Genomic DNA, 57,671 nt, shown 5'->3' with positions numbered 1-57,671 from the left:
AATACGACCTTGGCTAAAATTGCTAAACAAGCAGGTCTATCTACAGGTATTGTGAGTCATTATTTTGGCGACAAACAAGGCTTAATTACTGCATGTATGCGTGAAATGTTGGCTGAGTTACAACGAAAAACCATGCAATATAAAATGAAGCATGCAGCTGATGCAACTTCACAAATTCATGCAATTATTGACTCTAACTTCGATACCAGTCAAACCAGTGCAACAGCCATGCGACTTTGGTTAGAATTTTGGACTGCAAGTATGCACATGCCTGAGTTACAACGTTTACAGCGCATTAACAGTCATCGTTCATACTCAAACTTAAAGTACCATTTAGAAAAACTTGTTACACCAACACAAGTCGATGCCATTACTCAAGGCCTTGCAGCACTGATTGATGGTTTATGGTTACGTGCTAGTCTTATGAGTCATCAAGAAAAATTTGACGTTACACAAGCCAAGTATATTGCCTACCAATATTTAAACATGCATATCAATAGATCAGAAACTGACGGAGAATTAAACCATGTCTAACATTCCAGTGTATTCCCTCTACATTAACGGTCAATATGTTGAAGCCAGCAGTGGTCAAAGCTTTGAAAGTATCAACCCTGCCAATGGCGAAGTAATTGCTCAAATACAAAGTGCATCTCAACAAGATTTAGATAAAGCAGTAGAAAGTGCACAACAAGGTCAAAAAGTTTGGGCTGCAAAAACAGCAGTAGAGCGTGCCCGTATTCTACGTAAAGCAGTAGATATACTGCGTGAGCGTAACGATGATTTGGCAGCCTTAGAAACCAAAGACTCTGGTAAAGCATTTTCTGAAACATCGACTGTAGATGTTGTAACTGGTGCAGATGTTTTAGAATACTACGCAGGTCTAGCAACAGCGATACAAGGCGAACAGCAACCCCTACGCGATACAAGTTTTTTCTATACTCGCCGTGAGCCATTGGGTGTTGTTGCAGGTATTGGTGCATGGAACTACCCTATTCAAATTGCACTATGGAAATCTGCACCTGCACTTGCTGCCGGTAATGCCATGATTTTTAAACCAAGTGAGTTTACACCGCTGACTGCTTATAAATTAGCAGAAATTTATACTGAAGCTGGCGTACCACACGGTGTATTTAACGTGGTACAAGGTCTAGGTGATGTAGGCGCAATGATTGCATCTCACCCAATCATCGAAAAAATATCTTTTACAGGTTCAGTTGCTACAGGTAAAAAAGTGATGGCGACAGCCGCAAGCTCATCACTCAAAGAAGTCACCATGGAACTTGGTGGCAAATCACCTCTAATTATTTGTGAAGATGCACACATTGAACGTGCTGCAGATATTGCAATGATGGCAAATTTCTTTAGTACAGGCCAAGTCTGCACTAATGGTACTCGTGTATTTGTACCGAAATCGATTAAAGCTGACTTTGAAAAAGCATTACTCGAACGTATTGCTTATGTAAAAGTCGGTGATCCAATGCATGCAGATACCAACATGGGACCACTTTCAAGCTTTCCACATTTAGACAAAGTACTGTCTTATATTGAACAAGGTAAAGCACAAGGTGCAACACTGTTATGTGGTGGCCAGCGTGCAACAGATCCAGCACTGGCAAAAGGTGCGTATATTGAGCCGACCATTTTTACAGACTGTAAAGATGATATGTCTATTGTGACAGACGAAATTTTTGGCCCAGTCATGAGTATTTTAAGTTATGACACTGAGGCTGAAGCCCTTGAACGCGCCAACAATACTCCTTTAGGCCTTGCATCTGGCGTAGTGACTGAAAACATTAACCGAGCACACCAAATTGCTCACCAACTTGAAGCAGGTATTTGTTGGATTAATACTTGGGGAGAATCACCTGCTGAAATGCCTGTCGGTGGTTACAAACAATCTGGTGTTGGCCGTGAAAATGGCTTGGTGTCGTTACACCACTACACGCGTATTAAATCAATTCAAGTTGAAATGGGTGAGTATCAATCTATATTTAGCAAAAGCTAAAATAAATTAAACAGATACCCCCAATTAAATAAGGATAATTTTATCATGGCAAATCAAGAATTTGACTATATTGTTGTCGGTGGAGGCTCTGCTGGTAATGTACTTGCAACCCGCCTCACTGAAGACGAAAATGTAACTGTACTACTCCTTGAAGCAGGTGGCCCAGATTACCGTGCGGACTTCCGCACCCAAATGCCTGCCGCGTTGGCATTTCCATTACAAGGTCGTCGCTATAACTGGGCTTACGAAACTGACCCAGAACCAAATATGAACAACCGCCGTATGGAATGTGGCCGTGGTAAAGGCCTTGGTGGATCATCCCTCATTAATGGTATGTGCTACATTCGTGGTAATGCCATGGACTTAGATGGTTGGTCACAGCTTAAAGGTTTAGAGCAATGGTCTTATGCAGATTGCTTACCATATTATCGCAAAGCAGAAACGCGTGACATTGGTGCAAATGACTACCACGGTGGCGAAGGCCCTGTTTGCGTCGCAACGCCTAAAAAAGGCAATAATGTGTTATTTCACGCCATGGTTGACGCAGGCGTACAAGCAGGTTACCCACGTACAGATGACTTAAATGGTTATCAACAAGAAGGCTTTGGTCCAATGGACCGTACCGTGACCCCTCAAGGTCGTCGTTCAAGTACAGCACGTGGCTATTTAGATCTTGCTAAACCAAGAAAAAATCTCACCATTGTGACCCATGCTGTAACAGACAAAGTCCTCTTTTCTGGTAAAAAAGCGATTGGTGTACAGTACCTACAAGGTGGCAATACTACACCAATTAAAGTCAGTGCACGTAAAGAAGTCCTGATTAGCTCAGGAACGATTGCTTCACCACAAATTTTACAACGTTCAGGTATTGGCTCTAAAGCACTGCTTGACTCATTGTCTATTCCTATCGTACATGAGTTACCGGGTGTCGGTGAAAACCTACAAGATCACTTAGAGTTATATTTACAATATGGCTCTAAAAAGCCAGTATCACTCTACCCTGCACTTCAGTGGCAAAACCAACCTAAAATTGGTGCTGAATGGATGTTTTTAGGTACAGGTGTTGGTGCATCAAACCAATTTGAAGCAGGTGGTTTTATTCGCAGTCGCCCTGAGTTTGATTGGCCAAATATTCAATACCACTTTTTACCGGTAGCAATTAATTACAATGGTAGTAACGGCGTGCAAGAACATGGCTTTCAAGCTCATGTTGGTTCTATGCGCTCACCATCACGTGGTCGTGTACAGATTAAATCGTTAAACCCACATGACCATCCAAGCATTTTGTTTAACTATATGTCTACCGAGCAAGATTGGCAGGAGTTCCGTGACTGTATTCGCCTTACCCGTGAAATTATGCATCAACCTGCACTCGATGAATACCGTGGCCGTGAAATCAGCCCGGGTAAAGATGTAGTTACAGATGAGCAGCTCGATGAGTTTGTACGTAATCATGCAGAAACAGCTTACCACCCGTGTGGTAGCTGCAAAATGGGGTATGATGATATGTCAGTAGTTGACCATGAAGGCCGTGTACATGGCGTAGAAGGATTGCGTGTTGTTGATGCGTCAATTATGCCAATTATTATTACAGGTAACTTAAACGCAACCACGATTATGATTGGTGAGAAAATTGCAGATGCTATGCGTGGTCAAAAATTACCTCGCTCAACTGCGGGTTACCACAAAGCAGGCGATGCACCTGTACGTACTGCACCACAACGTGAATTTACTGTAGAACAGATGCAATAAAATCTAAGATAAAAAAAATGGCGACTATAACAGTCGCCATTTTTTATTCAGTACAATCATGCTAAAACTTTTGCAATTGCATCAGCAACAGCGTAGACATTTTTTTCATTTAAACCTGCAACACACATACGGCCACTACGCAGTAAGTACACGGCATGTTCTTCACGTAATTTATCTGCTTGTTCTGCTGTTAAGCCTGTATAACTAAACATACCACGTTGTTCTACAAGGTAGTTGAAGTCTTTGTTTGGTACACGTTTTACTAACTCATCACGTAGAATTGTACGCATTTTTGCAATACGCTCAGCCATACCTTTCAGCTCAGCTTCCCAATTTGCACGTAAGCTTTCGTCATTGAGTACAGCATCAACCAATAATGCACCAGTGGTTGGAGGGCTTGAATACACACGGCGTACAGTGGCTTTGAGTTGGCCAAATACATTGTCTGCTGCTGCTGCATCTTCAGAGACAACAGTTAAACCACCAACACGTTCGCCATATAATGAGAAAATCTTAGAGAACGAGTTACTTAAAACAAATTGTGCACCCGCTTGGTCTAATGCACGAATCAAATATGCATCTTTTGCTAAATCTTCAGCAAAACCTTGATATGCAATATCGAGGAAAGGAATCAATTTGCCTTGAAGTAACACTTCAATCACTTGATCCCATTGCTCAGGAACTAAGTCTGCGCCTGTTGGGTTATGACAACATGGGTGTAATAACACCACGTCATTTTCAGGAATAGATTTCAGTGTTTCCAACATTTTTTCAAATGCAACACCATTGGTTTCTACATCAAAGTATGGATATTCTGCAGTTTCAAAACCAGCGCCTTGGAAAATCGCAATATGATTTTCCCATGTTGGTTGGCTTACCCATACTTTAGATTTTGGAAAGTATTTTTTTAGAAAATCTGCACCAATTTTAAGTGCGCCTGAACCACCTAATGTTTGAATGGTTACAGCGCGTTTTTCAGCACGTGCTTTGCTGTCGTTACCTAACAATAAAGCTTGTGTTGCATCACAATAGGTTTTCACACCAGACATTGGCAAATAAAGTTTCGCTTTATCTACATTTTTACCTACTTCTAATGCTGCTGTTTTTACAGCATTAAATTGTGGTACAACGCTTTGCTCATTGTAATACAAGCCAATACTTAAATTAACTTTGTTATCACGTTCATCTTTCTGGAATTTTTCCATTAATGTTAAGATTGGGTCGCCTGCATAAGGCTCAACATGCTGAAACATAACTCGCTCTATCCACTGTAGTGTGTCTGCATTATATACATAGTTTGACCAGATGGTGTGAACGCTTTTCATACAAACACACCGTTTTTTCATGTATATTCAATAAAAATTTACAGCTTTGTATGACTTGTACCTAACGCAATTTTATCTAAAATTGGGCAATCCGATGATGTGTTACCAGCACAACCATCAACTGCTTGTTTTAATAACGCCACCATGCCTTCAAGTTGCTGTATTTGTGTATTGAGTTTAATAATATGCGCTTGTGCAAAGGCTTTAACATCTGCACTGTGTCTGGTCTGGTTTTGCCATAACTGCAAGAGGTACTTCATTTGTTCTGTAGAAAAATGTAATGTTTTGGCATGCAAAATAAATTGTAGCGTTTCAATATGTTTTTCACGATACATACGATAGCCTGCACTGCTCCGTTCGACTTGAGGCAATAAACCTACGCTTTCATAGTAACGAATCATTTTACTTGAAATCCCGATTCGTTTTGATACCTGACCAATATTCATCACTTACCTCAAGTATTTAAATGAGACCGAAAACGTTTCAAACGCAGTGCGTTCATTAATACAAAAACAGATGATAGGGCCATTGCTGCAGCCGCCACCATGGGTGACAATAATATTTGATAGCTCGGATATAAAACCCCAGCAGCAACAGGAATAAGGGCAATGTTATAAATAAATGCCCAAAATAAGTTTTGCTGAATATTACGTATTGTCGCTTGACTCAGTGCAATCGCATCAACTGCTGCTTTTAAATCGCCTGACATGAGTACTACATCTGCTGACTCTATGGCAATGTCTGTGCCTGTACCAATGGCTAGCCCAACATCAGCATGGGCTAAAGCGGGTGCATCATTAATACCATCACCAATATAAGCCACTTTGCCATATTTCTGTTGTAAAGCTTTTATTGCATCTACTTTACCTGCCGGCATCACTCCTGCAATCACATCATCAATCGCTAATTTTTTAGCAATGGCTTGCGCAGTATTTTTCTGATCACCTGTGATCATTATTACTTTCAGACCTAAGCGTTGTAATTGTTGCACGACCATTGCACTGCTTTCTTTTATCGGGTCAGCAACAGCCAGCATGGCCACAAGCACGCCATCTATTGCCACATAAATCGGAGATTTAGCCTGCTGAGCCAATAGATCTGCATGTGTTTTAAAGACAGAAGTGTCTAGATTTAACTGAGCCATCAAACGATCAGCACCTATTTGTATGTTTTGATCTTGCACGATAGCGTGTATGCCTAGCCCCGTCAGTGTTTCTACATTTTGGGCATTCAATAGTACAATTTGTTGTTGTTTTGCATAATCTACTATGGCCGCAGCAAGTGGGTGGCTTGCATATTGCTCTACTGAAGCAACATACTGCAACACTTGGTTTTTGTACTGATTATCTGTACATATAAAATCTGTTAAAGTTGGTCTACCTTGCGTAAGCGTTCCTGTTTTATCTAGCCCAACTGCTTTGACTTCTTTAAGTTGCTGCAAAGCCGCACCTTGGCGAAATAACACTCCCATTTGTGCACCTTTACCTGTTGCCACCATAATTGACGTAGGTGTAGCCAAGCCCATTGCACAAGGGCAAGCAACAATTAATACAGCAACTGCACTGACCAGTGCATAAGATATAGATGGGCTTGGACCAAATATCCACCAAATTATTGCAGTAAATAACGCAATAATCATAATAATAGGTACAAACCACAATGTAATTTTATCGACCCATGCTTGTATAGGCAGTTTACTCGCTTGAGCCTGTTCTACAAGGTGAATAATTTGTGCCAACAACGTATTTTGATGCAATGCTTTGGGCTGTACTTCCAATAACCCAGTTTGATTAATCGTACCTGCACTCACATGCTCGCCTTGATCTTTCTTAACCGCTAAAGGCTCACCTGTAAGCATCGATTCATCAACCAAACTTTGCCCTGCAACGATGGTGCCATCAACAGGAATCTTTTCTCCTGCATACACCATCACCTGCATGTGTAAAGTCAAATCCTCAATAGCAATATCTTCAATCGCTGTCCCTACTTTTACATGCGCAACTTTGGGCTGTAGCCCAATTAATTGCGCTATAGCTTGTGTCGTTTGTCCTTTTGCTCTTGCCTCTAAATAACGGCCCAATAAAATTAAAGTGACAATCATTGCTGCTGCTTCAAAATACACATGTACTGCTTGCGCTGGTAACCACTGTGGTAAAGCTGTTGCAACCAAAGAATAAAGATAAGCTGCTAATGTACCTATAGCAACCAATGCATTCATATCTGGCGCACCACGTAATAATGCAGGTATGCCTTTTTTATAAAATTGGCGAGCAGGAAAACATAAAATAAGGCTGACAAAAAGACATTGTAACCACCAATTCAAAGACTGCCCCAGATACGTATCTAACCAATGTTGCCAAGCCATAAAGACATGTCCAAACATGGCCAGCAACATCACAGGGATTGTAAGGAGTGTCGCTTGTATAAGCTGATGTAATAAAACCTGTGATTTATCTAAGGTTGGTTTTTCTTGTGGCTTATCTTTAGAAACGAGAGTTGCCCCATAACCAGCGCGCTCAATAGCTTTTATTAAAGTATGGCTTACTACAGATTGATTTGCAGAAATATGCGCTTGATTAGTCGCTAAGTTCACTACAGCATGTTGTACGCCATCTACTTTTAACAATGCCTTTTCTGCTCGGCCAACACATGAAGCACAACTTAACCCTTGTACATCTAAAACAATATTTTGTATTTGTGGTACTTCCTCTTCAACGTCATAGCCTGCTTTTTGAATACATGCAATCAATTGTTGACGGTCTAAATGCTCTCCCCATACGACTGCTTTTTCTGTCGCTAAATTCACACTGACATCATTGACTGCTTGTTTTTTTAAGGCTTTTTCCACACGTCCCACACATGAAGCACAGCTCATACCTATAATACGAAGTTCTATATGCGTTGTTTTTGTCGTATTCATGACTGGCCTTTAACAATTGTGTTTTTCTTAGATTAAACCTTGACCCAATGGCAAGGTCAATAGGCTTGACTTTGCCATTGGGTCAAGGTTTACAATGATATTTTAAAATCAGAACTAATCGGAGTAACCCATGAAATTTAGTATTCCAAATATGACTTGTGGCGGGTGCGTGCGTGGCGTAACAGCAACAATTCAAGATTTAGACCCACAAGCAACGGTCAGTGCAGATTTAAGCAATAAAACAATTGAAGTCACATCAATACTAGAAGCCAATCATATTCAACAAGCACTTAAAGCAGATGACTTTCCAGCAACCCTCGTTTAAAAACAACTACTGCATCACAGTATAACGGCTAGAGTTTACATAACACCGATATACTGTGACAACAACTTAACAATTTCACATCAAGATAAAATTTTCACTTCATTAAAATATAGCTAAGGCATCATTTGTAAACATAATACTTATATTTCAATGATGAACCTTTCAAGTACTACGATGATTAAAATATGAATAACTCAAATCTGTGATGGATCATATTTTGAAAAAATGTAAATACAATAAATATGTCTTTTGGAGGGTTAAATGGATATACCAAAGACACGAGCACACGTTGTGCTGACTAAAATTTTTGCTGTAATTGTGATACTCATTGGATTACCGCTACTTGTCGGTGGCGTAATCTTAGGTACAAGTGGTGGCTCTTGGTACTATGCCCCTACAGGGCTTGCATTAATAGTTTCAGGACTAATGCTATTTAAGGACAAACTAATTGGCGCCCATATTTTTGGGTTATTTTTTATTGCAACCATCGCGTGGACTATCTATGAAACAGGGTCACGCTTTTGGGGATGGGTTCCTCGCTTAGCGTTATTTGCGGTGTTAGCCTTTTTTCTTACTTTATTACTCCCTTATATTGGCCAAGGTGTTCGTAAGAAGATTGCTTACACGCTTACATCTATTATCGCTGTCTGTTTTGCAGTGGCATTGGTCGGTGCATTTTTACCACATAATGTATATAACTCCGATGAAGCTATTCCAACTCAAGCATTAACCAATGCCAATACGAATGATCCGACCCAAGCAGATTCCGATTGGAAGTACTATGGACGTGATGCCAATGCAACTCGCTATTCCCCGCTACAACAAATTAACGCAGATAACGCAAAAGATTTACAACGTGCATGGGTGTATAACACAGGTGATTTGCCCCCTGCAGGCAAAAAAGATCTTTGGGCAGCCGAACATACGCCAATTAAAGTGGGTAATGGATTATATGTCTGTAGTGCCACAAATAATGTAAGCCGTATTGACCCTGCTACAGGTAAAGAAGTTTGGAAATTTAAGTCAAATGTTGCCTATAGTAGTATCCCATATACAGCGGCATGTCGTGGCTTAACGTATTATGAGTCAAAAACCATTCCGACCAGTCAAGCCTGCCATACTCGTATTGTACTAGGTACATTAGACATGCGTTTGATTGCACTAGACACTGAAACAGGTAAACCTTGTGAAAACTTTGGTGATCATGGCACAACCAATTTAAACAAAGGCTTAGGCTATACAGTGCCTGGTTTTGTCTCTGTTACATCACCTGTTACGATTGTAAAAAATACAATTATTGTAAACCATGAAGTTCGAGATAACCAACGCCGCTGGGCACCATCGGGTGTGATTCGTGGTTATGACGCAGAGACAGGCCAATTTAAATGGGCGTGGGACATGAAGCGTCCAAATGACCATAGCGAACCAAAAGACGGACAAGAATATAGCCGTGGTACACCGAACTCTTGGGCACCAATGGTCAGTGATGAAAAACTCGGACTTGTGTATGTACCAATGGGCAATGCAGCAGCAGATCACTACAGTGCGATGCGTAGCCCTGAAGAAGAAGCTGTAAATGATGCTATCGTTGCTTTAGACCCAGATACAGGTAATGTACGTTGGAAATTCCAAACTGTACATAAAGATGTATGGGACCAAGATTTAGGTTCACAGCCAACGCTAATTGACTATCCTGACAGTAAAGGTCAGCCCGTACCTGCCATGTTGGTGCCGACCAAATTAGGTCAAACCTTTATTCTAAATCGTGCAACAGGCCAACCTTTAAGTAAAGTTGAAGAAAAATCTGTACCCACAACTGGTGGGGTTGCAGATGATCCACGTTCGCCAACACAACCATTTTCTGTAGATATGCCACGACTTGGTTTCCCTGACTTAAATGAAACCAAAATGTGGGGTATTTCACCAATTGATCAAATGCTGTGCCGTATCAAATATCGTAAAGCAAATTATCAAGGTATAGATACCCCTCCAAGTTTAGATAAACATTGGATTATGTATCCAGGTAATAATGGTGGTAGTGACTGGGGTAGTTATGCTTACGATGCCAATCGTGGTGTGATTATTGCCAACTGGAACAATGTACCTATGTACGGACAATTGATTACTCGTGCTCAAGCCAATAAAGATGGCTTGGAATCTATGGATGCTAAAAATTATAAACCTGTTGGTGGTATAGGACGCCCAATGTCTGATACGCCTTATGGGGTTGAAATTAGTGCATTCCTTAGTCCAACAGGGATGGTATGTAGCGAACCACCATACGGTATGATGAGTGCAATTGATTTGCATAGTAAAAAGGTCTTATGGCAACGACCACTCGGTAGTGCTGAGCGTAATGGGCCGTTTAATATGCCAACACACCTACCAATTAACATTGGTACACCAAACAATGGTGGCCCAATTATTACCGCAGGTGGTGTAATCTTTGTTGCTGCAACTACAGACAATAAAATCCGTGCGATAGATCTTAAAACAGGTAAAGAGCTTTGGAGTGATACATTACCTGCTGGCGGTCAAGCAACACCTATGACCTACTCTATTAATGGCGAGCAATATCTTGTCATTATGGCGGGCGGTCACCACTTTATGGGTACTGGAGTAAGTGATGCACTTGTGGCATACAAACTTCCTAAAAACATGAAGTAAACATTCCTAAGAATAAAAAAGACCAGCACATTGCTGGTCTTTTTTATTTCTGTCACCATAAATCACTTCAGTCATACTTACCCAAATATTATTACACTACACCCACACAAGTATTAGCAGCCTTTTAATTTATATACCCTATGCTCTGATGCTGGGTAATTGATTAGCTTTTCTTTGGCTCGGCGGGGTCTCTTTACTAGCTCACCTCCACAGTTAGGGCAAGTATTATTTAATTTTGATTCTGCGCAATTTTTGCAAAATGTACACTCAAAACTGCAAATAAATGCTTTACTTGATTCAGGTGGTAAATCCATATTACAACACTCACAACTTGGGCGTAGCTCTAACATTTTTGTATTCCTATAAAATAGTCATCCATGCTGATATGCCAATCAATCACATCTAATATTGCTCATTAAAATTTTAAATTCAAAATCTATACTTTTTTAATATAGGTATTATATTGCTGGCATGGTTTTATATTTAAATACTTTACTAAGTTATTCATATAAAAATCTGTATTATCTGACTCAAAATATAATGTATTATTTTTATTCAAATATATATTCATTACACTACAAAAAAAATGACAATACTCATTCACTTCTGCTTGAAACTCCCCCCCTACATATGCAACTTCAAGTGATTGTTCAACTGAATCTCCAAAAAAAATATATGCTATTACAGCTTGTGATCCCGAGTCATTCATATTTGGCTGAGTACGAACAAGTACTTCTGATTTATCTAAGTCTAACGTTTTTTCAATAGACTCAAAAAAAGTGTTTTGATCCAATTTTGGGTTTAGCGGATTAACACTTTCATGATGGTCTAAATAATTGAAATAAAATATTCTTTTAATTTTTTTTAATTCACAATGACTTAATTTATTTACGCTTTTCGTTGTATATAACATTGTTTTTTTAGGTAATGTATTAAGTTCGAAATCAGATGTCTTTCTCGCCAAATAAAAATGATGATTCAGTAAAAAACGATTTGCTATAGTATTTTTAGAATTAATTAAGCACTGTAATGTAGTAATACCTTGCATACTCTCTAAAATTTTTAATATTTTTGAACCAATACCTTTACGCTGAAATGAATCGAATACATGAATATAAAAATAATGATTACTCGGGTGAAAATCGTTGGTATAGATCACACCTATGCCAACAATATGTTCTACATGCGTTGCAATAACAAACGAGCTATCTTGATGGTTTAAATGCTCAAGCTGATTAAAATGCAGATAAATCACAAGACGTGATTCAAATTGATGGTCAAGTTTTTCTCTACGATTATATATCAAATACTGCATACCCTCTCCCAATTTGACTACGTAATAACCTCCCCCTTATCCAGTGATAATACACATCAATAAGCAACTTTTTTATATTAAATTAAGTGATTTTTACTATAAACTAGAAAAAATATTAACGATTTAAATAGATAAAATAAATGCAAAACTTTTATTTTAAAATATTATTTAAGTTATCTAAGATAACTCCCCTAATCAATTAAAGGAGTTATCTTGATTGATTACGTCACAGAAACTACCAAATAGATACTCGCTTCTCTGGCGCAAGATACATTTGATCGCCTTTTTTTACACCAAATGCATCATAAAACGGGGTTTGATTAAGTAAAGTTACATTTCCTCGTACTTTATTTGGAGAATGTGGATCAGATTTCAGGTACTCAAGTTGTTGCCCATCTCTTATTTTTTCACGCCAAGCTTGTGCCCAACCAATATAAAAACGCTGTTCACCGGTTAAATGGTCAATGACAGGAGAAGGCTTACCATTTAGCGAGAGCTCATATGCTTTATAAGCAATTGACAGTCCAGAGTTATCTGCAATATTCTCACCTAAAGTTAACTCACCATTCACGTGATAACCAGGTAATACCTCATAATTGTTGTATTGTGCAATTAATGCTTTTGTTTTTTCTTTAAACTTTTTTTGATCCTCAGGCGTCCACCAGTTTTTCATATTCCCCATCGCATCAAATTGACTTCCTTGATCATCAAAGCCGTGACTAATCTCATGCCCAATAATCGCGCCAATTGCACCATAATTGACTGCATCATCTGCTTCCATATCAAAAAATGGTGGTTGTAGTATTGCTGCAGGGAATACAATTTCATTTAGCGTTGCGTTGTAATAAGCATTTACTGTTTGTGGTAACATCCCCCACTCGTCACGATCGACTGGTTTGCCAAGTTTACTTAATGCATACTGATGCTCAAACTCACGAGAGCGTATGACATTACCAACTAAATCACCACTCACAATATTTAAACCAGAATAGTCACGCCATTTATTTGGATAACCAATTTTTACCGAAATTTTTGAGAGCTTTTCTTTTGCTTTTATTTTAGTTTCCGTACTCATCCAATCTAACTTATTAATGCTTTGTTCATACGCTTTTAAAAGATTATGTACTAAATCCTCCATACGCTGTTTCTGTTCAGGTGAAAAGTTTTTTTCAACATAAATTTTTCCTAAGCTTTCACCTAAAGATTCTTGAACAACGTCAACACCTCGCTTCCAACGAGGCTTTTGTTGCTTGATCTCTCTTAACTGAGTACTGTAAAAATTAAATTGATTATCAACAAATTCTTGGCTCAATAACGGTGAAAAATTATTGACTAAATGAAATTTAAAATATGATTGCCATACAGCCAGAGAATTATTACGAACAATTGGATCTAATGCTTTAACAAAGCTAGGCTGTGCAACCTGAATGGTGTCAATTTTTCCAGTCAAGCCTTCTACATCTAAATATTGTTTCCAATCAATCTGCGAGCTCAGTGTAGCTAAGTCTTTAGTTTTATAAATATTATATGTTTTTGGTGTGTCTCTATTTTGTACATTCGTCCACTGAGCTTGTGCAAGTTGAGTTTCTAAACGTAAGACATTTTTTGCGCTGTTTTTTGCATCAGTATCACCAACCAAACGCAATGTTTTTTCAATATAATTTAAATAGCTTTGTCTTATTTCTTTAAACTTTTTATCATCTTTTAAATAATAGTCACGATCAGGTAACCCTAAGCCACTTTGATACAACTCAACAATGATCTTCGTCGAGTTCTTCATATCTTGCGTAACCCCAATATCAAAAGGTGTGGTTACCCCGATTTTTGAAAAATTTGCAACTAAACTCGCAATATCTTTTTTTGTTTCTAAAGAATTAACTTTTGCAATTTCTGCCTGTATGGGCTGATAACCTAATTTGTTAATTTCATTTTCATTCATAAAACTAGAATATAAGTCTGCAACTTTTTGTTCATCTGTACCCTGAGAAAAACTTTTACTCAATACACTATTCACAATATCATGTATTTGACTTATAGATTGTTCACGTAAAATTGTGAATGTTCCCCATATAGATTTATCATCGGGAATACTATTGTTTTTTAACCACACACCATTAGTGTGCTGGTAAAAGTCGTCTGTAGGCTTGGTACTATTGTCAAAATACTGAGATTCAATTCCCGACTTACTTCCTTCAGCATACACGGTTAAACTTGTTAAAAGCATGGCACTTAATAGTGCTGTTTTTATACATTTAAATTTCAATGAAAAACCCTCTATTGTAATTTTAAGCTTTACTATCAAAAAATAAAGCTCACTAATTTACAAAGAAAGCAAAAAATATACCAATATATATATTATAAATCTCTTCTATAAATAAAATCACCGCCATCTGTACCAACTCGTTCAAATAAGAATTTTTCGAGTAATCGAATAGAATACATATTACACATATCAACAGATGCTTCTAAACTTTTTATATTTATATTTTCAATCAGAAACTGAATTAACCAATTTAATGCAGCTGTCCCATAACCTTGATTCCAAAACTCTTTAAACATAACATAGCCAACATATGCTTTTTGTTCATCTTTTAAAATAGTGGCTTGTATTGTGCCTACTGGCACAGTTTTCTTGTCGTCTTGATAAACGATCCAATTCAACCATCTCTCATTATTATTTAATGAACCACCGACTAAACACTGATATCGTTTTTTTAACTCATTTATATGGCTGTATTGAATATCTGAAATAAAATGATAAATCTCTTTGTTTTTTAAAGGTTGAAATGTTTTTTCTGCATCTTCAACGTGTAAAGTAAAAACATGGATTTGCTTCATATTTAAGCTCTTATTTTACAAATATATCATGCTTAAAAAAGTAAAGCTTTTTCACTTTACTCTTTTAAGCCGTGCATTTTAGTTAAATCTCTTGCCCAAAACTATCACAACTACTGATATTGCCAGATTGAAAACCACGATCAAACCAGTGCATACGCTGTGCGCTTGTACCATGCGTAAAACTGTCTGGTACAATTTGCCCCGTAGCACGTTTTTGTAAGTAATCATCACCAATTTTTTGTGCAGCGTCCATCGCTTCAGCAACGTCACCTTCATCTAAAAACTGTTCACGATCATTGGTACGTTTTGCCCACACGCCAGAAAAACAGTCTGCTTGTAGCTCTTGGCGAACAGACAGCTGGTTTGCCATTTTCTGATTCGATTGACGACTCAATTGTGATACTTGTTTTGAAATACCCAATAAACTTTGTACGTGGTGGCCTACCTCATGTGCAATAACATAAGCCATTGCAAAATCGCCCGCTTGCCCTTTTGCGTTAAGTTCAGTTTGATTTTTTTCACCTGAAATACCCATTTTACTGCGCATTTCTTGAAAAAATGTGGTGTCTAAATACACTTTTTGGTCAGCAGGACAATAAAATGGCCCCATTGCAGCTTGCCCTGCACCACATGCAGTTGGTGTTGTACCCGTATATAAAACAATCTTTGGCGGTATATACTGTTTGCCTTGTTCTTTAAAAATTTGCGACCATGTTTTTTCTGTATCCGCCAATACAGTGGTTACAAACTGTTTAGATTCGGCCTGATCAGCAGTAGGCTGACGTAATGCCTGCCCCTGCGTTTGCCCAGATGTTTGTGATGTAATTTGCTTGGTCGCTTGGTAAGCCTGCTGTGGATCTGCACCAAAAAATTTCCATGCTACAAATGCCACAACCAAACCAGCAATACTAATTCCACCTGTTTTTACAGCACCACCACCACGACGATCCTCAACATTTTGACTTTGTTCTCGGTCTTTCCAGCGCATAATGATTTACCTTTATAATTTTTTATTGCAACATTATGATATAGATGTTTTTTTAAATATTTTTTGTAGCAACATCACAACAACTACGACAACTGCACCAGCAAGCATACCTAAAATTAGGTTCACTCCCGTTGGTACTAAACTACCAATAATAAAACCAACATTTGGAATACTTCCTAAACTTTCAGTATTATGCTCGGTAAAATGATGAATGGCAGGTACAGCATGTGCAATAATTCCGCCACCGACTAAAAACATTGCTACCGTACCGACCACAGACAACGTTTTCATTAACTTAGGAGCGAAAGCCAAGAGGATTTGGCCTATTTTTTTCTGCCAAGCTGATGTTTTTGTTTGTAAAAACAATCCAAAATCATCAATTTTTACAATCAATGCTACAAAGCCATATACACCAATCGTCATTGCAATTGAAATAATGCTCATGACTGCTATTTTATCAATGAGTGGTGCCGTAGCAACTGTACCTAAAGTAATGACAATAATTTCTGCAGATAAAATAAAGTCTGTACGAATTGCCCCTTTCACTTTTTCATTTTCGTAACTTGCTAAGTCTTGAGGCTGATTATTTTGTGTCTGTGCTTGTTCACTTGACGATTTATGCATAAACATATGCATTACTTTTTCTACGCCTTCATAGCATAAAAACAAACCACCAATCACTAAAAGTGGCGTAATTAACCACGGTATAAATACACTTATTAATAAAGCTAACGGTACTAAAATACACTTATTAAAAAAAGAGCCTTTAGCCACTTTCCAAACGACAGGTAACTCTCTATCTGCTTTAACGCCTGTCACCTGTTGTGCATTCAATGCTAAGTCATCACCCAACACACCTGCTGTTTGTTTTGCTGCTGTTTTGCTCATCACAGCAACATCATCTAGTACAGTTGCAATATCATCTAGTAAAAGCAGTAAACTACCCGCCATAACACACCTGTCTTTTGTTTTGATTTTAACTTTATATTAAAGATATTCTGTAACCTTAGCCAATATAAACGCGATATATCTATAAATATTACAACAGAAAAGTGAGATTATTGGCAAACTATCACATATTGCCGTTGAATATCGTACAATAGTTAAATTATCACTAACAACAAAACATTTAGGATTGACTCGTATGACCACAGATCAACGCCCAATTATTTTAACTGGCGATCGTCCAACAGGACAGCTTCATCTTGGCCATTTTGTGGGTTCACTGCGTTCTCGTGTAGGATTACAAGACTCTCACCATCAACATATTTTATTAGCAGATGCTCAAGCACTTACAGACAATGCAGATAATTTTGAAAAAGTACGTCGTAACATTATAGAAGTGGCTACAGATTATTTAGCTGTAGGGATAGATCCAAGCAAAACCACTATTTGTGTGCAATCTCATTTACCTGCACTCAATGAATTGACCATGCTCTATTTGAATTTTGTAACGGTGTCTCGTTTAGAACGTAATCCCACCATTAAATCTGAAATTCAAATGCGTGGTTTTGAACGAGATATTCCAGCAGGTTTCTTATGCTACCCTGTTGCACAAGCTGCAGACATTACTGCATTTAAAGCCAGCGTTGTGCCTGTAGGCGAAGATCAAATTCCAATGATTGAACAAACCAACGAAATTGTACGCCGTCTTAACCGCCAAATTGGACAAGATATTTTACCTGAATGTAAAGCACTACTATCAAAAACAGGGCGATTACCGGGCTTTGATGGTAAAGCGAAAATGTCAAAATCTTTAGGTAATACCATTGTATTAAATGCCACAGATAAAGACATTAAAAAAGCTGTTAATGCAATGTATACCGACCCTAATCATTTACGGATTGAAGACCCAGGTCAAGTAGAAGGCAATGTGGTATTTACTTACTTAGACGCTTTTGACCCAAACAAAGAAGAAGTCGAAGAACTTAAAGCACATTATCGCCGTGGTGGTTTAGGCGATGGCACAGTTAAAAAACGTTTGGAGGCCGTTCTCAAAGAAATGATTGAACCAATCAGAGATCGCCGTAATGAGCTATCAAAAGACCCAGACTACATTATGGATGTACTCAAAGCCGGTACTCAAAAATGCCAGATCATTACTCAAAGTACTTTAGATGAAATTAAACACGGTCTTGGCATGTTTAAATTTTAAAATACGTGATCCTCTTTGGTTTGACTTACGCAATTTGGTCATTTCTTACATAACATAACATACTGATACAGCATGTTGACTGAAAAGCTAAATCAAACTGTCTACTATAGAAACATAGAAAGACAGATAGGTCGCCCCCTATCTTGATTCAATTTTGTGCGTAGTGGTCCCCCAACCGCTACGCATTTTTTTATGTCTATATTTTTATATTCTACCTCAGCCTTAACTTCTATAATCAAACATTAATCAGGCATATTGATTTTCGATCGTATTTCTAAATAACTAATTTTATAATCACTTATGGGTAAGGCCATATTCTTCCGAAATCTAAACGGAAATCTCATCTATATTGGATAACGGTCTATATAGGTAGAGTAAACAATTTATTTAGAATTAATTTTGTAAACTAACATAAGTTAGATTTTTTACAACGATGACCTATACCTATTCAAGTATGATTACCTCTCAACATTACTTGTTACTTCGTCATATTTTTAAAATCTTAATTTTTTATTAAAAAATAATATATTTAGTCATTGAATATAAAAGCTAAGTTTACAATAATCATACTTTGTAAGTTTATTGTAAACTGGGGATACATGAAAAATCATCTTGATTTTCCAAAAACGACATTAGCTATTCTTATTAGCTCACTTATTATGACAGGTTGTGGTGGTGAAGAAGGTGTTAAGAGCAATCCAACACCAACACCAATCCTTACACCAACACCCTCTCCTACTCCGGTACCTGCACCAGCTCCAACACCTACACCAGTTCCTGCACCAGCTCCAACACCTACACCAGTTCCTGCTCCGGCTCCAACACCGGCTCCAGTTCCTGCTCCTGAACCGACTCCAACACCGGCTCCAGTTCCTGCTCCAACTCCTGCACCAGCACCGACTCCAACACCAACTCCTGCTCCTGAGCCGACTCCAACTCCTGCGCCTGAACCGACTCCAACTCCTGCGCCAACACCAGCACCGGTACCAACACCGGCTCCAGAACCAGTTCCAACACCGGCACCAACACCAGCACCGGTACCAACACCGGCTCCAGAACCAGTTCCAACACCGGCACCAACACCAGCTCCTGTACCGACTCCAACTCCTGCGCCAACACCAGCACCGGTACCAACACCGGCTCCAGTTCCTGCTCCAGCACCAACAACACCAGCTCCTGTACCGACTCCAACTCCTGCGCCAACACCGGCTCCTGCACCAGCTCCAACACCTACACCAGTTCCAACACCGGCACCAACACCAGCTCCTGAACCGACTCCAACTCCTGCGCCAACACCAACACCGGCTCCAGTTCCTGCGCCAACACCAGCTCCTGTACCAGCACCGACTCCTACACCAGCTCCTGAACCAGTTCCTGCCCCAACACCAGCTCCTACTCCTGAACTTGCTCCTGTAATAACACTTCAACAAGACCCAGATAAAAGCATTGTCATTGATAAAAATACAAATGCATCTTCAAAAATAAAAGTAGCTGTTGTTGACTCAGGGGCCATCGCACACAGTAAAGCACTCGAAGGTGTTGTCACCAAAGTGTATGGAAACTACAAATATGCAACGACAACTGACGAAAATGATCCAAATATTTATAGAAACAGTTTTGGCTATAGAATATGGGATGGCAAAGGTAACTACTACCTAGCAAATGCAGATGGTAGCTATAAATTAGATAAATCAGATTTAACAAATGCTGCACCAGAAGATCAAGATTGGATGGATCATGGTACGCCTGTCAGCAAAATCATTGCAGCAAATGGTATAAACTCCGTTGACTCAGGCATTGCAAATGGCTTTGTTGATATTTATGCTGCTCAAATTTACAAAAAATCAGGAGGTAATACACTAGACGTAGGTAAACACGACATCGCCTATGACTTACTAAGCAATAATAATACTAAGATTTTTAACTATTCTAACAGTAGTACTCTACTCATTTTCTCAGATGTGATTCGTAGTGTACAAAAGTTAGTGGATAAAAATGCACTACTGGTTTTTGCAGCAGGTAATGATGCTTCTTCTCAACCAAGTTACGATTCTTTAATGCCTACAAATAACCCAACACTTGAAAAAGGCATATTAGTAGCCGTTGGTCTAGATGAAACTCATAAAAAACTAAAGAAATATGACTTTTTCTCAGGCTCTAATGCCTGTGGCATGGCAGCACGTTGGTGTATTGGGGCAGACTTTGTACATAATGTTTATGATGAATCAACAGGTGGTCTAAAGCCATTTTTGGGAACGTCAGGCTCTGCACCCGACATTACCGCAACAGCAGCTTTAGTTTGGTACAACTTTGACTGGATGAGCAATGACCAAGTTCGTCAAACCATCTTAACAACTGCGACATATATAGATGATAAATCTAAAAATAATGGTCTTTATAATGAAACCACGGGCTGGGGCTACTACAATTATGAAAAAGCAAAAAAAGGCATGGGGAAATTTAGCACCATCTTTGGTGACTTCAATGCTAACTTACCATTAGGCACCGTATCTACTTTTAGTAATGATATTTCAGGTGATGCAGGCCTCGTTAAAACAGGTGATGGACGCTTGATTCTCTCTGGTACAAATACGTATACAGGTACAACAACAGTGAACCGTGGTGAGCTTAAAATCACGGGTTCAACCACAGCATCAGCATTCACGATTAATCATGGCGGTGCATTATTAGGTACAGGTCATGTAGGTAGTGTCACAAACTTGGGGAACCTTTCGACCGAAGATGGTGCTTTTACCATTAATGGTGACTACCTACAAAATGCATCTGGTACATTAACTTACCGTGTTGGAAAAACACTTACAGCTACAGGTAATGCTTCACTTGATGGCAAACTGATTGTAACCAACAAAAATATCAGCAACTCATCACTTATTACTAAAGGTTATTACGAAGTTCTTAAAGCCAATAAGGTCACAGGTAAATTTAGTGATGTATCTGCGTCAAGTGCGTTTCTTACGGTCGACCAAGTCAATTACGACTCTCAAAACAATGTGATTGCAAATATTGCATATAACGATGCAGCCAAAGTAGGCGTGGTACAAGGTGCGTCAACTGTCAGCAGTGCTAGTGGTGAAGTGGTAAATAAACTGCTCAATCAAGCCCAAACCAACAGCAATAATGTTGCACTGGTAAATTATGCGGTCAGTATTCAAGCAGCAGAAAGTGCGCCAATGGCTCAAGCTATTTTAAACTCTAATTCAGGGTCTATTTTTGCAGAAACACCATCTGTATTGCTACGTAACCAATCTATTGTCAATGGTTCAGTAAACCATCGTGCCAATTGGGTTACAGAACAAGGGGTTGGCGTTTGGACATCAGCAAGTGTGTTTAAAAATAAAAGTACTGCTCAAGGTTGGGACAATGTAACCTCAAATATAAACACTCAAACTGTTGGTGTAGATACCGCTGTACCACAGGGTGTAATTGGTGGCTATTTAAGTAACTATATCGAAGATTCTGCTTACAGCTTGAATAACGATAAGAGTAAGGTAAATCAAGTCTTTTCAGGACTATATGGTAAATATAACTTTGCAAACCAGTACATACTCGGCCATGCACATTATGGTACAGGTAAAAATAAAATTACCCGTAACAGCATCACTGCAACAACCAGTCAAAGTATTCAAACGAAATCTACTATAGACAGTTATGGCATTTATGCTGAATTTGGTTCACATTTTACATTCAAACAATGGCTTACATTCACACCATTTATTGGTCTAAGTTATGATGCTGTAAAACTAGACGGTGTGCGTGAAAACAATAACACAGGTTTAACTGTAAGTGCTGTGAGTAATAACCAAACAGAGCTACATACTGGGTTACGTATGAATGCTCAGGTTGCGAATCAAGTTTCTGTAGGTGCTTATGCTGAATACACCAATGCTCTGCATCGCAGACTTGACCAAGTTACTGTGGCAAACAACGTATCTTCTGCAAGTGCAACCTCTTACAATGCACCACAGTTTAGACGTGACTACGCAACATTTGGCTTAAATACCCAATATACAAGCAAAGACAGTAAGTGGAATACATTTATTGACGTTGCAGTGGTCACTGATGACAAAACCAACTTACAAGGACAAGTTGGCGTAAAATATAAGTTTTAATACCAACAATAGAGGTTACTTTTAGGAGTGACCTCTTCATCCTAGATAATGGCGTATTAAAAATGCACCTACAGATGAATTAAAGGAAAACAATGAAACTCACATTTGATTGGATAGACTGGATAAAAACCAATATAGATGCTGGCTGTTTACCAGAAGATTTGATTAATAAAATGATTCAAAATGGTTTTTCCTTTGATTTAGCCTGTGCTGTAGTAACTCACATTGCACAAGACAAACAAAGTCTGACAAAACAGGATGCTTCAAAAATCTTGGAAAAATTTTCATTAAATACAAAAACAACATCAACAGAACAAATACTCCCTAAGGAAATCTCAAATCAAATACACATACAGCAGCAACAGATTAAAGTTGCCATGAAACTAGATGACCCTAAAGTGGTTCTCTTCCATGACGTGCTTACCGCCCAAGAATGTGACGAAATTATTTTATTATCACAAGAAAAAATGCAACGCTCTCGCGTTGTTGACCCACATACAGGCCAGCACGTGCTTAACCCAAACAGAACTAGCGAAGGCACATATTTCAAAGTCTGTGAAAATGAATTATTTACACGCGTAGATCATCGCTTAGCAGAGTTGATGAATGTACCACTTGAGCATGGCGAAGGCTGTCAAATTTTAAAATATGGCATTGGTGGTGAATACCGCCCACATTTCGACTATTTTGACCCCAACAAAAAAGGGACTGCTGAAACACTTGCTAGATCAGGGCAAAGAATATCTACACTGATTATGTACTTAAATGATGTCGAGGAAGGTGGCGCAACTTATTTTCCAGAACTGGGCATTCATGTCATGCCAGTAAAAGGCAGTGCGGTCTATTTTGAATACTACAATACTGAAACCAAAACACTTGACCCAAGAAGCTTACACGCAGGTATGCCTGTAGTAAAAGGTGAAAAATGGATTATGACCAAGTGGGTACGAGATCAACAATACTCTACTTAAAAATACTTATATTAAAATATAAAAAGCGGTCTAATCAGACCGCTTTTTTACATCATTACTTACGTTTACGTTGTACCGCATGAATTGCTCGGCCATCTACGGCTAAAGCTGCTTCATGTACTACTTCTGAGAACGTTGGGTGTCCGAACGTCATGAGTTGCAAATCTTCTACAGAAGATACAAATTCAAGCGCAATCATACCCTGATGAATAATATCAGAGGCTGCAGGGCCAATCACATGCATACCCAATAAACGATCTGTTTTTGCATCAGCAACAAACTTCACAAAACCAGCACTTTCACCCGCTGCCAATGCACGACCATTGACTGCAAATGGGAACTGGCCCGCTTTCACATCATAGCCTTGTTCTTTGGCTGCTTCTTCGGTCAAACCAACCCAAGCCGCTTCTGGGTGGGTATAAATCACGCTAATAATCGTGTCGTAATTAACTTGTGCAGCATGGCCATGAATACGCTCCACCGCCATTACGCCCTCTTCCATCGCTTTATGTGCAAGCATTGGGCCACGTACTAAATCACCAATGGCGTATACACCATCAATAGAGGTAGCACAGTGATCATTGACTTCAATAAAACCACGTTCAGTGAGTTTAATGCCCGCATCAGTCGCCAACAAACCTTCTGCATATGGCTTACGCCCTACGCAAACAATCAATTTATCAAATACTTGCTCATGCTCTTGACCATCTTGGCTGTATTTCACAGTCACTTCATGGCCATTAATTTGTGTACCTGCAACTTTTGCACCGATTCGAATGTCCAAACCTTGTTTTTTCAAGATTTTTTGAAAGTCTTTGGCCAGTGCTTTGTCAGCCATCGGTAAAAAACTGTCCATTGCTTCAAATACAACAACTTCAGCACCCAAACGGCGCCATACAGAGCCTAGCTCAAGTCCAATCACCCCTGCACCAATTACCCCTAGGCGTTTTGGTACTTCAGGGAAATTTAGTGCGCCTGTAGAGTCAACAATAATATCTTGGTCTACGGGTGCAACAGGAATATTTACAGGTACAGAACCCGAAGCCAAAATTACGTATTTAGGTGACAATACTTGAGTTTCACCTTCATGTGGTACAAATTCTACTTTTTTACCTGCAAGCAGTTTACCTGTACCTTGTAGCCACTCAATTTGATTTCCCTTGAGTAGTTGGGCAACACCACCTGTTAATTGTTCAACGACTTTATCTTTACGTGCAAGTAGTTTTGCTAAATCTAACGATACTTCACCTGTGCTAATCCCATGATCAGACAAATCATGTTGTGTCGATTCAAAGCGATGTGCAGAGTCAAGTAATGCTTTTGATGGAATACATCCGACGTTTAAACACGTACCGCCTAAAGATGGTTTACCGTTATGGATACGTTTTTCAATACACGCAACTTTAAAGCCCAATTGTGCAGCACGAATTGCAGCTTCATATCCACCAGGGCCACCACCAATCACAACCAGATCAAACTGTTGAGACATGTCCATCTCCATTTGTCACAATACTATACCGAAGTAGATTGTGTTTTTTTATCACGATAATTTCAAGTTAAAGATCAAGAATGAGTTTTGCAGGCTCTTCCAATAGTTCTTTTACTGTCACTAAGAAACCAACTGCTTCCTTACCATCAATCATACGGTGGTCATAAGATAATGCAAGATACATCATCGGTAAAATCACCACTTGACCATTTACAGCCATAGGGCGATCTTGGATTTTATGCATACCTAAAATGGCTGTTTGTGGCTGATTTAAAATTGGCGTAGACAACAATGAACCAAATGTACCACCATTGGTAATGGTAAATGTACCACCCGTCATTTCGTCAATGGCCAATTTACCATCACGTGCTTTCCCTGCATAGCTACGAATACCCGATTCAATTTCTGCATAGCTCATACAGTCAGTGTCACGAAGTACAGGCACAACAAGCCCACGTTCAGAAGACACCGCAACACCAATATCATAATAGCCATGATAAATAATATCATCACCATCTATAGAAGCATTGACTGCAGGGTAACGCTTTAATGCTTCAGTCACTGCTTTCACAAAAAATGACATGAACCCTAAACGCGCACCATGACGCTGTTCAAATGCATCTTTATACTGCTTACGCATATCCATAATAGGCTTCATGTTCACTTCGTTAAACGTGGTTAACATGGCCGTTTGCTGTGTTGCTGCTAAGAGTCTTTCTGCAACACGCTTTCGTAAACGTGTCATAGGTACACGTTTTTCAATACGCGTTGAAGAAGATGTCGCTGTTTCTGTAATCGTAATTTGTGGTGTAGGTGCAGATGCTGACTGATGATTAACAACATCTTCCTTGGTAATACGCCCACCACGGCCTGTGCCTGCAATATTTGCAGCATCAATACCCGTTTCATTTAAGGCTTTGCGCACTGCAGGTGCTTGATCTTGTACAGCAACAGGCTGTGAGCGTTCAACAACAGCTGTTGCACCTGCATGGGTTTGAGAAGAGGTTTCTTCTACCTGTTGTGTCTCTGATGATGTTGTATTATTCGTAGTTCCTGCTTCAAATTGTGCAATCAGCTCATTTGAAAGTACCGTATCGCCTTCTTGCTTGACTAAAGCCGTGAGCTGACCATCTGCAGGCGCAACCACCTCAAGTACGACTTTATCTGTTTCTATATCGCAGATCACTTCATCACGTGCAACATGCTCACCAACATTTTTATGCCAAGTCGCAATCGTGCCATCTGCAACTGACTCTGGAAATACGGGTGCATTAATTTCAATAGCCATGGGTAAATATCTCCTGATTATTCAGCTTCAATCGCAAGTGCGTCAGAAATAAGCTGGTTTTGTTGTTGTGCATGTAAGTAAGGTGAACCACATGCAGGAGCTGCTGCTACTTTACGACCTGCAAATTTTAATTTGATCGCACGCTCAGTTTGGGCAATCCCTTCAAATAATTGCGGTGCAATAAATTGCCAAGCCCCTTGGTTTTTCGGCTCTTCTTGACACCACACCACATCTGTTAAGTTTGGATAGCTAGCGAACACTTCGGCAATACGCTGTTCTGGGTATGGATATAATTGTTCAACACGCACAATGGCTGTATTTTCTAAAGCACAGCTACGGCGTTTTGCCAATAAATCGTAGTAGACTTTGCCCCCACACAGTACCACACGTGTAACCGCATCATGTGCCAAAGTATCGACTTCATCAATCACTGTTTTAAACTGTCCTACAGCCAAATCATTTAATGTAGATACTGCCTCTTTATGGCGTAATAATGATTTTGGTGCCATCACAATCAGAGGTTTACGTAGCGGGCGCACGACTTGTCTTCTGAGTAAATGGAACATTTGTGCAGGTGTCGTTGGTGTCACGACTTGCATATTATCTTCCGCACAGAGCTGTAAAAAACGCTCTAAACGTGCAGATGAATGCTCAGGCCCTTGCCCTTCAAAACCGTGTGGTAATAGCATCACTAAACCACACACACGCTCCCACTTGGTTTCACCAGATGCAATAAATTGATCAATCACCACTTGGGCACAGTTAACAAAATCACCAAACTGAGCTTCCCACACTACGAGTGCATGCGGTTGGGTGGTCGCATAACCATACTCATAGGCCAATACAGCTTCTTCAGACAATAAAGAATCCCACAATGCAAAGCGAGGCTGATTTTCTTTAATGTGACATAGCGGTAAATATTCTTGACCATTTTTTTGGTTATGTAGTTTGGCATGACGATGCGAGAACGTCCCACGACCGACATCTTCACCACTAATACGAACCAAGTAACCATCGTCTAAAATGGTAGCATAAGCTAAAACCTCAGCAGCTCCCCAGTTTAATGGTATTTCACCGGTTTGCATTTTCAAACGTTCATCAATTACTTTTTCAACTTGACGTTGTAATTCAAAGCCTTCTGGACGCTCATGCATAATCTTGCCGAGTTCTTTTAAGCGCTCAAGGCTAAATGATGTATCCCAATCATCGGTATAGTCCATACCTAAATATGGCTTCCAATCGACAAACATTTTTTTGTTCGGTTCAAGTACCAATGCATTTGCTACATGCTTGCCCGCTTCGAGATCTGCACGGTAACGTTCAATCATGCGGTCAGCAGTTGCACGGTCAACAATATGTTGCTGTACAAGCGTATCTGCATACAAAGTGCGGGTTGTCGCTTTTTGACTAATGGCTTTATACATACTTGGCTGTGTGCCAGATGGCTCATCTGCTTCATTATGGCCACGGCGACGATAGCAAAATAAGTCTAAAACGACATCTTTACGGAAGGTATGACGAAAATCATGTGCAAGCTGAGTAATAAATACTACCGCTTCAGGGTCATCACCATTCACATGAAAGATCGGTGCTTGCACCATTTTTGCAATGTCTGTGCAGTACTCTGTAGAACGAGCATCTTTCGGGTTAGATGTCGTAAAACCCACTTGGTTATTTACAATAATATGTACTGTACCACCCACCGTATAGCCACGTGTTTGTGACATCTGGAAGGTTTCCATATTTACGCCTTGCCCTGCAAAAGCAGCATCACCATGAATAATAATTGGCAATACATCATCACCGCCAATGTCTTTACGGCGAACTTGGCGAGCACGTACAGACCCTTCAACCACAGGGCCAACAATTTCTAGGTGCGAGGGGTTAAATGCCAAAGCAAGATGTACTTCACCACCTGCTGTCATTACATTAGATGAAAAGCCTTGGTGATATTTCACATCGCCTGAACCTTTTTTATGTAAGGCTTTCCCTTCAAACTCACCAAAAAGTTCGGCTGGGTTTTTACCCATCGTATTTACAAGTACATTTAAACGACCGCGGTGTGGCATACCAATCACCACTTCTTTACAGCCGACTGCACCTGCTTGTTGTATGAGTTCATTCATCATAGGAATAAAAGATTCAGCACCTTCTAAACCAAAACGTTTGGCCCCGACATATTTACTACCTAAATATTTTTCTAACCCTTCTGCAGCGGTTAAGCGCTCTAAAATATTCTTTTTTTGCTCAACAGATAAACCATACTGCCCACGTGCCCCTTCTAAACGTTGTTGAATCCAACGTTTTTCAGCAGTGTTCACAATATGCATATACTCTGCACCAATAGACTGACAGTAGATGGCTTCCATTGCATCAACCATTTCGCCTAAGGTCGCTTCTGGTTTACCAATCGCTAAGTTAGCAGTATTAAATACTGTATCCAAATCAGACTTGGTTAAACCATGCGTACTTAAGTCTAAATCAGGAACTTCTTCACGTTTGGCAATACCAAGCGGATCTAGTTTGGCTTTTTGATGACCACGGTTACGGTAACCTGCAATGAGTTGCAAAATCCCAATTTGACGGTGTTCATGTGCTGTGCTTACGCTACTAGATACCACAGGTGTCATGCGGTTAGCATTACGTCCAAGCAATAGAAATTGCTCACGGACTGCCCCATGCGGTTGATCACCTTTTGGAAACTTATCAAAGTATGTTCGCCAGTCGTCACTGACTGAGGTTGGAGAAGTTAAGTACTGTTCGTATAGTTCTTCTATATACGCTGCACTGTCAGCTGAAAGTTCAGTATCTAGACGCAGTGCGTTTGCAACTTCTTGCATTTTTGGACCCATTTCCTTTACTGCAAAAATTAAACGGTTGCTTGATCTCAAGTAACCCTTGATCAACCTGTTTAAACACATTTTTCAATGTGACTCAATCAAACTTATTGTTCAATCCATTGAGTGATGTACGGTTGAAATACATCAAATAAGTCAATAAAAACACAGTACATTTTATAAATATAGCGAGTATATTACTCAATATATTGCGTAATTTTTTGCAAACCGACTTAGAAAAAATAAATGACTTAATTTAACTTTTCTAAAGCGACTATATCCTTATACTCACTTCATCATCACGTTAAAATTTAAACTCACTGGCCGTAGCACTGTACAGGAGTATTTCAAGTACAGTGCTTAAGCATTTTTTACATAAATATTACTTTTTTCAAGCGACCTATGCACATTAGAACGCATTTAAATCGCTATAAGTAGACTATCCTGCTTGATCTAACAACATGCCACGGATATGACCAATCGCTTTGGTTGGGTTCAATCCTTTTGGACATACTGCGACACAGTTCATAATGCCTTTACAACGAAATAGACTAAATGGGTCATCTAAACGTGCAAGGCGCTCCGCTGTTGCGGTATCTCTTGAGTCAATAATAAAGCGGTACGCATTTAACAATGCAGACGGCCCTAAAAACTTATCAGGATTCCACCAAAATGACGGACAAGAGGTTGAACAACATGCACACAAAATACACTCATACAAACCATCCAAGTGCTCTCGCTCCGCAGGTGTTTGCAAGCGTTCTTTCGGGGGTGCAGGTTGATTATTCACTAAAAATGGTTGGATCTTGTCATACTGGTCATAAAACTGGTTCATATCAACCACAAGGTCTTTAATCACTGGCAAACCAGGTAACGGACGAATCACAATCTTTTTAGGTAAGTCATTAAGGTTAAGCAAACAAGCCAAACCATTTTTACCATTAATATTTACACCATCCGAACCGCAAATTCCTTCTCGGCAAGAGCGTCTAAATGTCAATGTTTCGTCTTGCACTTTTAATGCCAACAAGGCATCAAGTAACATACGATGCTTCTCTGTCAGCTCAAGGGTAAACGTTTGCATGTACGGCGCTGTATCCTTATCAGGATCATAGCGGTAGATTTCAAAGGTACGCGTGCCTCTACTCATGTCTATCTCCCAATTTAGAATGTACGTGGCTTCGGTTGAATTGCATCAACCGTTAATGGCTTGTAGCGTACTGGCTTGTACTCTAAACGGTTATCTGAGGCATACCACAATGTATGCTTCATCCATTCATCATCACGGCGACCATAAGAATATGTCGGATGCTCTGCAGGTAGTTCATAGTCAACTACCGTATGTGCCCCACGACATTCTTTACGTGCTGCAGCTGAAATTAACGTTGCTTTAGCAACTTCATATAAGTTTTCAACTTCAAGTGCTTCAATACGTGCTGTATTAAAGACTTTAGATTTATCTTTTAAATGAATATTTTGAACACGTGGTGCAATGGCTAAAATTTCTTTTACCCCTTGATCAAGCAAAGCTTGTGTTCTAAAAACACCTGCATGATTTTGCACAATTTCACGAATCTCATCGGCTACGTCTTGTGCATTTTCACCAGCTGCTGAATCATCTAATTTTTTGACTCTTTCTAACGTTTGTTGCAATACATTGGTTGGCAAAGGTGCATAGTCATCACCGTGATGCTTGGTTACATAGTCAATAATATGCTCACCCGCTGCTTTACCAAACACGACCAAATCTAGCAGTGAGTTTGTCCCTAAACGATTTGCGCCATGCACAGACACACAAGAACATTCACCAATGGCATAAAACCCTTTGACAGGTTGCGTAAAGTTGCGCTCACCGTCTGCACGGTATTGGTCTTGCTTAACATCATAGCCTGCCTGTAAAGGCTTTTCTTCTGCTGTTGCGGGAATAACCACTTGACCATGAATATTGGTTGGAATACCACCCATCTGATAATGAATGGTTGGTACAACAGGAATAGGCTCTTTAGTAATATCTACATTGGCAAACTTTTTACCAATTTCAAAAACTGAAGGCAGACGCTTCATAATGGTACTTGCACCTAAATGTGTCATATCGAGTAAGATATAATCACCTTTAGGGCCACAACCGCGACCTTCTTTAATTTCTTGATCCATTGAGCGTGACACAAAATCACGTGGTGCAAGATCTTTTAATGTCGGTGCATAACGTTCCATAAACGGTTCGCCATCTTTATTTCTTAAAATTGCACCTTCACCACGACAACCTTCTGTAAGCAACACACCAGCACCAGCTACGCCTGTGGGATGAAATTGCCAAAACTCCATATCTTGTAACGGTATGCCTGCACGAGCAGCCATACCCAAACCATCACCTGTATTAATATAAGCATTGGTCGATGCACGATACACACGCCCTGCACCACCTGTTGCAAACAACGTCGTTTTGGCTTGAAAAACTGCAATATCACCTGTTTCTTGGTCATATGCGGTGACACCAAGAACATCACCTGCGTCATTACGAATCAGATCTAAAGCAATCCACTCTACAAAAAACTGTGTACCCATTTTAACGTTACTTTGGTACAAGGTATGTAAAAGTGCATGCCCTGTACGGTCAGCAGCAGCACATGCTCTAGGCACTGCTTTTTCACCATAGTTGGCTGAATGACCACCAAATGGACGCTGATAGATCGTACCATCTTCATTACGGTCAAACGGCATACCCATATGCTCTAGTTCATACACCACTTTCGGTGCTTCACGGCACATAAATTCAATCGCATCTTGGTCACCTAACCAGTCCGATCCTTTTACAGTGTCGTAGAAGTGATAGTGCCAATTGTCTTCTTGCATATTACCTAAAGACGCACCGATACCACCTTGTGCTGCGACAGTATGTGAACGTGTCGGAAAAACTTTTGTGAGTACTGCAACTTTCAACCCTGCTTGTGCTAACTGATAAGCTGCTCGCATACCCGAGCCACCACCACCAACGATCACCGTATCAAAGGTCAGGTTTTGAATATTAGAATAATTTTCTTTGGGAGTAATTGCGCCCATGATCTGTTACCGCCTTATTTATTTGCCCAAAAAATCTGGATACACCAAATTGCATACACAAAAACCGCCACAATAACCAATGTGGTCAGTATTAAACGTAAACGAGGTGCAAATGGTCCCATTTGCCTTGTTGTGACATAGTCTGTAAAAACCTGCCACATACCAATCCATGCATGGGAAACCAAAGATAAAACAGCCAGTAAAGATAAGATTTTCATGGGTAGTGTCAGCATGAACCCTGACCATTGCTCATAGCTAAAACCGCTATGAAATAAAATCCAGCCAAATACAACAACAGTATACACAGCTAAGATAACGGCACTTACACGCTGAATAAACCAATCACGTGACCCTGAGCCAGTTAAACCAGTGGCACTTTTCATAAGACAACAATCCATATAAATGCTGCAACAATCCCTATTGCAGATACAATTAATGAAACCATCGCAGCCGTACGTCCACTATGAAGCTCTTCAAAGTGACCTAAATCTGCAAGTAAGTGACGAACACTAGCAACAAAATGATAGATTAACCCAGCAACAAATGCCCATACCACAAAGCGTACTGCAATATGGCCAAACACATGCTCTTTTACGTAAGCAAATCCATCGGCTGAAGAGAGTGATTTATCCAATATCCAAAGTAAAACTGGAATCAGTAAAAATACGATTACACCAGAGAGACGATGTAATATAGAGGCTATAGCCACGGGTGAGCGCAAGTTAACCGCTAACACCTGTCCCATGGTTAAATTGACAGGTCTATTACTTTTCACAGCGGGCATCCTATATGTAAAAACCCTATCTAGGTTTATTTAATCAACTTAATGAAGGAAAGCTAGCGTATGATTCGGGCATCCTTCGCCCAAACTTTATTCTGCCTGAATTATAAAGTGGCTATTTTAAAAACTCAAACAACCTCATAGACCCTAAAATTAGATAAAAAAGGCATAAAATCTTAATTTTCAACTGCTAGAAAAACACAAAAATAAATACATTTAATTATTTAAAATCATTTATTTATAATAAAAAATACTCTAAATAAAATATAAAATATTGTATAAAATATAGCCACATTAAGTACATTATGTTTTAAATATACTGGTATTTTTTTTAGATATAGCTTAGGCCTATTTTGAGTTTAAATAGATATGACCTGTGCTTTACACGTATTCAAATCACCCCTTATTGCGTTTAAAAAAACTCATTCCAAACGATTTAACTCATTTAATTTTATGATTTTCTATATAAAAATTGACGATTAAGCATACATATTTATCCTATATCTTTTCTAAATAGATGAAATTACCACCATAAAACACTATATTTTTTAGCTCATGTTGAGTTACATTTAAGCACGAAGGATTCGAATATTGTTTTACGGCACATATTATGATAAATGGATATGTTTTTAATTAATATTTGCCAACTAAAACAAGTTAATAATAAAAACTCAGCTTTCCTTCTTTAATACAGCAACTTTATCAAGCCAATTTGCAAGATAAAGCAGCACACAACGATCAGATTACATTCACCAGGACAGGAGATCTCTGAATGTCTGAAGCAACTGGCAAGAAAGCCTTATTACAACTTGATGGAAAAACGATAGAACTACCGATTTATAAAGGTACGCTAGGCCCCGATGTTATAGATGTAAAGGATATACTCGCATCAGGCCATTTCACGTTTGACCCAGGTTTTATGTCAACCGCTTCATGTGAGTCAAAAATTACTTACATTGATGGTAACGCCGGCACACTACTGCACCGCGGCTATCCAATTGACCAACTCGCGATGAATGCAGATTACTTAACCACCTGCTATTTACTGATTAATGGCGAGCTCCCCACACCTGAACAAAAAAGCGAGTTTGATCAACAAATTCGTACGCATACCATGGTTCATGACCAAGTAAGTCGTTTCTTTAATGGCTTTAGGCGAGATGCTCACCCTATGGCTATTATGGTTGGCGTTGTAGGTGCATTATCTGCGTTTTATCATAATAATTTAGACTTAGATGATATTAATCATAGAGAAATTACAGCCATTCGATTATTGGCAAAAGTACCAACACTTGCAGCATGGAGCTATAAGTATACAGTGGGTCAACCATTTATGTACCCATGCAATGACTTAGGCTATGCAGAAAACTTTTTGCATATGATGTTTGCAACTCCTGCCGACCGTAATTATCAAGTCAACCCTATTCATGCCAAAGCCATGGATCGAATTTTTACCTTACATGCAGACCATGAGCAAAATGCCTCTACGTCTACAGTGCGCCTTGCAGGCTCTACAGGTGCAAACCCTTACGCATGTATTTCAGCAGGTATTGCTGCTTTATGGGGTCCTGCACACGGCGGTGCAAATGAAGCCGTACTCAAAATGCTTGATGAAATTGGTTCTATCGAAAATGTCGAACCATTCATGGAAAAGGTCAAAACTAAAGAAGTTAAACTCATGGGCTTTGGCCATCGTGTCTATAAAAACTTTGACCCACGCGCTAAAGTCATGAAGGAAACCTGTGATGAAGTACTGTCTGAGCTTGGCATTCATGACCCTCAGCTCAAACTCGCGATGGAGCTTGAACGTATAGCACTTTCAGATGAATACTTTATCAAACGCAACCTTTACCCAAATGTAGATTTTTATTCAGGTATTATTTTAAAAGCAATTGGCATTCCAACGTCAATGTTTACAGTGATTTTTGCACTGGCTCGTACTGTTGGTTGGATGAGCCACTGGCTAGAAATGCAATCAAGTCCACATAAAATTGGGCGCCCGCGCCAATTGTATACAGGCGAACAAAAACGAGACATGTAAGTAAATTTCTCAATAAAAAGGGCTACACCGTGTGTAGCCCTTTTTATATTGCTTAGAATTTTATTAGAGCTAGCTTTTGACTGTACGGCACTGCTTTAACAGCTCAATACAAATATCTTGAACCATTGTTGTTGTAATCGGTACTTCGCGACCTTCATCGTCAAGCATAAAACAATGATTTTTTACTGCATGTTGTTCTGCAACGTGGTGCGTATTGTTTTGCATGTTGTTCTCATCATGTATCTGCATAATTGCCTCACTCACTAAGACATGCCATCTAGACATCTATCTTTGGCTACCTAGATCTATAGTATTGAGAAATCACCGATGAAAGTAAACTGCCAGTTGTAACAAAGATTGAATGTATTTTTGTTACAACTTTAACTTAAAATGACATCATATTGCTCTTGCGTATACAGTGTTTCTACTTGCAGTTGTATGGATCGATTCAATAAAAACATAATATCTGTCAGTGCTGATGCTTCTTCTGTCAACATACGGTCAATAACCACGGTACTTGCAACCAATATAAAGCCCGTTTGGTGTGGATACTGTCGTGTCAGCTTCATCATCTCTCTAAAAATTTCATAGCAGACTGTTTCGGCAGTTTTTACAAATCCACGCCCCTGACACGTCGGACATGCATCGCACAATAAATGCTCTAATGATTCACGTGTACGCTTACGTGTCATTTCAACCAAGCCTAATTCAGACACTTGAGTGATTTTTGTTTTGGCATGATCTTTAGCTAATACAATTTCAAAATACTTTAATACTTCTGCACGATGAATCTCTTCTTGCATATCAATAAAGTCAATGATTAAAATACCGCCTAAATTTCGTAGCCTGAGTTGGCGACCAATGACCTCAGTGGCTTCCATATTGGTGCGATACACTGTATCTTCCAAGCTACGACCGCCCACGTATGAACCTGTATTCACATCAATGGTTGTCATGGCTTCAGTCTGATCTATCATTAAATAGCCACCTGACTTTAAAGCCACACGGGTTTGCAATGCTTTTTGAATATCATCTTCAATATGATAAGTTTCAAATAAAGGTTTTTGCTCACTGTGAAAAATAAGCCGTGTAGATAGCTGTGGCATAAACTCTGCCATAAATGCAGTAAGTGTATGGTAAACAGTTTCAGTATCTACATAAATTTTTTCGGTATGTTCTGAAGCAAGATCTCGTACCACACGTTGTGGTAAAGGCAATTCTTCAAACACCAAAGATGGCACAGTAATCGCTCTTTTTTTACGCTGAATATACTCCCATAAGCGACTTAAATATGCCATGTCTCGCTCAATAGAGTCTTCAGATGCTCCTTCAGCAGCAGTACGTATAATGACACTGCCCGGTAAAGCATATTTTCCTTTAATATGATCTATAATCGTTCTTAATCGAATGCGCTCACTTTCACTTTCAATTTTTTGTGACACACCCACGTGGCTACCAAAAGGCATAAAGACTAAGTAACGTGATGGAATAGATAAGTCTGTGGTCAGCCTCGCACCCTTGGTGCCAAGCATGTCTTTCATGACCTGTACAGTGAGAGTTTGCCCTTGCTGTAGTAATTCAAATACGTTGGGATTTGCCATACCCTTGGGCCAAACCATATCATTGATATGTAAAAATGCAGTTCTAGACAATCCAATATCCACAAATGCTGCTTGCATACCGGGTAGTACACGCACAACTTTACCTTTATAAATATTACCTACTAGACCACGCTTAAGCGTCCTTTCCACAAATACTTCATTAACTACGCAATCTTCTGTCAATGCAACCCGACACTCCATAGGTGTTACATTGATGAATAATTCATCAGACATAATAAAAGCTCAAATGTTATAAGAATTTTTGAACGACTAATTTAGTGCCTTAATCGTTTGCTGTAATAATTGATCTGTTTCGTATAGAGGTAGCCCAACGACATTGGTGTAACTACCAATAATTTCAGGAATATATTTTGCTGCAATCCCTTGTATTGCATAGGCACCTGCTTTGCCTATAGGCTCTTGAGTGGCCCAGTATTCTTCCATATCTTGTTCACTTAAAATAGCAAACTTAACTTGGGTTTTTACAACATTTTGACGAACAATACCTTCTTGTATTACACAAATCCCTGTATAAACATCATGGTATTGACCAGATAACTTTTGCCAAATGTCAAAAGCATGCTGTTTTGACATGGGCTTACCAATAATTTCTGATTGAATACTCAAACATGTATCTGCAGCCAATACTAAATGTTTAGGATATTTTTTAACAATAACACAGGCTTTTTCATAAGCCAAACGACTTACATAACATTGTGCTTGCTCTGCCGCATAAACACTTTCATCAATATTGGGTACACACACGTCAAAGGCATAACCAAGTTGTGATAAAAGCTCATGCCTACGTGGTGAGCCTGATGCTAAAATTAAAGGCGCCATCTTTTTAACATGTAATATATTAAGGGCCAACATAGAAGACTACTTATAATCGGTGGCCAACGGCGCATCAATGGATAATCAACGCTACCTAGCGTTTGTAATAGCCAAATAAAGACAACGTAACCCACTGTGGCTAAAATGCTTATAAACCACAAGTTTAAAAATGTAAGAATCCGTTTTTCTCTAATAAAATAACGTGTAATAAAGGCAACAAGTACAAATGCAGCAGCGTTTTGCCCTAAAGGTGCATCAATTAATAGGTCATAAAAAACACCTAGACCAAATGCAAACCATACGCCACACCATGTAGGTTGACACAAGACCCAAAACAACATAACCAACATTAAAATAAATGGTCGCCATGCTGAAATATCATAAGACAAGGGGTAAATGGTGAATACCGATGCAATAATGACTGTAAACACAATCACCAGTAATGGATCTTTTTTTCTCAGTGGTTTGTATTTAGCGATTAGCATACGGTTGTTCCTTGGCTAAAGAGTCAGAAAACAACACAACAACATAATGCCCACCTGCAAGTTGAGCTGCAGGTTTAATATCAATCTGTGCAAACTCACCTGTGTTTTGGCGTTGAATTTTATTGACTGTGCCCACTAAATAACCTGCTGGGAAATGCTCACCTAAACCAGAACTATAAATATTGTCACCGACCTGTAAATCAGCGCTGGTTGGTACATATTGCATTTTCAAACGCCCTAAATCACCTGTACCTGAAACAATCGCGCGCATACCTGTACGTTCTACCCGCACAGACAAAGAACTTTCTTTGTCAGAGAGTAAAAGCACGCGCGCATTACGCTGATGTACATCAATGATTTGTCCCATAATACCCTGATTATCAAGCACTACCTGACCTTGACGTAAACGATCTGCTGTACCACGGTTAATAATCACCACATGATGAAGTGGGTCTGTATCTGTACCAATGACCTCAGCAATTTCCATACGCCCATCAATAATTAAGGGCGTATCTAACAGGCCTCTGAGCCGTGTATTTTCTGCGGAAAGTTCAGACAGTTTTTGTAAGCGCACTTGGGCCTGCAAAAGCTCGGCTTGCATTGCTGTATTTTCACGGCGCAACTGCTCTTCAGACTTGGTTTTCTGCGTTAGCCACTCTCTAGAAATCACAGGATAACTTGCCACGGTGTATATGGGAGTATACATCGAGTACAGTACATCTCTTGCTGGTTGAACAACATGTGGCATACGCCAATCAAAAAATGACACCACCAAGCAAGTTATCATGGCAATAATAAACGAGCGAAATGATGGCGGTTGTCTTGAAAAAATATTCGGTTGCACCCGCCTTCCTACCTTAATTAACCCACAAAAAGCATGTCGTGATTTGGATCATCAAAGAACTCAAGCACTTTACCACCACCACGTGTTACACAAGTTAATGGCTCTTCAGCACACACAACTGGTAAGCCCGTTTCTCTTGATAACAGTTGATCTAAATTACGTAGTAACGCACCACCACCTGTTAATACAATGCCACGTTGAGCAATATCTGATGACAACTCAGGCGGTGTTTGCTCTAATGCAGATTTTACTGCACTTACAATACTTTGTAGTGGATCTGTAATCGCTTTAACCACTTCTTCTGAAGTCACAATAATTGAACGAGGTACACCTTCAGCCAAATTACGGCCACGAACTTCAATTTCAAGTTTTTCACCTTCATTGATGGCTGTACCCACTTCTTTTTTAATCAATTCGGCTGTAGTTTCACCAATTACACAACCATGCGCTTTGCGTACATAGTTAATAATTTGTTCATCAAACACATCACCACCAATACGCAGTGAGTCTGAATATACACAGCCTTGCAAAGAAATGATCGCGATTTCTGTTGTACCACCACCCACATCAACCACCATAGAACCGCATGCTTGTTCTACAGGTAATCCTGCACCAATTGCAGCTGCCATTGGTTCTTCAATTAAACGCACATCGCGTGCACCAGCATTGTATACTGCTTCACGAATTGCACGGCGTTCAACTAAAGTTGATTTACATGGCACACACACCACAACACGTGGCGCAGGTGGAAATAAACGTTTTTCGTGCACTTTACCAATAAATTGATTTAACATGGTTTCAGTGACTTCAAAGTCAGCGATCACGCCATCTTTCATTGGACGGATTGCAGAGATGTTGGCAGGCGTACGACCAAGCATCTGTTTCGCATCTAAACCGACTGCAGCGACAATTTTTTGTGAGCCACTATGGCGTATTGCCACAACAGTCGGTTCATTTAATATAATGCCTCGTCCAGGCGCATAAATAAGTGTGTTGGCTGTGCCTAAGTCAATAGCAAGATCTGGCGAAAACAAGCCAATTAGTCGTTTTAAAATCACGGGTCATTCCCAGTTTTTACAAATATGGACGCAAGGTGGCAACTTTAACTAAATGTGATGATTTGAACAAGTCAATCGCTTATCATATCACAGGATATTTCAAAGTTTTTGATACTGAACGAGGTGATTATATGTCAACCCCAGATACACAGCATACCGATTTAGATGCTCAAACCGTATCGAGCATTGCCAATCTCGCTCGATTATCTCTCAATGATACGCAATCTAAAGCATACGCACAAAGTTTAAATAAGATTTTAGACATGATGCATACATTGAAGAACATAAATACCGAGGGTGTCGAACCACTCAAGAGTCCATTTGACAACCCTCAACCATTGCGTGATGACTACGTGTCACAAAGCAACCATCGTAATGAATATCAAGCGGTTGCACCAAGTGTAGAGCAGGGTTTATATCTTGTTCCACGTGTTATTGAATAACCTTTTTCGATCAATTTGACCAATAGCAGATATTATGACTGATTTACATCGTTTAACGATTAAAGAACTCTCAAACGGGCTAAAACAAGGTGATTTTTCATCACGTGAGCTCACACAGCACTATCTTAACCGTATTGCAAAGATTGACCCACAGGTCAACAGCTACGTGACTGTAACCCCAGAACTTGCACTCGTACAGGCAGATGCAGCAGATGTTGCACTTCATGCAGGCAATGCTCACCCACTGACAGGCATTCCACTTGCACACAAAGATATTTTTTGTACGCAAGGCATTCGCACCTCTGCTGGTTCAAAAATGTTGGATAATTTTATCTCACCTTACGATGCCACTGTTGTTACAAAAATCAAACAAGCAAATATGGTAACACTCGGCAAAGTGAACATGGATGAGTTTGCTATGGGCTCTACAACAGAGAGCTCATTTTACGGCGCAACCAAAAACCCTTGGAACTTAAACCATGTACCCGGTGGATCTTCAGGTGGCTCTTCAGCGGTCATTGCAGCCGATCTTGCACCACTGGCGACAGGTACAGATACAGGCGGGTCTATTCGTCAACCTGCGTCTTTTTGTGGTCTCACAGGGCTAAAACCAACCTATGGCCGTGTATCTCGTTTTGGTATGATCGCATTTGCTTCATCTTTAGACCAAGCTGGCCCAATGGGTCGCTCTGCTGAAGACTGTGCTTATTTAATGAATGTATTGGCTGGACATGATGATAATGACTCTACTTCAGCACAACACCCTGTAGACGACTATATAAGCAACCTCAATCAAACCTCAATTCAAGGTTTACGCATTGGTATTCCAAAACAATACTTCAATGTAGATGGTTTACATATAGACGTTAAAAACCGTGTTGAAGACGCATTAAAGCAACTTGAAAGCATGGGTGCAATATTGGTTGAAGTTGACCTCAATATGGTTGAATCATACGTACCCACCTACTACCTCATTGCACCTGCTGAAGCCTCATCAAACTTGTCTCGTTACGACGGTGTGCGTTTCGGTTATCGCTGTGAAAACCCGCAAGACTTAAACGACCTTTACAAACGCTCTCGTTCAGAAGGGTTCGGTGAAGAAGTTAAACGCCGTATTTTAATTGGTACATACGCACTGTCTGCAGGCTACTACGATGCCTACTATGTGAAAGCTCAAAAAGTACGTCGCTTAATTCAAGAAGATTTCTTAAATGCCTTTACTCAAGTAGATGTGATTGCTGCACCATCTGCACCAACCACAGCATACAAAATTGGGGCAGCACTTGACCCTGTTGAAATGTATTTAGGCGACTTATACACCCTTGCAGCCAACCTTTCAGGACACCCAGCCATTAACGCACCTGTTGGTTTTGACCAACACGGCTTACCTGTAGGTTTACAGCTGATTGGTAATTATTGGTCAGAATCTCAACTACTTTCTGTTGTTCACCAATACCAACAAACTACCGACTGGCATAGCCAACGTGCTGAAATTGCAAAGGAGAATGTATAATGGCAAAGTTGATTGATGGCTGGGAAGTAGTGATTGGCTTAGAAATTCACACCCAACTAAACACACAGTCAAAAATATTTTCTGGCTCAAGCGTAGCATTTGGTGCTGAACCAAACACCCAAGCGAGTTTGGTTGATTTAGCCATGCCGGGCGTACTCCCTGTACTTAACCGTGAAGTTGTAGACAAAGCTATTCGCCTAGGTCTAGGCATAGACGCGAAGATTGATCGTGCTTCTGTGTTTGCTCGTAAAAACTACTTTTATCCAGACTCGCCAAAAGGCTACCAAATTAGCCAAATGGACAACCCGATTGTTGGTTTAGGTCATATTGATATCTTTTTAGAAGATGGCACACAAAAACGTATTGGCGTGACCCGTGCGCACTTAGAAGAAGATGCAGGCAAATCGCTGCATGAAGAATTCGAAGGTATGACCGGCATTGACTTAAACCGTGCGGGTACGCCATTACTTGAAATCGTATCTGAACCAGATATGCGCTCAACGGAAGAAGCTGTGGCCTATGTACGTGCCATGCACACACTTGTGCGTTGGTTAGGTATCTCTGATGGCAACATGGCAGAAGGCTCATTTCGCTGTGACTGCAACATATCACTGCGTAGACCCGGCGATGAATTCGGTACACGTTGCGAGTTAAAAAACATTAACTCATTCCGTTTTATTGAAAAAGCCATTGATGTTGAAATTGAACGCCAAATGGATATTTTAGAAAGTGGCGGGAAAATTGTACAAGAAACACGTTTGTTTGACCCAAACAAAATGGAAACCCGCTCTATGCGTAGCAAGGAAGAAGCCAACGACTATCGTTACTTCCCTGACCCAGACTTGCTCCCTGTACACATTTCAGAACAACAAATCTTAGACATTCAAGCAGACATGCCTGAGCTACCTCAAGCACGGCGTGAGCGTTTTATTAATGCCTATGCACTCACTGAATACGATGCTCGTGTACTGACTTTAAGTCGTGACATGGCGGACTTTTTTGAAGCAGTTGTGGTTGCGGCAGGTGGTGAAAAACATGCAAAAATTGCTGCTAACTGGGTGATGGGTGAATTTTCTGGTGCGCTTAACAAAGCAAATCTAGATATTACCCACTCACCCATCAGTGCAGCACAACTCGGTGGCATGGTTGCACGTATTGTAGACAACACCATTAGTGGGAAAATTGCCAAGCAAGTCTTTGCATACCTATGGGAGTCTCCAACACAAACCGCAGACCAAATTATTGCTGAAAAAGGGTTAAAACAAGAAACCGATACAGGTGCAATCGAAGCCATTATTAAAGACGTACTCGCAGCCAATGAAAAAATGGTTGAAGAGTATAAATCTGGCAAAGAAAAAGCCTTTAATGGTCTTGTTGGACAAGTCATGAAAGCATCACGGGGCAAAGCAAACCCAGCTCAAGTAAACCAACTTATGAAACAACTTTTAGATTAATCCATCAAAGATAATTTTTGGATTAGTCTAGGCTAATCCAAAAATACAACCCTCTATACAAACTTACATACTTTTCACATTTTCCTCATAAAACACCCTATACAGCCAAATAAATATATGTATAAATTTTCCTGCACGTTTAATAAAACGATAGGAAAAAAACATGACCAAATATGACCATAAAGAACAATTTGAATTTTTAAAAAGTAAACCACAAAATACTGAAGAGGAATTAATACAACTTTTTGACCAATTGCCTACAGTATCTGCACATCAAATTTTACACAGATGGAAAGGCGGTACTTTTTCTGGAGAATGGGACTCAGAAGAATTAAAACAAATCGGTTGGTATGGCAAATGGTTTAAGAGTCTTTTAGATGCTGTACCTATTATCTGCTACAACGACAAAGGCCAGCTTTTCTCTAATCAACTGATGCAAGGAGAAGCCACCATGTGGGATATCAGTTTCAGAGGAAAAGTTTCAGCCACAATGGTATACGACGGTAAACCTTTCTTTGATCACTTTAGAAAAATCGATGACAATACCCTCATGGGCATTATGAGTGGCAAACCAATTGAAGGTGCTCCTGAGTCTATTATGCAAGGTAAATATTCATTTTTTTATTTAGAGAAAGTAGATCAATTCCCTACACACTATATTTCATAAAATACCCACAAACTGAGTTGGCTAAAGTAATCCCTAAGCCAACTCAATCTCAAATCAAAGCTTAGATTCAAACATTTTCAAACGCTTCACAATAGACAGTAGCTCAACAATGGTTTTCCATGAGGTAATTAAATACTGAAAAGCTGAACGTACTTTATCAAATACATTTCCAATTTGGTTGATTAGACCTAAAGTGATTAAACCTGCCGAAATAGATGGAAACAGGACCACCAAGCTAAATAAGATATCGAGTTGCATATACCAATTACTGATTAAATTAAAATACGTATAATGGAAGTACAATCTAAAATAGTTATGACGTACATAACCGAACAACTCTTTTAATGTAGCAGGCTCTGCACGGTCGGCATGGTCTTCACCATAGACCAACTCTTTTCGGTATGCAGCTTCCACTTTCTGATTGTTAAACTCAAGTCCGGGTAGTTTAATGCCCACCACAAGCATCAATAAGGTACCAAATATAGACCAAACTACAGCTGCCCAAACCAATGAATGTGGAATCGCACCGACAATAGGTAAAACAGGTACATGCTTAGACAAAATAAACAATACGGGTAAAAATGCAATGAGGGTGATAATCGCTGAAATAAAGCGTACTCCAAGCGTTTCCATAATGGTGGCAAAACGCATGGTGTCTTCTTGCACACGCTGTGAAGCCCCCTCTATGTGACGTAACAAATGCCAATGTTCGGTATAGTACTCAGTCATTGCTGTTCGCCAACGGAAAATGTAATGACTAACAAAAAACACATTTAGGATCGTCACAAAAATAGAGACCATGGCAATATACATAAAGGTCAGCATACCCATATATAGATCATTAATATTGCCGCCATGTTTAGACAACATACTCTGGATTAAATCCCAAAATGGCCCATACCATGCATTAATGGCTACACTGACTTGTACATCAAACCAAATGTTAAAAATAATAAATGCTGAACCTAAAATAGACCAATATTGCCATGCATGATTTGCAACGACACGCCAAAAAATAAAAAATAAAGTAGTAAAACTAGTAAACCAAATATAGAACCAAATAAATGATAAATGCCAAAAACGACTCACCCCTATGGGTAATTCTTCAACAGCATATCCTTTAGTAAAGCCAAGCCACTCTCCCCAATGTTCGCCTCCTGTATACCATAGCAACATGCTCACGATACACCAGATGGTTGCAGATAAAAAAAATAGTTTAGGGTTGGGGAAAAAAGATTTAAACATAGAATTGAATCAAATTTTAACAAGTTTTGACTATAGTAAACACATCAAAGCCTTGTTTACTATGATAGATCTGTAGCCTAAAAAACGACTCTCGTATCACAAAAAGAGTCGCAGGCACATTTTCATACTCGTTAAGCCACTCGATACTGTTTTTGTTCAGTAAGGAGCATCTGTTGAATTTCTTCACTAATCATCACCGCTGTTGCTGCAGATAAAGTAAAACCTAAATGACCATGACCCGTATTATAAAATACACGAGGATGTCTACTGCGTTTCACTTTAGGCATCATATCAGGCATCATCGGGCGCAAACCACTCCACGGTACTGCCGACTCTGTAGACACTTCAAAGTTCTTATTAACCCAATCAATCAATGGCTGAATTCGATCTGCTCGAATATCACGATTATAACCATTGAATTCTGCTGTACCTGCCACCCTAAAACGATCTTTACCTAAACGTGATGTCACGATTTTTGCGCTTTCATCGAGCAAACTCACCCATGGCGCATTGTTTTGGCTCTGTTCATCCTCTAATGCAACGGTAATCGAATACCCTTTCACCGGGTAAATACTAACTCTATCACCAATGGTATTGGCCAAATGATAGCTTGCGACTCCACCACAGACGACGACAGCATCTGCATTGATTTCGTGGACCTGATTTACATCACCTTTAACATCTTCGGCACTAGATTGATATTTCACAGTAACACTACGATCATGATTCACCACAGAAGTGACTTCTGTACCAAAACGATAACTTACGCCATATTTTTTCGAAGCTTCGGCAAGCCCTGTACTAAATTTATGAATATCCCCTGTGGCATCGTCTTCAGTATAAAATCCTGCATAATAGTCACCTTGTAATGTTGGCTCTATTTTTTTCATTTCATCACTGGTGACTTCGTAGCGTTTTAAACCACCTTTGCGCAATAGATCATTGACATCACCTGCCACTTTAAAATCTTCTGCCGAATGATAAAAGTGTAAAATACCTTTCTTTTCTAAATTAAAATCAATGCCTTCTTTTTCAGCCACTTGAAACATACGTTCACGTGCGAGCAGTGCCAACTTAACAGTATCTATAGTATTTTTTTCATAGTGTTTAATATTCCCCATAAACTCCATCAACCACGCATACTTATGTAAGTCAAATGAAGGATTAATTAAAAGCGGAGCATCTTTTTTCGTCATCCACTTTAAACCTTTTAAAATGGTTGCCCGTTGATTCCACACTTCTGCATTACACGCAGACAGTTGCCCACCATTGGCAAAAGACGTTTCCATTGCGGGATATAAATGCTTATCTAGCACAGTCACTTCAAAACCCATTTGGCTCAGCTCATAAGCAGTTGTTACACCGGTTACACCTGCACCAATCACAATAATATGTGGCATAAAACATCTCCTTTAATGCTTTAGCCCCATCTGTACTTTGACCTGAGATCTTCAATAAAAGTAACCTTACTTTTATCTTCTTCCTTCGGTGAGCAAGTTTGCTTCTCTCCAGATTGATATATTGATTACAGTCCTTTTGCCTGAGAGATTCCGGGGTCGTTGCTCCTTCGGCGGGTACATGTACCACTCTCCTGTAATTGAGTAATATTTATGCAACCTACATGCCACATTTAATATAAACCACAAAAAAAACATATAAATCATAAAATACAGATTGAAACGACGCATTATGAAATACCATTCAAAGTCACTATTTTTAGATCTATCCATAAAATGAGATAATCTCACAATGACTTAAAGGGACAATTTATAAGCAGTGCTGTGATTATATTGCGTTTTAACCATGCAAATAATGAACAAAACTTATAGAATAGAACAAAATTCTTTCAATGATGCTCATTATGGTAATGGGTTTATAATATTAGGATCTACAATGACTGATCATGCAACAATTTTGCAAAGCATACCTGTAGGTAAAAAAGTAGGTATCGCTTTTTCTGGTGGCTTAGATACTTCAGCTGCTTTACTTTGGATGAAACAAAAAGGCGCACAGCCTTATGCATATACTGCAGATTTGGGCCAACCTGACGAAGATGACTACCATGCTATTCCAAGAAAAGCAGAACAATATGGTGCAGTAAAAGCCCGCCTTGTCGATTGTCGCTTACAGTTGGCACTAGAAGGTATTGCTGCGATTCAGTGTGGAGCGTTCCACATTAGTACAGGTGGTATCCCTTACTTCAATACCACACCCCTTGGCCGTGCTGTTACAGGAACAATGCTTGTCACAGCCATGAAAGAAGATGATGTCAATATTTGGGGCGATGGCTCTACCTATAAAGGCAATGACATCGAACGTTTCTACCGTTACGGCCTACTAACCAATCCAAATTTAAAAATTTATAAGCCATGGTTAGACCAACAGTTTATTGATGAGCTCGGTGGTCGTACAGAAATGTCGCAATTTTTGATCGACAATGGCTTTGACTATAAAATGTCAAAAGAAAAAGCATATTCAACGGACTCAAACATGCTTGGTGCAACACACGAAGCAAAAGATTTAGAATACTTAAATGCAGGCATGAAAATTGTTGAGCCAATTATGGGCGTTGCCTTTTGGCGTGATGATGTCAAAGTAGATGCTGAAGAAGTCAGCATAACTTTCGAAGAAGGTATGCCTGTTGCACTTAATGGTCAACGCTTTGACAACCCTGTAGACCTTATTTTAGAAGCCAATGCCATTGGTGGCCGTCATGGTTTAGGCATGTCAGACCAAATTGAAAACCGAATTATTGAAGCAAAATCACGTGGTATTTATGAAGCGCCGGGTATGGCACTGCTTCATATTGCATACGAGCGTTTAGTGACTGGTATTCATAATGAAGACACCATTGAACAATACCGTATTAATGGTTTACGTTTAGGTCGCCTACTCTATCAAGGTCGTTGGTTTGACTCTCAAGCCCTGATGCTACGTGAAACAGCACAGCGTTGGGTTGCCAAAGCCATTACAGGTAAAGTGACCCTTGAATTACGCCGTGGTAATGACTTTAGTATTCTAAATACTGAATCTGAAAACCTCACTTACGAAGCTGAACGTTTAACCATGGAAAAAGGCGATTCAAGCTTTAGTCCAATGGACCGTATTGGCCAGCTTACTATGCGTAACTTAGACATTAAAGACACACGCAGCAAACTTGGCATCTATAGCCAAACAGGCTTATTGTCTATTGCTCAAGGTTCAGCTGTACCACAGCTTGACACTAAAAAATAATTCGCTGAAATCACCACCTCAATTGAAGATTAATTGAGGTGGTTTCTAATAATAAAAAACCATCACCATACAATTAACTTAAATCGCAAAATAACAATATCTCAATCACTTCATTACAGACACTTGAACTATAAATACACGTCAATTAACATGAGCAAAAGCATGCTAGACATAAAAAATGAACCACATAGACATATTAAAAATACAAGACATTCAACCATTCCAACAACAACTCTACACACTGTTTGAAGACTGTATTGAAAGCGGTGCATCTATTGGTTTTTTAACACCCACTCAACCAGAAGAAATCAATGATTATCTGACCGAAGTTAATCATCAAATACGCCATGCTCAAAAGCATTTTTTTATTGCCACAAAAAATGAAACGGTTATTGGTAGTGTTCAGTTATCTTTAACTCAAAAAAGAAATGGACAACATCGTGCCGAAGTTGAAAAACTGATGGTACTTTCATCACAAAGAAAGCAAGGCATAGCCACATTACTATTAAATGCCCTAGAGGACTGTGCTGCCCATTTAAATATTCAACTCTTGGTTTTAGATACACGTGTAGGTGATATTTCAGAGCAGTTATATCTCAAACAAGGCTTTATTCGTGCAGGCATGATCCCTCATTTTGCGTTAAGCTCAGATGGTGAATACGCCGGTACAGCCATCTACTATAAAATGATTGCCCAACAACAATAGCTGATCTATAAGATTTAGTGATTTTGACTGTACTATTAGTACACAACTTATAGCTTCTTACCTCAATCGGATTATGAATTTTAGGCATTATGCATTATCATTTACTAAATTTAGCCATTAGACTTCACTGTGAATACAATAACACTGACTCAGCCAGATGACTGGCATGCTCACTTAAGAGATGGCAAAGCCTTAGAACGTACTGTTCCAGACCTTGCAAGCCAATTTCACCGTGCCATTTGCATGCCCAACCTTGTTCCACCCGTAAAAACAGTAGAAGAAGCGCTTGCGTATAGAGCACGTATCATGGCACATGTACCCGAAGGTGTGGCATTTGACCCACGCATGGTACTGTATCTCACAGATCATACGTCACCCGATGAAATTCAAAAAATAAAACATTCTGAGCACGTGAATGCCGTTAAACTTTATCCTGCAGGCGCAACAACTAATTCGGCCAATGGTGTAAGTGATATACGCAATGTATATGCTGTGCTTGAGCAACTCGAAAAATACCAAATCCCTCTACTTCTACACGGCGAAGTTACACATTCGCATATAGATATTTTCGACCGTGAAAAACGCTTTTTAGATGAAGTTTTACAACCTGTCATCCAACAGTTTTCTGATCTTAAAATTGTACTAGAACACATTACCACAGCAGATGCAGCTCAATTCGTACTGGCTCAAGGGCGTAAAGTTGCAGCTACAATTACTCCTCAACATTTATTGTTTAACCGCAATGACATGCTTGTAGGTGGTATTAAACCTCACTTTTACTGCCTGCCGATTTTAAAGCGTCAAAGCCATCAAACGACATTACTTGAAGTCGCAACCAGTGGTAACCCTAAATTTTTCTTAGGCACAGACAGTGCGCCACATGCACAAGATGCGAAAGAAAATGCATGTGGTTGTGCAGGATGTTATAGCGCCTTCACTGCCATTGAACTCTATGCTCAAGCATTTGATCAAGTTGGAAAAATTGAACGCTTAGAAGGGTTTTCTAGCCACTTTGGTGCAGATTTTTATGGTTTGCCACGTAATACTCAACAGATTACCTTGGTCAAAGAAGATTTTGTAATACCAGAATCATTTGATTATTTAGAAGACCAAAAAATTATTCCATTACTTGCAGGAAAAACGCTTCAATGGAGAAAAATGTGACTGTAGAACAAATTCCTCTTATTGGACAACGTTTCCGTGGCTTTCTACCTGTCGTTGTTGATGTTGAAACCGCTGGTTTTAACGCACAAACAGATGCTCTACTTGAAATTGCCTGCATCCCAATTATTTATAATGATGCTGGGCAATTTATTCCCGGCCCATCTATTCATGCACATATTAATCCGTTTTTAGGCGCAAACTTAGACAAACGCTCACTCGAATTTATTGGCATAGATCCTTTTAGTCCTTTACGTATTGCAATGGCTGAAGATGAAACCAGTGCACTAAAACGAATTTTTAAAACGATTACTGAAGTACGTCGCCAGCAAAAGTGTAGCCATGCCGTATTAGTGGGTCATAATGCACATTTTGATTTGGGCTTTTTACAAGCGGCAGTTACCCGTACTGCAACTAAAAACCAAAACCCTTTTCATAGTTTTTCGGTATTTGATACAGTAACACTTAGTGCAGTTATGTTTGGGCAAACCGTATTGGCAAAGTCTTGCATACAAGCAGGTATCGATTTTGATGGTAAAGAAGCGCACTCCGCGTTATACGATACACAAAAAACGGCTGAATTGTTTTGCTATATTTTGAACAAACTCTCCCCCCAAACCCTTGACAGTTTGATGACAGATCAATAAGATACCGTCATCTTCTAAACGTCCCTATCGTCTAGAGGCCTAGGACATCGCCCTTTCACGGCGGTAACCGGGGTTCGAATCCCCGTAGGGACGCCAATCTATTTTATGCCATACTCAGCGTAGCGATGCACAAATTATAATTAAAAATGGTGCAAGCAAACTCAATATAAACCCACTAAAAATTGCAATTTGTACATCACTTGGAGTACAGTTCTTTTTTACAAAAGGTAGCGTTGAATCCATTGCTGTTGCACCACAAATACCTAATGCACTTAATGAAAAACGGCGTCCAAATAAGTAAATAAAAATAATTGAAAATATTTCTCTAAACAGATCTGTCAGTAAAGCAAACCCACCCAGTTGATTACTTTGAGTTAATTCAGCAACCAATGAACCCGACAAACTAAACCAGCCAAGCCCTCCACCCAACATCATCAACGTTAAAGTGTCTTGTGGGTAAAACCAACTCAAAACCCATGCTACTAGAGGCCATACCAATAATGCCATGAGAGGAACATAAAGATGCTGTTTAGTTATTCTTTCAATTTTTACGGTAGAAAGCTCAGCACCAATCATAAAGATCACCAAATACAGTAAATATCCAGATAGATTGACCGACCGTGCACTATTGGGTAACAAGAAGTATAAAACACCTCCAATCACCACCATTAAAATCGCTAAAAAACAGGCTTTTATTGGAGCAATAATCTCTTTCAAAGAGATCACTTGCGTATTCGTCATTTGGGGATTACGTTGAAATGGCATCAATGCCAAAAATGTAACGACAGATAATAAGCCGGCATACAACATGGCTGACCCAACAATACTTAAGCCTGTTTTGGGGTTTGCTAATACTTCTCCAAATTGCATACCCACAGAAATCAACAACAACCAAATAAAATAACCGATGCTTTTTGAAAAAAAGCGATGTAAACGTGTGTTGGCATTTTTCCCCACAAGCCAACCAAATAATAATGCACACGTAATCGGCCAAATGGCTTGAAAAAGTAAAATCAACATAAATAAAAAACCAAGTTTATATAAAATAAGTTTTGCTATCAGTAACGTAACCATCATAAGTATAGCACTGGCAAAATAACGAGATAATTTTTATAAAAAATCAATGCTGTAAAAATGTAGTTTTATACTTTCAAATACAGAAACTCACATATAATCAATTTAAATTCTAGATTCTATATTTAAAAAATGAAAGTTATTTTTATTCATGGCATTAATCAGCAAAACTTAGATGCACATCGCTTTAAACAACATTGGAAAAATGTGTTTTCACTCGGGCTTAATAAAAACAATCTAACGCTAGAAAGCGCACAAACAACGCTCGAGTTCCCATTTTACGGCGATATCTTAACCGAATATAATCTTAAAAATGCAATTAACTTAGATACAATGCGACCACACTGGCATTTTTTGGATAGACTCAAACACTTACATCAACACAAAACACCAAACACCTCATTACGCATACTTCCACACTATCAGTACAATACCAAAATGACATTACGAGAAAAACTCTTTCAGTTCTCACAAATCACAAAAGACCGTGCACTGAAAGAAATGGTCATTTTACTCAATCATTTCCCAAACTTACATGAATCATTGGTAGAAAAATTTATTGCTGAGGCCTATTTGTACTGGTATCAAGCCACGTTCAAACAAGCCATCCACCAAAGAATTAAAACCTGCTTCGAACCCGGTCAAAAACATATTGTTGTTGCACACTCTTTGGGTACTGTAATTGCATATAATCTATTACACGAATTATCTTCTGAATATCACGTAGAACGATTTATTACGCTTGCCTCGCCCCTACCTTTTAATGTGGTACAAAAACATATTCAACAACCCATGAGCCGACCACGTGTATTACAAGGTGACTGGTATAATTTCTATTCTAAAGATGACTATTTAACGACTTTTCCAATGTCTCCTCCCTTATTTGATTTTGAACCACAGATTCATAATAGATTAATTACGACATTTGTAGATAAACCACATGAAATTATTGGTTATTTACAACACCCAAGTATTATTCGTTGTATTTTTGAACACACATCAGCCTTGAAAGCAAATCAACACGTTTTTTAAACAAGTAATCTAAATATTTACTAAAAAGGTTTGACAGTATCATCAAACACAACTAATATACGCCCACCTTCTGATGTGTCCCTATCGTCTAGAGGCCTAGGACATCGCCCTTTCACGGCGGTAACCGGGGTTCGAATCCCCGTAGGGACGCCAAATTTTATAGATTCATCAGACAGTTACTCTAAATGTCCCTATCGTCTAGAGGCCTAGGACATCGCCCTTTCACGGCGGTAACCGGGGTTCGAATCCCCGTAGGGACGCCAAATTCTAAAAAGCTCAGTCTAATAAAGACTGAGCTTTTTTTATGTCAAAATAAAGTTATCTATCTTTAATTGTATAAAAATACGCGATCATCTTTTTATAAATAGATGATTGGCTAAAAACTTATAATCGCTCAAATATCCGTATATTATTCAATAAAAATATAATACTGAATAGTTAAAGCAACCCTAAACCCAAGTCTGAACGAATCTTTTGTACTTCGGGTGTTCTTTTGTATCGGATAACTTTAAAACCTGCCTCATTAACCAAAGCATCTCTCTGAGTATCTCTTTCTTCTTGGCCGTTATGTGAAGCATCGTCAAGTTCAATCACTGCTACAACATTAAAATGCTTATCTACAACAACAAAATCGGCAAACTTTCGATTAAACAATGCTCTCGTTGCATATCCTTTTGCTGTCATAAATGCACTAAAAGAAACTTGGGCTAAAATATAGTATTCAGGCAATGCCTCATTTAATCGATTGAACATGGGTTGTTCATTCATTGTAAGTACGCGTTTTCCTGTAATAGGCGTTCTATTATTTTTTGTATGTTTATCAATTTTTTTATTTTTAATGACAAAAAAAACAATACCAAAAATAAGTACCATAATGATGAGTAAACTCATACTTCCCCCAATATCATATAAAATAAATACAGACTAAAATCTTAGATAAACCAACATATTAAACATACTCTATTCAAATTAAATCTGCTGTACAACACTGTTTATTTTCGATTGCCGCCAAAACAAAATAATTCACAATAGGATGTAATACCCCCTGAAAAGCTGTGCGCTCTGGCTGATAAGATGTAGCAACAAAAAAAGGATGATCCGAAATTTCGAATGCTCGTACATTGCCATGATCATCAAATGCTGAAAACTTCAATGTATCTCTTTCAAAATATGTACAATAACTTTCATTCAAGCCAAAACTACAATGGTATTGCTCTTCGATCCGATCTACCCCGTATATACGATGCAAAAGTGTTCCATTTACCACAGACACCCTATCGCTCTTTTCTACAAGCGCACATGATAAAGGCGTGATAATTTGGGTCATTGAATCCGGATTAACTTCTGCATGGTCTGCGTTGTTCAACAGTAGAACATTTCTCGCATACTCAATCAAAGCATGCTGATAACCACCACATGTACCTAAAAAAGGAATATGCTGAGTTCTCGCATAATTTAAAACATTCAATACACCTGACATATTTTCATAAGGGCTTGCAGGAACACACCAAATCGCATCGTACAAAGAGAATTGTGAAACAATATCTTGATTAATGTCACGTGTCTGTACGCAATGGTATGTGAATTTACCCTTGTATTTTGAGTCTGCGATAAAGAGTGAATGATTAATTGCTTTATGTGCTAATACTTGACCTGAGAAATCACCTAATAAACAAATATTTGCAATATTTACTGTATCCAATCGTATTTTCCTTATATTTTTTATAACTTTAATTGGCTAGATCATTTTTGCGTACAGTAATATTTAGCAAACTAAAAAATCTATGGTATTGAAACTGAATGAAGTACCATTAAAAAACTCTAGACAACCACGAATGTTCGCTGACTCACATGATTTATTATATAACAGCAAAAGCATTTTTTAGGCTTTTCTTTGGTACTGCTCGGTAATTAAGTTTGCATCTTGCTTTATTTTTTCAGCAGAAATGACGCCTTTGTATAGAAATAAAGGAAGCCCATCTTCTATGGTCATCGTTTTCATTGCATGTTCACCATCTCTATATTCAAAAATAGCAATTGGATATTGATCACGATCAACAATAAAAAAACGCTTGTTCTTCACAACAACGCTGCAGTGAGGAAATTCTTGCTTTAACAGTCGAAGAAAGACACTTGCATTTGCAGACAAGAGATTTAACGCTCTAATCCGATCAGCATCAGATAAGTAGACCACTTTGCGATACTGTCTTTCACTATAAGAGTATCCTTTTTTATGTTCTTTATTTACTGGGTTTTGTACTTGATCACGGCGAGATGTTTTACCAAGTATAAAACCCAAGAGCCCCCCTACAACAAATAATATAATTGCACTCATCTTAAAACTCAGTTGGTCTATCAAAAAATAGATGCTTAATGATTTAAGCATCTATTTATAAAAATTTATTTGTTCGGGACTTGTATGACTATCCCAATTTTTAATGGCTTACCGGTAGATGTATCATTCATTTCTGCCAAATCTTTTGAGTCTATATCGTACTTCGTTGCAAGCTTAGTCCAATTGTCACCAGATTTAACTTTGTAAGAGATAGTTTTCTTGGGAACATCTATTTGCTGACCGGGTTTGAGCATAGATTTTACAGAGATATCATTTATTTCCGCCAATTCTTTGATCGTTAAATCATAACGTTTAGCAATACTATTAAAAGAATCTCCGGCTTTCACTGTATAGCTTTCTGTTGCACGTGTAGACGTTGATTTTTTAGGACTTGGATCAGACTTTGTTACGACTGACTTAGTGCTTACTGTGGGTTGGTCTGCTTCAACCAACGTAAGCTTTTGTCCAGCATGAACTGTAGACTTTGTTGATAAACCATTGAGTCTAGCTAAATAACTTGGCTGAAAGTTAAAGTTTGCCGCAATGGTTGCCAACGTATCGCCACGTTGCACAATATACTCTTGAGGCTGGTCAACTTTAGGTACTTTGATAATCTCACCCACTTTGACCACATGATTGGCTTTCACTTGGTTCATCTTTGCTAATTCTGCAACAGATAAATCAAACTTATCCGCAATTATGGCAAAGTTTTCTTTACGCTGTACTTTGTATAATTCTGTTTTTAAACGAGCAAGATCGTGCGGTTTATCGTTTTGATCAGCATTACTGTCATCTTGTGGCACATTGATTTTCTGCCCGACCATTAAACCAGAAGATACCGTCAAATTAGGCGTTAAATCAGCGAGTGCTTGCACCGAAACATCATAACGCTCGGCAATTAGTCTTAATGACTCCCCTCGTTTCACTGTATACAATACAGTTTTAGGTGGCTTGTTTTTTGTATTTTTACTACTTACTAATGGCTCTTTTGGTGCTTTCAAATGTAGTTTTTGTCCAACCATCACATTACTGTTGACCTGCAAATCATTCCAATCAGCGAGGTCTTTGATAGATATTCCATATTGGCTCGCAATCGCAGTTAAACTATCATTCGCCTTTACTGTATAAATTTCAGGCTTAGATGGTGTACTCGCCACTTGTACTTGAGGCTTTGCATCGTAAAGATATAAAATATTACCTACATATAATGATGCATTTGGATCAATTTGGTTCCATTTCGCAATATCTCTCCAGTTCACGCCATTTTTTGCTGCAATCGTGGCTAACGTATCGCCTGCTGTCACGGTATATGTACTACGACTGCCTTTGGGTTGTTCATTGTTATCTGTGCTAGGTTTACCTTTACTCTCATCTGAAGCAAAACTTTTCGTCACTTCTTTGCCTTGACTGTCTGCAATAGACTGGCTAGTTTGAATCGCCGTTAATTTAATTTTACCGTCATAAGGATCAACGACCTCTGTACCCACAGGTGCAATCGCTTTAATTTCGCTAATTACTTGTTGCTGTTCAGCTTTATTTGCGATCGGTTGTACGACAGAAGATACTGTTTGTTTGGCATCATCTGCTTGAATTTGAGCCACAATTCGATCGCGCTCTTTCGTCGAAATTGGCGGTTCAACATTAACCGGTTTCTGCAAACCAGATGCAGTAGTCACAGCAACAGGGATACGTGGCGCACTCGGTACATCTGCATTACTTGCAAACGTTGCAAGGTCATTAGCATCTTTAGGTGTAACTCTTTTTTGTGTTGTAATTACTACAGGTTTTATTACATTTGGCGTTGATTTGATCACCACAGGTGCAGGGCTCGTATTTACCCACAATGATGCTGAACCATTCCCTTTCAATGCAGATATTTTTTGATCGACACTTAAATTTACATCTGAAGGAATCAAAATTCGCCCTGGACTTGAAGCATCGATAAAATCACCACGATACCCTGGATTTAATGTAGAAAGTTCTGTACGAGACTGGCCTGTAAGTTCAGCGATTTGTAATAAAGAAACACCGGGTTGTACCTGTATTTCTCTAAAGTGAGGACGGTTTGCAATCGGTGGCAAAGTAATGCCATAGGTTTTTTGATCTTTAACAATTTGTGCGACAGCTAAAAATCGTGGTACATAGTTCATGGTTTCTTGAGGTAGTTTTAAAGACCAATAGTCTGTTGGCAAACCTGCTGCCGCATTACGATTAATGGCTTGTTGTACACGCCCTGGACCCGCATTATATGCAGCCAATGCAAGTTCCCAAGAGCCAAATTGGTTATATAGCGAACCTAAAAACTCATATGCAGCACGTGTAGACTCAACAACATCACGGCGAGCATCATAAGAGCCACTTTGTTGTAAGCCATAAATCTTGCCAGTACTTGGAATAAACTGCCACAACCCTGCTGCTGCTGCTGAACTAGTTGCAGATGGATCATAAGAA

Annotated in this window: 47 protein-coding genes, 3 tRNA genes and 1 riboswitch (2 of these 51 cut by a window edge); of the genes, 21 read left to right on the top strand and 29 right to left on the bottom strand. The window is 39.2% G+C overall.

Features of this window, described 5'->3' with window-relative positions; genetic code table 11:
- The 3 genes in view from betI to betA are tightly spaced (at most 45 nt apart) and all read left to right on the top strand, a layout consistent with a single transcriptional unit that may run on beyond the window.
- Positions 1–534, top strand: the 3' portion of a protein-coding gene (gene betI, locus BLS38_RS06780; RefSeq protein WP_092748042.1) for a transcriptional regulator BetI. The gene continues 105 nt to the left of window position 1, outside the view; only the last 534 of its 639 coding nucleotides appear in the window; its start codon lies off the left edge, out of view; it ends in the stop codon at positions 532–534.
- Positions 527–2,005, top strand: coding sequence for a betaine-aldehyde dehydrogenase (betB, locus tag BLS38_RS06775; RefSeq protein ID WP_092747952.1), 1,479 nt, complete (start codon positions 527–529; stop codon positions 2,003–2,005). The genes betI and betB overlap by 8 nt, the downstream gene beginning before the upstream one ends.
- A 45-nt stretch (positions 2,006–2,050) precedes the next feature.
- Entirely contained in the window at positions 2,051–3,757 is a 1,707-nt protein-coding gene (betA, locus tag BLS38_RS06770) for a choline dehydrogenase (RefSeq protein WP_092747950.1), read from the top strand.
- Positions 3,758–3,813: 56 nt separating this feature from the next.
- Here betA and BLS38_RS06765 read toward each other — a convergent pair whose 3' ends face one another.
- The 3 genes from BLS38_RS06765 to BLS38_RS06755 form a co-directional block, all read right to left on the bottom strand.
- Complete coding sequence (locus BLS38_RS06765) at positions 3,814–5,010, bottom strand: amino acid aminotransferase (protein WP_092748040.1); 1,197 nt, start codon at positions 5,008–5,010, stop codon at positions 3,814–3,816.
- Positions 5,011–5,120: 110 nt separating this feature from the next.
- Positions 5,121–5,528 carry a Cu(I)-responsive transcriptional regulator gene (gene cueR, locus BLS38_RS06760; protein ID WP_092747948.1) on the bottom strand — a complete coding sequence of 136 codons (408 nt, stop codon included), beginning with the start codon at positions 5,526–5,528 and terminating at the stop codon, positions 5,121–5,123.
- Between the two features lie 8 nt (positions 5,529–5,536).
- Entirely contained in the window at positions 5,537–8,002 is a 2,466-nt protein-coding gene (locus BLS38_RS06755) for a heavy metal translocating P-type ATPase (RefSeq protein WP_092747946.1), read from the bottom strand.
- A gap of 130 nt (positions 8,003–8,132) precedes the next feature.
- Here BLS38_RS06755 and BLS38_RS06750 point away from each other — a divergent pair, with 130 nt between their 5' ends.
- Both BLS38_RS06750 and BLS38_RS06745 read left to right on the top strand, forming a co-directional pair.
- The gene (locus tag BLS38_RS06750; RefSeq protein ID WP_092747944.1) at positions 8,133–8,327 is read left to right on the top strand and encodes a heavy-metal-associated domain-containing protein; all 195 of its coding nucleotides are present in this window, start codon (positions 8,133–8,135) and stop codon (positions 8,325–8,327) included.
- A gap of 261 nt (positions 8,328–8,588) precedes the next feature.
- Positions 8,589–10,994: a membrane-bound PQQ-dependent dehydrogenase, glucose/quinate/shikimate family gene (locus BLS38_RS06745; protein WP_092747942.1), complete on the top strand. Its 2,406-nt coding sequence runs from the start codon at positions 8,589–8,591 to the stop codon at positions 10,992–10,994.
- A 113-nt stretch (positions 10,995–11,107) separates the two neighbouring features.
- Here the strand turns inward: BLS38_RS06745 and BLS38_RS06740 are convergent, their stop codons facing one another.
- The 6 genes from BLS38_RS06740 to BLS38_RS06715 form a co-directional block, all read right to left on the bottom strand.
- Entirely contained in the window at positions 11,108–11,344 is a 237-nt protein-coding gene (locus BLS38_RS06740) for a DUF1272 domain-containing protein (protein ID WP_092747940.1), read from the bottom strand.
- A gap of 86 nt (positions 11,345–11,430) precedes the next feature.
- Entirely contained in the window at positions 11,431–12,309 is an 879-nt protein-coding gene (locus BLS38_RS06735) for a GNAT family N-acetyltransferase (RefSeq protein WP_092747938.1), read from the bottom strand.
- 235 nt (positions 12,310–12,544) lie between these two features.
- Positions 12,545–14,572, bottom strand: a complete 2,028-nt coding sequence (locus BLS38_RS06730; RefSeq protein WP_092747936.1) for a M13 family metallopeptidase — start codon at positions 14,570–14,572, stop codon at positions 12,545–12,547.
- 92 nt (positions 14,573–14,664) lie between these two features.
- Positions 14,665–15,147 (bottom strand): GNAT family N-acetyltransferase, encoded by a 483-nt coding sequence (locus tag BLS38_RS06725; protein ID WP_092747934.1) that lies wholly within the window; start codon positions 15,145–15,147, stop codon positions 14,665–14,667.
- Between the two features lie 82 nt (positions 15,148–15,229).
- Positions 15,230–16,135: a KPN_02809 family neutral zinc metallopeptidase gene (gene ypfJ, locus BLS38_RS06720; RefSeq protein WP_092747932.1), complete on the bottom strand. Its 906-nt coding sequence runs from the start codon at positions 16,133–16,135 to the stop codon at positions 15,230–15,232.
- A gap of 33 nt (positions 16,136–16,168) precedes the next feature.
- Positions 16,169–17,086, bottom strand: a complete 918-nt coding sequence (locus tag BLS38_RS06715) for a DUF808 domain-containing protein (protein WP_092747930.1) — start codon at positions 17,084–17,086, stop codon at positions 16,169–16,171.
- A 193-nt stretch (positions 17,087–17,279) separates the two neighbouring features.
- Here BLS38_RS06715 and trpS point away from each other — a divergent pair, with 193 nt between their 5' ends.
- The 3 genes from trpS (at position 17,280) to BLS38_RS06700 (ending at position 23,391) form a co-directional block, all read left to right on the top strand.
- On the top strand, positions 17,280–18,290 hold the full coding sequence (gene trpS, locus BLS38_RS06710; protein WP_092747928.1) for a tryptophan--tRNA ligase: 1,011 nt from the start codon (positions 17,280–17,282) through the stop codon (positions 18,288–18,290).
- Positions 18,291–18,889: 599 nt separating this feature from the next.
- Complete coding sequence (locus BLS38_RS06705) at positions 18,890–22,420, top strand: S8 family serine peptidase (protein WP_092747926.1); 3,531 nt, start codon at positions 18,890–18,892, stop codon at positions 22,418–22,420.
- Between the two features lie 92 nt (positions 22,421–22,512).
- Entirely contained in the window at positions 22,513–23,391 is an 879-nt protein-coding gene (locus BLS38_RS06700) for a 2OG-Fe(II) oxygenase (protein WP_092747924.1), read from the top strand.
- 55 nt (positions 23,392–23,446) lie between these two features.
- On the opposite strand, the gene lpdA is transcribed toward BLS38_RS06700, so the two are convergent.
- From lpdA to sdhC, 7 genes are all read right to left on the bottom strand, one after another.
- On the bottom strand, positions 23,447–24,880 hold the full coding sequence (gene lpdA, locus BLS38_RS06695; RefSeq protein ID WP_092747922.1) for a dihydrolipoyl dehydrogenase: 1,434 nt from the start codon (positions 24,878–24,880) through the stop codon (positions 23,447–23,449).
- A 67-nt stretch (positions 24,881–24,947) separates the two neighbouring features.
- Positions 24,948–26,168 (bottom strand): 2-oxoglutarate dehydrogenase complex dihydrolipoyllysine-residue succinyltransferase, encoded by a 1,221-nt coding sequence (gene odhB, locus BLS38_RS06690; protein WP_092747920.1) that lies wholly within the window; start codon positions 26,166–26,168, stop codon positions 24,948–24,950.
- A gap of 17 nt (positions 26,169–26,185) precedes the next feature.
- Positions 26,186–29,008, bottom strand: coding sequence for a 2-oxoglutarate dehydrogenase E1 component (locus BLS38_RS06685; RefSeq protein ID WP_213030504.1), 2,823 nt, complete (start codon positions 29,006–29,008; stop codon positions 26,186–26,188).
- Positions 29,009–29,444: 436 nt separating this feature from the next.
- Positions 29,445–30,155 carry a succinate dehydrogenase iron-sulfur subunit gene (locus tag BLS38_RS06680; RefSeq protein ID WP_092747916.1) on the bottom strand — a complete coding sequence of 237 codons (711 nt, stop codon included), beginning with the start codon at positions 30,153–30,155 and terminating at the stop codon, positions 29,445–29,447.
- Between the two features lie 14 nt (positions 30,156–30,169).
- On the bottom strand, positions 30,170–32,065 hold the full coding sequence (locus BLS38_RS06675; RefSeq protein WP_092747914.1) for an FAD-dependent oxidoreductase: 1,896 nt from the start codon (positions 32,063–32,065) through the stop codon (positions 30,170–30,172).
- Positions 32,066–32,079: 14 nt separating this feature from the next.
- Positions 32,080–32,448 carry a succinate dehydrogenase, hydrophobic membrane anchor protein gene (sdhD, locus tag BLS38_RS06670; protein ID WP_092747912.1) on the bottom strand — a complete coding sequence of 123 codons (369 nt, stop codon included), beginning with the start codon at positions 32,446–32,448 and terminating at the stop codon, positions 32,080–32,082.
- Positions 32,445–32,849 carry a succinate dehydrogenase, cytochrome b556 subunit gene (gene sdhC / locus BLS38_RS06665; protein ID WP_092747910.1) on the bottom strand — a complete coding sequence of 135 codons (405 nt, stop codon included), beginning with the start codon at positions 32,847–32,849 and terminating at the stop codon, positions 32,445–32,447. The genes sdhD and sdhC overlap by 4 nt, the downstream gene beginning before the upstream one ends.
- Before the next feature lie 769 nt (positions 32,850–33,618).
- On the opposite strand from sdhC, the gene gltA reads away from it, so the two are divergent.
- On the top strand, positions 33,619–34,887 hold the full coding sequence (gene gltA, locus BLS38_RS06660) for a citrate synthase (RefSeq protein WP_092747908.1): 1,269 nt from the start codon (positions 33,619–33,621) through the stop codon (positions 34,885–34,887).
- 69 nt (positions 34,888–34,956) lie between these two features.
- On the opposite strand, the gene BLS38_RS12835 is transcribed toward gltA, so the two are convergent.
- From BLS38_RS12835 to BLS38_RS06635, 6 genes are all read right to left on the bottom strand, one after another.
- Positions 34,957–35,136, bottom strand: coding sequence for a PA1571 family protein (locus tag BLS38_RS12835; RefSeq protein WP_171258551.1), 180 nt, complete (start codon positions 35,134–35,136; stop codon positions 34,957–34,959).
- Positions 35,137–35,267: 131 nt separating this feature from the next.
- Positions 35,268–36,722 (bottom strand): ribonuclease G, encoded by a 1,455-nt coding sequence (rng, locus tag BLS38_RS06655; RefSeq protein WP_092747906.1) that lies wholly within the window; start codon positions 36,720–36,722, stop codon positions 35,268–35,270.
- Positions 36,723–36,758: 36 nt separating this feature from the next.
- Complete coding sequence (locus BLS38_RS06650; protein ID WP_092747904.1) at positions 36,759–37,328, bottom strand: Maf family nucleotide pyrophosphatase; 570 nt, start codon at positions 37,326–37,328, stop codon at positions 36,759–36,761.
- Positions 37,316–37,807, bottom strand: a complete 492-nt coding sequence (mreD, locus tag BLS38_RS06645) for a rod shape-determining protein MreD (RefSeq protein ID WP_092747902.1) — start codon at positions 37,805–37,807, stop codon at positions 37,316–37,318. The genes BLS38_RS06650 and mreD overlap by 13 nt, the downstream gene beginning before the upstream one ends.
- Entirely contained in the window at positions 37,794–38,651 is an 858-nt protein-coding gene (gene mreC, locus BLS38_RS06640) for a rod shape-determining protein MreC (protein WP_092747900.1), read from the bottom strand. The genes mreD and mreC overlap by 14 nt, the downstream gene beginning before the upstream one ends.
- Positions 38,652–38,668: 17 nt before the next feature.
- On the bottom strand, positions 38,669–39,709 hold the full coding sequence (locus BLS38_RS06635; RefSeq protein ID WP_092747898.1) for a rod shape-determining protein: 1,041 nt from the start codon (positions 39,707–39,709) through the stop codon (positions 38,669–38,671).
- A gap of 131 nt (positions 39,710–39,840) precedes the next feature.
- On the opposite strand from BLS38_RS06635, the gene gatC reads away from it, so the two are divergent.
- From gatC to BLS38_RS06615, 4 genes are all read left to right on the top strand, one after another.
- Entirely contained in the window at positions 39,841–40,152 is a 312-nt protein-coding gene (gene gatC, locus BLS38_RS06630) for an Asp-tRNA(Asn)/Glu-tRNA(Gln) amidotransferase subunit GatC (RefSeq protein WP_092748038.1), read from the top strand.
- A gap of 34 nt (positions 40,153–40,186) precedes the next feature.
- On the top strand, positions 40,187–41,665 hold the full coding sequence (gene gatA, locus BLS38_RS06625) for an Asp-tRNA(Asn)/Glu-tRNA(Gln) amidotransferase subunit GatA (RefSeq protein WP_092747896.1): 1,479 nt from the start codon (positions 40,187–40,189) through the stop codon (positions 41,663–41,665).
- Complete coding sequence (gene gatB / locus BLS38_RS06620; RefSeq protein ID WP_092747894.1) at positions 41,665–43,119, top strand: Asp-tRNA(Asn)/Glu-tRNA(Gln) amidotransferase subunit GatB; 1,455 nt, start codon at positions 41,665–41,667, stop codon at positions 43,117–43,119. Before gatA ends, gatB begins: the two co-directional genes overlap by 1 nt.
- A 163-nt stretch (positions 43,120–43,282) precedes the next feature.
- Positions 43,283–43,786 (top strand): DUF4334 domain-containing protein, encoded by a 504-nt coding sequence (locus BLS38_RS06615; protein ID WP_092747892.1) that lies wholly within the window; start codon positions 43,283–43,285, stop codon positions 43,784–43,786.
- A gap of 54 nt (positions 43,787–43,840) precedes the next feature.
- Here BLS38_RS06615 and sbmA read toward each other — a convergent pair whose 3' ends face one another.
- Together sbmA and BLS38_RS06605 are read right to left on the bottom strand one after the other, a co-directional pair.
- Complete coding sequence (sbmA, locus tag BLS38_RS06610) at positions 43,841–45,031, bottom strand: peptide antibiotic transporter SbmA (RefSeq protein WP_092747890.1); 1,191 nt, start codon at positions 45,029–45,031, stop codon at positions 43,841–43,843.
- 131 nt (positions 45,032–45,162) lie between these two features.
- Positions 45,163–46,431: a D-amino acid dehydrogenase gene (locus tag BLS38_RS06605; protein ID WP_092747888.1), complete on the bottom strand. Its 1,269-nt coding sequence runs from the start codon at positions 46,429–46,431 to the stop codon at positions 45,163–45,165.
- Between the two features lie 118 nt (positions 46,432–46,549).
- Positions 46,550–46,635: riboswitch (glycine riboswitch) on the bottom strand.
- Positions 46,636–46,909: 274 nt separating this feature from the next.
- Between BLS38_RS06605 and argG the strand changes: the two genes are divergently transcribed.
- The 5 genes from argG (at position 46,910) to BLS38_RS06580 (ending at position 50,875) form a co-directional block, all read left to right on the top strand.
- Positions 46,910–48,265 carry an argininosuccinate synthase gene (gene argG / locus BLS38_RS06600; protein WP_171258550.1) on the top strand — a complete coding sequence of 452 codons (1,356 nt, stop codon included), beginning with the start codon at positions 46,910–46,912 and terminating at the stop codon, positions 48,263–48,265.
- Positions 48,266–48,443: 178 nt separating this feature from the next.
- Positions 48,444–48,971: a GNAT family N-acetyltransferase gene (locus BLS38_RS06595; protein WP_092747884.1), complete on the top strand. Its 528-nt coding sequence runs from the start codon at positions 48,444–48,446 to the stop codon at positions 48,969–48,971.
- Between the two features lie 129 nt (positions 48,972–49,100).
- Positions 49,101–50,135: a dihydroorotase gene (gene pyrC / locus BLS38_RS06590; RefSeq protein WP_092747882.1), complete on the top strand. Its 1,035-nt coding sequence runs from the start codon at positions 49,101–49,103 to the stop codon at positions 50,133–50,135.
- Positions 50,120–50,779 carry a ribonuclease T gene (gene rnt / locus BLS38_RS06585; protein WP_092747880.1) on the top strand — a complete coding sequence of 220 codons (660 nt, stop codon included), beginning with the start codon at positions 50,120–50,122 and terminating at the stop codon, positions 50,777–50,779. The genes pyrC and rnt overlap by 16 nt, the downstream gene beginning before the upstream one ends.
- A 20-nt stretch (positions 50,780–50,799) precedes the next feature.
- Positions 50,800–50,875, top strand: a tRNA-Glu gene (locus BLS38_RS06580).
- Positions 50,876–50,893: 18 nt separating this feature from the next.
- On the opposite strand, the gene BLS38_RS06575 is transcribed toward BLS38_RS06580, so the two are convergent.
- Positions 50,894–51,799 (bottom strand): LysO family transporter, encoded by a 906-nt coding sequence (locus tag BLS38_RS06575; protein ID WP_171258547.1) that lies wholly within the window; start codon positions 51,797–51,799, stop codon positions 50,894–50,896.
- A 186-nt stretch (positions 51,800–51,985) separates the two neighbouring features.
- Between BLS38_RS06575 and BLS38_RS06570 the strand changes: the two genes are divergently transcribed.
- The 3 genes from BLS38_RS06570 (at position 51,986) to BLS38_RS06560 (ending at position 53,148) form a co-directional block, all read left to right on the top strand.
- Complete coding sequence (locus tag BLS38_RS06570) at positions 51,986–52,885, top strand: lipase family protein (protein ID WP_092747876.1); 900 nt, start codon at positions 51,986–51,988, stop codon at positions 52,883–52,885.
- A 77-nt stretch (positions 52,886–52,962) separates the two neighbouring features.
- Positions 52,963–53,038 (top strand) — tRNA-Glu (locus BLS38_RS06565).
- A gap of 34 nt (positions 53,039–53,072) precedes the next feature.
- Positions 53,073–53,148 (top strand) — tRNA-Glu (locus BLS38_RS06560).
- A gap of 175 nt (positions 53,149–53,323) precedes the next feature.
- Here BLS38_RS06560 and BLS38_RS06555 read toward each other — a convergent pair.
- The 4 genes from BLS38_RS06555 to BLS38_RS06540 form a co-directional block, all read right to left on the bottom strand.
- Positions 53,324–53,776, bottom strand: coding sequence for a DUF2726 domain-containing protein (locus BLS38_RS06555; RefSeq protein ID WP_092747874.1), 453 nt, complete (start codon positions 53,774–53,776; stop codon positions 53,324–53,326).
- Between the two features lie 73 nt (positions 53,777–53,849).
- Complete coding sequence (locus BLS38_RS06550) at positions 53,850–54,587, bottom strand: CTP synthase C-terminal region-related (seleno)protein (RefSeq protein ID WP_171258546.1); 738 nt, start codon at positions 54,585–54,587, stop codon at positions 53,850–53,852.
- 180 nt (positions 54,588–54,767) lie between these two features.
- Positions 54,768–55,220: a hypothetical protein gene (locus BLS38_RS06545; protein ID WP_092747870.1), complete on the bottom strand. Its 453-nt coding sequence runs from the start codon at positions 55,218–55,220 to the stop codon at positions 54,768–54,770.
- A gap of 65 nt (positions 55,221–55,285) precedes the next feature.
- Positions 55,286–57,671 carry the 3' portion of a LysM peptidoglycan-binding domain-containing protein gene (locus BLS38_RS06540; protein WP_092747868.1) on the bottom strand. Its footprint extends 491 nt past the window's final position, so 2,386 of the gene's 2,877 nt are visible here — the last part of the coding sequence; its start codon lies off the right edge, out of view; the stop codon is at positions 55,286–55,288.

It is taken from the genome of Acinetobacter boissieri (assembly GCF_900096955.1).
Classification (GTDB): domain Bacteria; phylum Pseudomonadota; class Gammaproteobacteria; order Pseudomonadales; family Moraxellaceae; genus Acinetobacter; species Acinetobacter boissieri.
The sequence above is the reverse complement of the archived record's forward strand: the minus strand, read 5'-3'. Positions and strand labels throughout refer to the sequence as shown.

Coding starts and splice junctions, on each gene's coding strand:
- betB (WP_092747952.1), top strand. CDS start 527: ATGTCTAACATTCCAGTGTATTCCCTCTACATTAACGGTCAATATGTT.
- betA (WP_092747950.1), top strand. CDS start 2,051: ATGGCAAATCAAGAATTTGACTATATTGTTGTCGGTGGAGGCTCTGCT.
- BLS38_RS06765 (WP_092748040.1), bottom strand. CDS start 5,010: ATGTTTCAGCATGTTGAGCCTTATGCAGGCGACCCAATCTTAACATTA.
- cueR (WP_092747948.1), bottom strand. CDS start 5,528: ATGAATATTGGTCAGGTATCAAAACGAATCGGGATTTCAAGTAAAATG.
- BLS38_RS06755 (WP_092747946.1), bottom strand. CDS start 8,002: ATGAATACGACAAAAACAACGCATATAGAACTTCGTATTATAGGTATG.
- BLS38_RS06750 (WP_092747944.1), top strand. CDS start 8,133: ATGAAATTTAGTATTCCAAATATGACTTGTGGCGGGTGCGTGCGTGGC.
- BLS38_RS06745 (WP_092747942.1), top strand. CDS start 8,589: ATGGATATACCAAAGACACGAGCACACGTTGTGCTGACTAAAATTTTT.
- BLS38_RS06740 (WP_092747940.1), bottom strand. CDS start 11,344: ATGTTAGAGCTACGCCCAAGTTGTGAGTGTTGTAATATGGATTTACCA.
- BLS38_RS06735 (WP_092747938.1), bottom strand. CDS start 12,309: ATGCAGTATTTGATATATAATCGTAGAGAAAAACTTGACCATCAATTT.
- BLS38_RS06725 (WP_092747934.1), bottom strand. CDS start 15,147: ATGAAGCAAATCCATGTTTTTACTTTACACGTTGAAGATGCAGAAAAA.
- ypfJ (WP_092747932.1), bottom strand. CDS start 16,135: ATGCGCTGGAAAGACCGAGAACAAAGTCAAAATGTTGAGGATCGTCGT.
- BLS38_RS06715 (WP_092747930.1), bottom strand. CDS start 17,086: ATGGCGGGTAGTTTACTGCTTTTACTAGATGATATTGCAACTGTACTA.
- trpS (WP_092747928.1), top strand. CDS start 17,280: ATGACCACAGATCAACGCCCAATTATTTTAACTGGCGATCGTCCAACA.
- BLS38_RS06705 (WP_092747926.1), top strand. CDS start 18,890: ATGAAAAATCATCTTGATTTTCCAAAAACGACATTAGCTATTCTTATT.
- BLS38_RS06700 (WP_092747924.1), top strand. CDS start 22,513: ATGAAACTCACATTTGATTGGATAGACTGGATAAAAACCAATATAGAT.
- lpdA (WP_092747922.1), bottom strand. CDS start 24,880: ATGTCTCAACAGTTTGATCTGGTTGTGATTGGTGGTGGCCCTGGTGGA.
- odhB (WP_092747920.1), bottom strand. CDS start 26,168: ATGGCTATTGAAATTAATGCACCCGTATTTCCAGAGTCAGTTGCAGAT.
- BLS38_RS06685 (WP_213030504.1), bottom strand. CDS start 29,008: ATGCAAGAAGTTGCAAACGCACTGCGTCTAGATACTGAACTTTCAGCT.
- BLS38_RS06680 (WP_092747916.1), bottom strand. CDS start 30,155: ATGAGTAGAGGCACGCGTACCTTTGAAATCTACCGCTATGATCCTGAT.
- BLS38_RS06675 (WP_092747914.1), bottom strand. CDS start 32,065: ATGGGCGCAATTACTCCCAAAGAAAATTATTCTAATATTCAAAACCTG.
- sdhD (WP_092747912.1), bottom strand. CDS start 32,448: ATGAAAAGTGCCACTGGTTTAACTGGCTCAGGGTCACGTGATTGGTTT.
- sdhC (WP_092747910.1), bottom strand. CDS start 32,849: ATGCCCGCTGTGAAAAGTAATAGACCTGTCAATTTAACCATGGGACAG.
- gltA (WP_092747908.1), top strand. CDS start 33,619: ATGTCTGAAGCAACTGGCAAGAAAGCCTTATTACAACTTGATGGAAAA.
- BLS38_RS12835 (WP_171258551.1), bottom strand. CDS start 35,136: ATGCAGATACATGATGAGAACAACATGCAAAACAATACGCACCACGTT.
- rng (WP_092747906.1), bottom strand. CDS start 36,722: ATGTCTGATGAATTATTCATCAATGTAACACCTATGGAGTGTCGGGTT.
- BLS38_RS06650 (WP_092747904.1), bottom strand. CDS start 37,328: ATGGCGCCTTTAATTTTAGCATCAGGCTCACCACGTAGGCATGAGCTT.
- mreD (WP_092747902.1), bottom strand. CDS start 37,807: ATGCTAATCGCTAAATACAAACCACTGAGAAAAAAAGATCCATTACTG.
- gatC (WP_092748038.1), top strand. CDS start 39,841: ATGTCAACCCCAGATACACAGCATACCGATTTAGATGCTCAAACCGTA.
- gatA (WP_092747896.1), top strand. CDS start 40,187: ATGACTGATTTACATCGTTTAACGATTAAAGAACTCTCAAACGGGCTA.
- gatB (WP_092747894.1), top strand. CDS start 41,665: ATGGCAAAGTTGATTGATGGCTGGGAAGTAGTGATTGGCTTAGAAATT.
- BLS38_RS06615 (WP_092747892.1), top strand. CDS start 43,283: ATGACCAAATATGACCATAAAGAACAATTTGAATTTTTAAAAAGTAAA.
- sbmA (WP_092747890.1), bottom strand. CDS start 45,031: ATGTTTAAATCTTTTTTCCCCAACCCTAAACTATTTTTTTTATCTGCA.
- BLS38_RS06605 (WP_092747888.1), bottom strand. CDS start 46,431: ATGCCACATATTATTGTGATTGGTGCAGGTGTAACCGGTGTAACAACT.
- BLS38_RS06595 (WP_092747884.1), top strand. CDS start 48,444: ATGAACCACATAGACATATTAAAAATACAAGACATTCAACCATTCCAA.
- rnt (WP_092747880.1), top strand. CDS start 50,120: ATGGAGAAAAATGTGACTGTAGAACAAATTCCTCTTATTGGACAACGT.
- BLS38_RS06575 (WP_171258547.1), bottom strand. CDS start 51,799: ATGTTGATTTTACTTTTTCAAGCCATTTGGCCGATTACGTGTGCATTA.
- BLS38_RS06570 (WP_092747876.1), top strand. CDS start 51,986: ATGAAAGTTATTTTTATTCATGGCATTAATCAGCAAAACTTAGATGCA.
- BLS38_RS06555 (WP_092747874.1), bottom strand. CDS start 53,776: ATGAGTTTACTCATCATTATGGTACTTATTTTTGGTATTGTTTTTTTT.
- BLS38_RS06545 (WP_092747870.1), bottom strand. CDS start 55,220: ATGAGTGCAATTATATTATTTGTTGTAGGGGGGCTCTTGGGTTTTATA.